The following is a 57,671-nucleotide window of genomic DNA, read 5'->3' as shown; positions in this document are numbered from 1 at the left end:
AGCGCGAGCGCCGTAGAAGCTATTTTCTCAAACAAAGGAAGAGCCAAAAGCACTATGGAAAGCTTACCTGCCAGTTCCACCTTGGAGGCCAATGCGCTTTCTCCTGCATCCCGGCAGGAATCTGCCGCAAATTGAGCTAGAAAGCAAATACCAAGCGTTTTAAACAAGATAATTCCGTATTCCGAGGGTAATTGCGTAGCAGTGAGCAGGCTGTTGATTTGGCGTATCGCTGGAACAATGTTTGCTAATATTTGAACCAGAATAATAACGCCCGCCGTGATGCTGACAACCACCGCATATTCTTGATTATACCGGCGCAGCATCACAGCAATGACAGCAGAGACCAAAGCGAGGCCGGCAATCCCTATCACATTCATAACTGTTATAACCCAAAGATGGACTTGATGGTTTTAAATAGAATGTCGATCTGTTCGATCACCATCATCAAAACCACAATCAGCCCCGCCAAGGTAGTCATCATTGCCTGCTCTTCCCGCCCGGAACGAATTAAAAGCTGGTTCAGTACGGCCACAATAATCCCAATCGCCGCGATTTTGAAAATCAAATCCACATCCATTTTTTCATCCTCCGTTTTAACTTAGCAGGAGTGCCGCCGCGATACCGCCAAACAGCCCCAGCATAAAATACAGCTTCGCTTTCTTGTCTTTTTCTTCCCTTGCGTGGGTAAGTGCATTGCTGATAAAGCCAATATACATTTGGCAGTGTGCAAGCTGCCCCTCTGTGTCGCTTGCACCAAACCCGAAACCGAAATCTCGTATGTACTCTATGTCTTGTCGGTTCATTCCGGTGGTTAAAAGGCCATCATCCATGCCATGCTTCCATGCCTGGGGAAAGCTTTCTCCCTTATGGCAATACTCCGTGCATAGCGCAAGGAACTTTTGGCCTTTGCCGTGCTTCTCTATAATTCGTTCCACCGGCAGCCTGGAATACCGAATCTCTTCTCTGGTAAGGCAAAGAAAGGAGTAGAATGCCTCTAACTCCCTTACCCTTGCACCCAGTTTACGCGATTCCATATAGCCCGCTAGAATACAGGCCGCCATGACCGATAGGATCCCGATTAATTTGACCAAGAAGTTCACCCACCTTGTAAATTCCTTTGATTTTCCCGGGTCTAGCCGCACAATCGAGCAGAACTACGGTGCGAAATGCCCCGGTTTCCATCAATCGGCGAATCTGGCGGCGGCGCAGCAGCTCACCGGCTTCCGCCGCATGTACGCTTACAATTAATGAAACTCCTGCATTTACCACTTCTTCCACGGCGGCAGTTTCTTTCTCACTCCCCAGCTCATCGCAAAGAATCACTTCGGGGGAAAGTGCTCGAATTGCCTGAAGAATCCCTTGGCTTTTGGGGTAGCCATCCAAGATGTCGCAGCAGCAGCCAAGGTCGTTTTGTGCGTCTCCCCGGTATATACCTGCCAGTTCACCGCGTTCATCTACCACGGTAATTTTACGGGGCGGTAAAGCACCACCACCAGCCAATTGACGCGCTAAATCACGAAGTATAGTTGTTTTCCCCGTGGAGGGCGCCCCCGCCAGAAGAACGCCCTGCACGATCTCCTCCCCCAACAAAGCCAGAATCTCATCCGCCGCACCAGAGATTTGCCTGGCTATACGAATATTAAATGAAGAAATATCTCTAAGGCCGGTTACTTGCCCTTCCTCCAGAACAGCCGTACCACAAACTCCTACCCTATGCCCTCCCTTAATAGTGAGGAACCCGTTGCGAATTTCATTTTGGTGCGTATACACGGAATAGTTGCAAAGGCAACGAAATGTTTCTTCCATATCTTCCCGGAATACAGGAATCCCTTCTTCCGCCTTTCGGCTGATTCCACTCCCTGTAACAAAAAAACTTTGAACCCCGTTAAAAACAGACAGCGGTAAATTCACCCTCATGCGAATCTCTTGCACCGATTCTTGCAGATGAGCCGGCAAAGCGGCCAAAACTGGCCGAAGACGCTGGCAAACTGGCTGTATTGCAGTATCAAACGAATTGATATTTTTTAAATTCATGTTACTTGTCCTCCCTTTGTACCATAAATATGGACAAAGCGTTTCGATTAGAACCTAAAATCATTGCAATAATAGAATCGTTTCCTCTCTTTTTATAGAGGTGTTTCAGGCTTGTTCCAGAAATTATATTCAGATTAAAGTGTAAAAAGACGAAAGTGATGTTGTATATAAGCTTTTAATCATCTATAATATGTATTAAGAATTAAGCAGAGGAGAGTTACTATTTTGAAAAAAAGAATTGCGATAACTGCTTTAAGTACCTTGATTCTTTTTGTTTTTTGTGGTTGTTCTGTTATTACTGCATTTTCAACGGCTACTTCTAGTCATCAAGAATCTTCGAGCTATGAAGAATCGGCGAAACAGGAAGAGGATTCGTATAAGCTTGCCAAAGTGGAAGTTTACTCCGCAAAAGACGACCGATTAATCAAAACCATTGATGACAGCGAGTTACTCTCCAAACTTAGTGAAGAGAACGAAGAAGCGGAAGATGCAGATAAATTAATGCAATCCACAACGGAAAGCGGCGTTCCTTTATACAATTTTGTGGCGTATAAAGTTCCGGCTGCAAAAATTACGAATCAAAAAGCAGAGAAAATTTTTACGATTACTATTTTTGAAAACAGTAATTTAATTCGAACAGAGGTTGCCAGTGAAGCGATAAAAGCTTTTCCGATTCCCTCGGAATACCTAACTTTTTATGAGGAAGTATCCAAAGAAAAAATAGACTTTTTTCTCTCCTTGGCAAAAGAGTCATAATAGTAAAAAAACAGAGAAAGGCCTCCCTAAACTGCTTAGGGAGGCCTTTCTCTGTTCTATTTAAAGTTTTAGAAAACAATCATATATTCTCTTCGGATTCTTTTAGCATGTTTAAAAACTCTTCTTCACTCAGAATTGGTATATTTAGCTGCTGCGCTTTGGTAAGCTTGCTTCCCGCATCTTCACCTGCAATGAGAAAGCCTGTTTTTTTCGATACGGAGGATGACGTTTTACCACCATAACGCTCTACCAGCTCAGAAGCCTCTTGGCGAGAGAGTGTGGGAAGTGTACCAGTTAAAACAAATGTTTTACCAGCCAGACGTAGATCCTGCGCAATACTTTGCGCCGTCATATTCACTCCAGCTTCTTTCAAACGGGAAAGAAGATGTGCCGTACCCGATAACTCAAAATAAGCGCAAACGCTTTTTGCCATAATTGCACCAAAACCCTCAATTGCTGCCAGCTCTTCTTCTGTGGCTGCAATTAGTTTCTCCATGGTATGAAAGTGACCCGCTAGCTGTTTTGCCGCTTTTAAGCCAATATGGGGGATTCCCAAGGCATAAATCAAGCGATACAAGTCATTCTGCCGGGAACGCTCTACGGCTGCCGCAAGATTCTGTGCGGATTTTTCGCCCATTCTCTCCATTTCCTTTACCTGCTCCATTGGTAGAAAATAAAGGTCAGCGGGAGAGGAAATCAATTGCTTTGCAACAAGCTGCTCTAGCACAGCCGGGCCAAGACCATCCATATCCATTGCGTCGCGGCTTGTAAAGTGAATTAAATGCCTTAATAGCTGTGCAGGACACTCTGGATTGGTACAGCGTGTCGCTGCCTCATTATCATCTCGCACAGCAGGGCTGCCGCAGGCAGGGCACTCCTGCGGGATAAAGTAAGGCTCGCTATTTTCTTCATGAGAAACAACCGATACAACCTCAGGAATGATATCACCGGCCTTACGAAGAATGACCGTATCACCAATTCGAATATCCTTTTCGGCAATAAAATCTTGATTATGCAGGGTAGCACGGCTTACCGTAGTACCGGCCAAAGTAACCGGTTCAAACAAACCAGTAGGAGTTAGAACACCTGTTCTGCCAACGTTAATTTCGATATTAAGAAGCTTCGTCGGCTTTTCCTCCGGTGGGTATTTATACGCTTGTGCCCATTTCGGAAACTTTGACGTACTGCCAAGTCGTTGCCTCTGTGCAAAAGAATTTACCTTTACTACCGCGCCGTCAATGGAGTAATCGAGTTTACCACGCATTTCTCCAATTTCACGGATAGCCTTTAAAACTTCTTCCAAAGAACTACATTTGCGGTAAAAAGGTGTAGAGGGCAGGCCGAGTTTCTTCATATACTCTAAGGATTCATCGTGATAAGAAAGCGCTGTGCCTTGTACCTGCTGCACATTAAATAGAAAAATATCCAGCTTTCTTTTTGCAGCGATACGCGGGTCTTTCTGGCGGAGAGAGCCCGCCGCCGCGTTCCGGGGATTTTTAAACGGCTTTTCTTGATTAAGCTCCTGTTGGGCGCAAAGCTCTTCAAAAACACCGTGTGCCATATAAACCTCGCCGCGAACTTCCAAGAACTCGGGAGCGTTTTTCAAGCGCTTTGGCACACTACGAATGGTGCGAATATTTTCGGTTACATCTTCTCCCACCAAACCATCTCCACGGGTTGAGCCGCGCTCATAAATGCCATTACGGTATTCAATCGCAACGGAGAGACCGTCAAACTTTGGTTCCACAATGTAAACGGGGTCAGATACAACAGCACGCACGCGTCGGTCGAAATCCGCCATTTCTTCCTCTGAAAAGGCGTCCTGCAAGCTTTCCAGAGGAACAGTATGAACCACCGGTGCAAACAGATTCATTCCTTTGGCTCCCACCTTCTGGGTAGGAGAATCCGGCGTTATCAGCTCGGGGAACTCTGCCTCCAAATCCTCAAGCTGGCGGTATAAGCGGTCATATTCGTAGTCTTCTATTTCCGGAGCGTCCTGCTCATAATATCTTTGATTATGGTATTGAATTTCTTGCCGCAGTCTGGCGGCTTCTTCCTTCGCTTTTATTACATCCATTTTTTATCCTCCCAAATACAACTGCGGTACATCGCCAACAATAACCGTTTCTGCAACTAAAACGCTGGTGGTTACATCGGTTGCGGTATGAAGACCCGGAATAAAAGAATATATTTCGGTATGTAGTTCCAAATAAATTTGGTGGCGCGTCTGGTTAATTCCTGCAGATTCAAACTTCGTTTTAAAGTCGGACTCTACATTTCCCTTTAGGGTTACAACCAGAGGGATATCTGGGCCGCGCCCATGTAATAATCGGCTACCCAACAGGGTACCTAATGGAACAGAAGTATTGATTTTACCGGCATGCAGGTTCTGCTGCACCGTATTGGTAATCTTGGCTTTAATCTCATTCGTTTTCGCCATATTTGTTGTTATTGTTTGCACTTTGCCCTGAGAATCTCTCTGCAAAGAAATCAAATCATCATACGTTATATTATCCGCATTCAGTTCTTCCAATACGCTTTCATTCATTGCAGATACAGCGGTTTGCCGTGCGGAGTTTACCGTAAGGGACTCAACCGCAGGCACTAACTGAATATCCAAATAAATACCGGCAGCCAATACTCCAATTAAGAAGATTACTATTTTGCTGCCGGCAAAACCATTCCATTTTCGCTCGCCGCGGTAAGGCATATTTGCAGGGCGATACTTATGCCAGCGTTTCATTATGCTACCCCCTATCGTGCATTCGTTCTACGGTACTACGCTTTAAAAATAATCTTGTCTTTCATGCAAAGGCAGGAAGTACAAGCTTTTTACAAAAATTTATTTTATAAAGCAGTTGACTATATAATACACAGGGGATTTTCTATTGGTGAATTATTTCTGCAAAAAGGGCACAAAGAAAGCATAGCCTCTTTGTGCCCCAATTCATTCAATTAGATAAAAGGAACTTTTAATTATTCCTCGTTAGCAGAATTCTCTTCTGCCTCGGAAGATTGCTCCTCAAGGTAAGCACGAATCGACAGGCTTACACGATGCTTGTCAAAGTCAATGTCGGTAATCTTTGCATGTACCTTATCTCCGGTTTTAAGCGCATCCTGCGGCTTCTCGATTCTGTGGTCAGCAATCTGAGAAATGTGGATGAGACCATCAATGCCGGGAATGATTCTAGCAAAAGCACCGAATGTGGTCAGACCAACAACCTGTACCTCAACTGTGGTGCCTACGGGATATTCGTTTTTCAGAATCTCCCACGGATTGTCCTGTTCCTTCTTGTAGCCAAGAGAAATTTTACCCTTCTCTTTATCAAGACCCTTAATGTAAACGTTGATGGTATCGCCAACATTTACGACCTCAGAGGGGTGCTTAATGCGGTTCCATGAAAGCTCAGAAATATGAACCATTCCATCAATTCCGCCCAAGTCAACAAATGCACCGTAAGCGGTAAGAGATTTTACAACACCAGTAAACTCCTTGCCCTCTTCTGCAGTCTCCCAGAACTTGTCGGCAAGCTCTTTTCTCGCGTCCTTCAATACGGAACGAATGGAGCCAACTGCACGGCGGCGCTGACGGTTCACTTCGATAATGCGGAAATTAACTTCCTTCTTGAGCAATGCTTCTAACGGATCATTGCGGGAGGCAGTAGCCTGAGACGCAGGGATAAATACGCGCACGCCATTGGTTACAGCGATCACACCGCCCTTGATAACCTCAGTGACAACACCGGTAAGAACTGTTTCGTTTTCTTCCGCCTCGGAAATGGTCTCCCAGCCCTTAACAGCATCCAAGCGCTTTTTAGAGAGCATGATGGTGCCTTCCTGGTCGTTGGTACGCATGATAAGCAAATCAAGCTCATCACCCATCTTTACCAGATCCTCCGTTTTAGCGTTCGGATCTGCCGAAAGTTCAGACAACGGCACAAAGCCAGCCTGCTTGCGTCCAACATCTACATAGATCTCATTGGGAGCAATACCGACAACAACGCCACGTACCTTCTCATCTGTATTTAAACTTTTTAAAGACTCTTCGAGCATCTCCTCAAAGTTATATTCAGCAGACTCCTGCTCTGTGAGACCCGCGCCTTCAATAATTTCTGTCATGGTATCAAGTACCTCCTTTATTATGCTTGCGGGTGTAGAGGCACCCGCAGTAATACCGATAGAAAAGGCCTTTTTCACGGCCTGCGAAGGAATTTCCTCCGCTGTTTCAATCAAGTAAGTAGTGCAACTCTGCGCACAGACATCTCTAAGCTTGGCCGTATTAGAGCTGTGCCGCCCCCCGATAACCAGCATCAAATCCGATTTTTTAGCAAGATTTGACGCTTCGGACTGCCTTTGAACAGTTGCATTACATATTGTAGCAAAAACGTCTGCATTTGTACATACCTTTTTTAGGATTTGCAAACAATTTCCCCATTCCTCCAAGCTAAAAGTGGTTTGGGCAATCACACAAACATTCTGGTTGGAAAATTCAGGGTGCTTTTCCAGTAATTCTGTTAGCTCTGCTGCGTTACGGAACACATAAGGTGGTACGGTACAGTACCCAATTACACCCTCAATCTCAGGGTGGGAAGCATCACCTGCAATGAGTACGGTCTGCCCTGCCGCACTAGCACGAGAAACGATTTTGTGAATTTTCCGAACGAACGGACAAGTTGCATCGGCACAAGAAAGGTTCCGTTTTAAAATATCTTCCTGCACTGATTGAGCTACACCATGAGAACGAATTACAATTGTTCCTCCTGCAGGAACCTCATCCGGCGAGTTTACAATTCGCACTCCACGTGACTCCAGCTCATCCACGATTTGCGGATTGTGAATAATCGGGCCGAGCGTATAAACCTCTTTCCCCTCATCCAACAACGTAAAAACCATTTGCACGGCCCGGTTTACACCAAAACAAAAACCGGCCGATTCAGCAATACGGATTATCATTCCGAACTCCCCTCTTTCAGGGCCTTGGGAACAAGAGTAGGGTCTCTTAGCTCAATAATTTTATTCATCACCAAACGGCTTGCCTGGCGGTATTCTGTACCGGAGCCACGTTCTATTTGAAGCTGATCCGGTGTAATCAGCGGGCCACACACAACGTCTACACGGTGAAACAGGCGAGGGATAACACCCTTCCGCCCTGTAATACAAACCGGAAGAATTGGAGCTTTGTTTTGAAAAGCAAGCATAACAGCACCGGATTTAGGCTGTAAAAAGGACCCATCCTTGGAACGCTTTCCTTCCAGAAAAAGACCTAACACCTGCTCTTCCTGCAGCAGCTCCTGCGCACGGTTAATCGCAGCCGAATCCCCTTTTCCGCGATTAACCGAAAAAGCACCCACATTGCGAAAAATCTTGCCTAACAATGGGTTTTTAAACAGCTCCGCTTTTGCCATAAAATGAATCTGTCTTTTCCCAGAAACAGCAGTGAGCAGAATGGCGTCCTTGTTCGTAATGTGGTTGCAGCAAATAATAACCCTGCCTGTTTTCGGCATATTTTCTATGTTATAAATGCGAAATGGCATAAAAACGCGAAAAAACACTTGTGCCACTGATTTACAAAAAACATATAATGGAGATCGTTTCACGATACTACTTCCTTTCCTTACTATGCTGCCTTGCGCTAATGGGAGAGACGATCTTGAATAACAGCCAGCATACGGTTAATTGACTGCTCTAGTGTTATTCCGGTCGTATCCACCAGTATAGCATCGGGCGCTTGCACAAGCGGAGCAATAGAACGGGTGGTATCCTGTTCATCCCTCTGCTTTACATCTGCTAGCACTGTGTTAAAATCGGCATCGCCCTTTTCGAGCAACTCCTTCCAGCGCCGGCGGGCTCTTTCTTCCAATGATGCTGTAAGAAAAATCTTCACCTGTGCATTTGGCAGCACTACTGTGCCAATGTCTCGTCCATCCATAACCACATCATTCTGCTTTGCAAGGTTTCTTTGTAACGAGAGCAAAAACTCACGAACCTGTGGAATCGCCGAAACTTTAGAGGAAGCAGCCGCAACCTCTGGAGTACGAATGGAATCCGAAACATTTTCAGTGCCAAGCAGAACCTGCTGTTCGCCCTCCACATATTGCAGAGAAACCTGCACGGAATCAAGCTCCAAAATCACTTCTTTGGGAATAGCAGGGTTTTTCCCCTCCCGCAGCATATGAAGTGCTATGGCACGGTAAAGCGCGCCGGTATCTACATATAAATACCCCAGCCGTTGGGCAACACGGCGGGCAATTGTGCTTTTCCCCGCACCGGCCGGGCCATCAATGGCAATAGAAATCATTCAACTTCCTCCTTCACCGCCTGAGCCGCCAATCTTCCGGTAGCAAAGGCAATCTGCAAGTTAAACCCACCGGTATAGGCATCAACATCCAGCACTTCGCCAGCAAAATAAAGACCGGGGAGCAATTTGGATTCCATTGTTTTGGGGTTAATTTCTTTTACATTTACACCGCCAGACGTAATGATTGCTTCATCAATCGGCCGAAACCCTTTTATGTTTATTATAAAAGCCTTAAGCAAGGCGGCAAAAGAACGACGCTGCTCACGAGTAATGGCATTACACTTTGTCTCGGGAGAAATTCCGGAATGCTCCACCAAAACAGGTATCATTTTACGCGGTAGTAATGCCCCTAAAGAATTAATAAAATCTTTATTGCTGTTCTCTTCTAAATCGCGCTGCAATCTGGCATCCAGCTTTTCAAGTGAAAGAGCCGGCTTTAAATCGATTTCGATACGGTATACACCCGTTGCCATTTTGCGCATGTGACTACTGGCACTTAGCACTACGGGGCCGGAAAGGCCAAAGTGTGTAAATAACAGCTCACCGAAATCTTCATAAATGAGTTTATTTTTTTCATAAACCCGAACAGCGGCATTTTTTAGGGCAAGCCCCTGCATTTGCACGCAGTCTCCCCCTTGCTCCACCAAAGGAACCAACGAAGGGCGCAAAGGCACAATGCTATGCCCCGCCTGACGCGCCAAGTGGTAGCCGTCTCCCGTAGAGCCGGTACCGGGGTAAGAAGCCCCACCGCAGGCAACAATCACCTTTTTAGCTGAAATTACCGTTGCATCCCTTAGCTGCACACCGTAAACTCCATCCTCTTCTATGAGCAGCTTTCGCGCCTCGCCATGAATAATTTTGACATGGTTTTGTTGTAAATAGTGCGTGAATGCCTCAATTACATCAGCCGCACGGTCTGATTGCGGGAACACCCGCTGACCACGCTCCATTTTTAAGGGGACGCCAAGTTTTTCAAAGAATTCCATCGTATCCTGCGACGTAAAGCGGGAAACCGCACCATATAAAAAACGAGGATTCGTTGGTACAGCAGCAATCACATCCTGCACGGAGCAATTATTGGTCAGATTACACCTGCCCTTGCCTGTAATTCCCAGCTTTCTGCCAAGGCGGGTATTTTTTTCTATTAATATTACATTCAGACCCAGCTCTGCGGCGGTACCTGCAGCCATTAAACCGGCCGCGCCCCCGCCAATAACAACAAGGTCTGCCTTATTTGTTTGCGTCAACGTTTTTTTCATCCACCTTTTCGTAAACACCGTATTCATCCCAGATATTTTCTAGGCTATGCAGAATCTCGGTGACTTCTTCTTTTTTCTTCATTGTGACCATTACAATCAGCGCATTAATCAGACTCAGCGGTGCCGCAATTGCATCCACAAAAGATGCCATGTTACTGCGGGCAAGCAAAAGATAATCTGCTGGCTCTGCAAGTGGTGACAGCGGACTATCGGTAATCGCAATGACCTTTGCGCCACGATTTGATGCAAAGTGCATTGCCTTTACAGCTCGTTTTGAGTATCTAGGGAAACTAATACCAATTACCGCATCGGTTTCATTTACGTGAATCATTCGCTCGAATATTTCAGCTTCACTATTAATATCTACCAATTGAACATTTTCAAAAATAAGACCAAAGTAATAGGACAAAAATGTAGCAAGGGCCAGTGAGCTTCTTGCACCTAAAATATAGATTTTGCGGGAATTCGCAATCGCATCTACCGCAGCATAAAAATCCTCACGAGAGGTTTCTTCCAATGTACGGCGAATCATGTCGATGTCCTGATTCATGACGGACGAAAGTACGTCTGAATTCCCCATATTGTTTACTGTAACCTCAATACGCTGAACAGAGGTTAGTCTGCTGCGAATCATTTCCTGCATCGCCTGTTGCAGCTCCGGGTAGCCACTGTAACCAATCTCTGTTGCAAAACGCACAACAGTCGATTCGCTCACGCCAACCGTAGCGCCCAAACGTGATGCCGTCATATAGGCTACCTTATCATAATGTTCTAAAATATATTTCGCGATCAACTTTTGCCCTTTTGAAAATTCCGGCATATTGTTGAGAATCCTGGCCGTAAGTTGACTATTCATAACCGTTGTTCTCCTCCACTCTTCGCCTCTGCAAAATCCGTTTTCCTGCTGCAGAATGGCGCAACTCTTTTATTCATATTAAGGCCTCAACCTGCAAAAATCAAGAGAAAACTTGCAAATTCAATTGAAAAAACCGTTTGTTTTTGCAAGAAAAGTAAATTCAGCATGCAAAGCTTCTGTTATTATTTTATTAGGCTAATTACGTTAACCTGTTATTCGGTGTCCTTTATCAATTGAATGTAATCCAAAACTTTATAATTTAGCCTTTGGTACAAACGAATTGCATCCTCATTTTCTTTGGTTGCCTCTAAGCGGAACCGCTTGGCCGACGGGTATTCCTGTTCTAAATATTGAAAAAACTGGCGCCCTATCCCTTTGCCTCTGCAAAATTTATTGAGATAAAGCTCTTCAATTAACACGACTAAGCCCCCAGCCTCGTTGGAATATGTAAATGATAAAAGCGCATATCCAACGGGTTTCTCTTCATCTTCTATGATAAGAGCTCGCAAAAATGGTGATTTTTCAATTGCGGCATAAAAGGTGATTTCAAAGTTTTTGGGATCTACGCTATGTACTACTGCATTCGATGAATAAAACTCATTTACCATCGATAAAAAAATATTCTTATCGTTACTTTGTAAGTCACGTATCATTTCCATTCTCCCCCTACGCATTCGCTATTTTACTAACGATTGATTGATAGATAATAAAATTATTTCGAAAATAGAAAAGGCAAACAGCATAACCGTTCGCCCCAACTTTTATCTCATTTTTTGGTTTAGCCATTGCTGTGCAAGACGATGAAAGCGTTTATAATATTCCATCACCATACCGGACAAGGCTGTATCATACACAACAAACACGGCATTGCCAGCCGCCAAAAGTAAGAACGGTGTTGAGCTTCCAAATGCGAAAAAACTCTCTCTGGGTATTCCCAAAAAGATAATCGCTATATAATAACCTACTACAACAGCGAGGTTAAATACAAATAATTTTAAAACCCAAGACACGATTTTTGAAAGCCGTTCAAGGTGTGCTTTTAAAATGGGATAGTACCCTAAAAACAAAATATACAGTATAACGGCTTCCTTATCTGCTGCAAATAGCATAGAAAGCACACTAACAACAACATAAACCGGCCAAGCCCATTTTGTACCCAACTCAATTACAATTACCATGCAGGGCAAACTTGCCATTGCCGTTAGCGCATAAGTTGAAATGGGGATCAACCCGGTAAGAAACATACATACAACAGATAATGCAGCAGCAACACCGCAAAACGCCACAGGGGCACTTCTGTTTAACAGCATGGGATTAAATCGCCGCCCATACATTCGCAGCATGTATCTGCACAAAGCAAACCCATGCAGGTATCGCATGAACTGCACCCTCCGGCGCCATACGTTGTATTATAGCCGCCGTACATTCCTCCGCGCTGATTCATTGATTGGTTGAGTGCCGCACGGTATTCCAAATTATTGGGGTCAAGCTGGCAGGCACGTGTAAAGTGGTTATGCGCTTCTTCCAGCCAACCGCGCTGGTATAATATAGAGCCCTTTAAAAAATACCATTCTGCATTTCTGCTGCCAAGCGGAACGCCATTTAATATCTGCTCTGCATCCGCAATGCGCCCTGCCATAATCAAATTGCGAACATCACTGTAGCTCGAATTTTGCGGCGCACCATAGCTTTGGTAATTGCTGGAGCCCGCCGCACCGGTAGAACCATAACCGCCGGAATATTGCGCACCATTGTTTTTATTACGGCGCTGGCTCATAACGGCATCATACGCTTCATTGATTTCTTTCATTTTTTCGCCCGCTAAATCTGCTATTGGGCTGCCGGCGTAATTATCCGGGTGGTATTTTTTTGCCAGCTCACGGTAAGCGGCCTTAATTTGCTCGTCAGTCGCCGCAGGAGAAACTCCTAGTATTTTATAAGGATCTGACATTGCTTTTCCCCTTTTCCATTTTCAGCATAAATTCTTTTTGCATTTGCGGCAGTCCAAGACAAACGATATTGTTTAGAATGGGTGCAAACTGCTCACCCAACTCCAAAAGATGAAATGCGGCAATCGCCTGAGAAACAGTCATGTTAAGTGTTTGATTGCAGCGTTCCGCCGCTTCCACTAATTTTTCTTGTGTACTGTTAACCGTAAGACCATAGTCTCGAATAAACGGATTAAACGCACCCTGCTTTAAATCGCTTGTAATATCGTCAGCGGCATCCATTAAATAGACCCATCTGCCTAAATAATAACCAAACTGTTCTAGAATACGGTATTCAGTTGTCTCTGGTTCTGCCAATTGAGAAAATACACCAGAGAGCATTTTAGCGGTTGGCTCTGCACATGCGTCCAAAGGAGGAACTTCCTGCTTTTCTATGTCATCCTGGAGCTGCATGGCATCGGCAACTACCTTTTCTAAATTGGGGTAATCTTTTGCTGCTCTTCTATGTGCCCGAATGGATAGCGGGTAAAGAAAAAACGCTTTGAAGCGTGACTGTATCCCTGGGTCATGCAGGTCGTCACGCAGCTTATAGTAGGTCATGATTACCGTTAATGCAGACGCGAATTTCAGTTCTGGGTACTCACCCTCGCAAAAGGGACACTTTTTCGTGGGATTAAACGAGCACCTTCCCTGTTTCATTTTGCATTGCTGCTCAGAACGCGCCATCATTAGCATTGCCAAAAACGTACCATCATAGCTTAGCGTAAATTTAGAGAAAAATCCATAGCTTTTCCCCAACTCTTTACACATCGAACAATAAATTCCTTTATATTGTTCAAATTCCCGGACAAGCAGTTCGGATTTTTGAGGCTTAATATAACCGAACACAATATTCTCCTAACATTCAGCTTGTACGTTTTATTCTACTATATTTTAAGCGTATCGTTAATTAATAATCTGTAAATTTTTTCACTTCTGTCGAAAAGAGTCGATTTTTTTCTTGCTATACTTGATATTCTAGAAATTTTTTACAAAAACAATCCGGGAATTTGGCGTAAACTGATTGACAAACTCTGCCTATTCTCATATAATGAATACAATGCCCGCCAATAACGAGGGTATAATTAAACAAAACGAGGTATCTTATGTACGAAGACAAAATTTTGATTTGCAAAGACTGCGGCGCAGAATTCGAATTCACCGCCGGCGAGCAGGAGTTTTACGCGGAAAAAGGATTCACCAATGAGCCCCAGCGCTGCAAAGCTTGCCGCTCTAACCGCAAAAATTCCAGAGGGGAATCTTCTGAGAGAGCCCCCAGAGAGATGTTTACAGCTGTATGCGCATCTTGCGGTACAACCTGCAAGGTTCCGTTCCAGCCCCGCGACGAGCGTCCTGTTTACTGCAGCGACTGCTTTGCAAACAGAAGATAACAAAAGGTTTTCGGCTTAACCTATTCGGTTGCCGGTTCCATATCGTTACTTTTCAATCTCTAGCAATAATGCGCCAAGCACGGTTTTCCGTCGCTTTGGCGCATTTCTGCGTTTATAATACCATTCGCAAAATTCACTTCATTATCAAACATTCTTATCACCGATTATTTTTCTTCTGGGAATAGGGTAAATGAGAATATGAATTAAAGTGTATAAAATATAAGTTCATTCCGTTAAGACTTAAACCTTTTTTAAAAGAACAGCCGATATAGAACTTGAAATTGCTGCCCGCTTCGCTGGCGGTTTTTTATTACCCCTAAAAGGCGCGAATATTATAAAGGGCATTGAGTACCAACCAATTCTGCGGGAACGGCCTCATTAAATTCCAATACCCAATTCCCAGAAAACCATATTCCCTTACCAAAGCCAGCTTGGCCTGAATGCTCCTGGCATCCTCAAACCATACCTCATGCACCTCGCCGCTTGTATTGGTATATTGGAAGTGCGGTGTTTGCGCCGTTTCATCGTATAATATTTCCGCGTTAAATTCTCTCGCTAAACGCACGGCTTCCACATTAGAGATTGACTGTGCCCTCGTTGTACCACGCACATATGGCAAAGGCCAGTCATAACCATAATTCGGCATTCCCATATAAATTTTATTGCGTGCGATTTGCGTTACCGCGTAATCGAGCACTGCACGAATACTTGGAATCGGAGCAACAGCCATTGGCGGGCCATAGGTATAGCCCCACTCATAGGTCATCAGCAATACGCCGTTTGCCGCTGCACCCAACCCTCCGTAGTCGTGGCCTTGGTACAAAAGCCCGGGCTGATCACTGGAGGTTTTCGGAGCCAAGGCAACTATTACCTCGTACCCCTCCGGGTTCAGCTTTTGAGTTGCATTTCGAATAAACGCCGTATATTTATCTCGATCCTCTACATAGATAAATTCAAAATCAACATCCAATCCCTTATAATTCTTTTGCCTAAGATTGATTAAAATATTATCTAACAGACGATTTTGCACCTCTATATCATTCAGTGCACGGTGTGCAAGCTCATTACTAAAGCCGCCATCCTCCGTTAGCGTTGAGAGATGCATCAGTGGTGCAACGCCGTATTGCAAGGCGATGTCAATTAAATCCTCATCCTCAAGCGGAACCAAATCACCGTTAAAGGTGAACCCATATGTGAACGGGGTCATATACGTCATAAATGGCATCGTCTGACGGAACAATGTGCGGTCAACAAACGGATACGCATACCCGTTTACCGACATTGCCCCCAAACGCTGCTGCTCGTAAGAAATCACAAGCCTTTCCCCGGGTTGTATTACAGGAAGTGCCCCCAGCTTCGTGTTATTGCGATAGAGTTCATTGATGGTAATACCGTATTGACGGGTAATGGAATATACCGTTTCCCCTGCTTCTACCACATGCACGCGGCGCGGAAACAAAATGACAATTGTTTGGCCGGGTACCAAACGATTTGGTTCGTCCAATTCATTATACTGAATAACATCGCGCGCGGAAACACCATACATAGCTGCGATGGAATATACCGTTTCCCCCGACTTTACTACATGAATTGTCATTGTCAACGCTCCTCTTTCTCCGCACAATATTTGCACTATATTTAGCAATTGATAAAGGCACCCTGCAAATAACAGGATGCCTTAAAATATATGCTGTGAAAAGAGAAGAGTATTCGTAATATGAGGACAAAGACTATTTTTGCCTTGCCTTATCGCGCTCCAGCGCGATTTTCAAATACTGACCAGTATACGACTTTTTAGATTTCGCTACTTGCTCTGGTGTGCCCTCTGCTACTAACGTGCCGCCGCGGTCACCACCCTCCGGCCCTAAATCAATAATATGGTCTGCCGTTTTAATTAAGTCGAGATTATGCTCAATTACTAAAACGGTATTCCCGGTATCCACTAGCTTTTGCAGCACATCAATCAATCGGTGAACGTCTGCAATGTGCAGGCCTGTTGTTGGTTCATCTAAAATATAGATGGTACGCCCAGTCGGCCGTTTTGAAAGCTCCGTAGCAAGCTTTACTCTCTGCGCTTCACCACCAGATAGTGTGGTGGCAGGCTGTCCTATTTTAATATAGCCAAGCCCAACATCATAAAGAGTTTGCAGCTTTCTCTGAATTTTTGGGATACTAGAGAAGAACTCGAGCCCTTCCTCTACCGTCATTTCCAGTACATCATAAATATTTTTGCCTTTGTAGCGAATCTCAAGTGTTTCACGGTTGTAGCGCCTGCCCTTGCAAATATCGCAAGGAACATACACATCTGGCAGGAAGTGCATTTCTATTTTTAGAATACCGTCTCCCTGGCAGGCTTCGCAGCGGCCACCCTTTACGTTAAAGGAGAATCGACCAGAGTTAAAGCCTCTCAGCTTTGCGTCTTGTGTAGAGGCAAACAGTTCTCGAATATCTGTAAAAACACCGGTATACGTGGCGGGGTTTGAACGTGGAGTGCGGCCGATGGGCGCCTGATTAATTTCAATCACCTTATCCAGCTCTTCTACACCTTTTATTTCTTTGTGAGCGCCGGGTCTTGTTTTCGCTCCATTGAGCTGTGCCGCCAATGATTTATACAAAATCTCATTAATAAGAGATGATTTACCGGAACCTGAAACACCAGTAACACACACAAACTCAGCCAAAGGGATTTTCACTGTAAGGTTTTTAAGATTGTTTTGTGTTGCTCCAACAATCTTAAGCTGCTTTCCGTTCCCTTTACGGCGGCTCTCCGGCAGCGCTATGCGCTTTGCACCACTCAGGTACTGCCCGGTAATCGATTTTTCGCAATGTACAATCTCTTTTGCAGGGCCATTATAAATTACATAACCGCCATGCACACCTGCACCGGGGCCAATGTCTACAATATGGTCTGCTGCGAGCATCGTCTCTTCATCGTGCTCTACTACCAGAACGGTATTACCAATGTCGCGAAGATGTTTTAATGTACCCAGCAGTTTGTCGTTATCTCGCTGGTGCAATCCAATACTCGGTTCATCCAAAATATAAAGAACACCCATCAGGGACGACCCAATTTGCGTTGCCAAACGAATGCGCTGGCTTTCTCCACCGGAAAGCGTACCCGCCGAACGAGCAAGGGTTAAATACTCCAAGCCAACACTCTGCAAAAATCCCAAACGACTCTTTATTTCTTTCAAAATCGCCTTGGCAATCATGCTTTCACGGGGAGTCAGTTCAAGCTGCTCTATAAATGCAAGTGCATCTGAAACTGATTTTTCACAGAAATCACTAATATTCACGCCACCAACCGTTACCGCCAAGCTCATAGCAGACAGTCGCTTTCCATTGCATTCGTCGCAAAGAATGGCGCTCATATACGATTCAATTTCTTCTTTAATCCAGCTACTTTGCGTATCGCGAAAACGGCGCTCTAGATTATTGATTACACCTTCGAATTCCGTCTTATATTTGCCATGGCCGTACTCGCTCGTACGTTCCAGCTCAATTTTCTCTCCCTTTGTACCATACAGGAGAATATCGATTATTTCTGGAGATAGTTCTCCTAAGGGTGTGTCGAGTGAAAAATGATAATGCTTCGCGAGGCCAGTCATGTACATAGCTGCAATACTACTGCCTTCCATCGCCCAACCGCTGCCTTTTAGGCCACCTTTGCTAATGGAAAGGCGCTTATCCGGTATAATCAAATCCGGATCTATTTTCATGAAAACGCCGAGACCCGTGCATTTGGGGCACGCACCCGCTGGGTTGTTAAAGGAAAACATACGAGGAGTGAGTTCCTCAATGCTTGCACCGTGTTCCGGGCATGCATAATTTTGAGAAAAAAGCAGGTCTTCCCCATCTACCACGCTTACAATCATCAAGCCGTCAGCCAAGGTAGAAGCCGTTTCTGCCGAATCTGCCAAACGAGAGCGAATGTCCGGCCGAATCACGAGTCGGTCGACCACAATATCAATGGAGTGTTTTTTATTCTTTTCAAGCTTAATTGTTTCGGACAGATCATACAAAATTCCATCTACCCGAACACGAACAAAGCCGCCACGGCGAGCCGCCTCCAGCTCCTTAACATGCTCGCCCTTGCGGGCACGGATAACCGGTGCCATCACTTGAATTTTGGTGCCTTCTGGTAAAGAAAGCACCTTATCGACAATTTGGTCGATCGTTTGCTGTTTGATCTCTCGCCCGCAAACCGGACAGTGTGGAATTCCGATACGCGCATACAGCAAGCGAAGGTAATCATAAATTTCGGTTACCGTACCAACCGTAGAGCGTGGGTTCTTCGATGTTGTTTTTTGATCAATAGAAATTGCCGGTGACAAGCCCTCAATATAATCCACATCTGGTTTATCTAACTGCCCCAAAAACTGACGGGCATAAGAAGAGAGCGATTCCACATAGCGACGCTGCCCCTCTGCATAGATTGTGTCAAATGCGAGGGATGATTTACCGGAACCGGAAAGACCCGTAAGCACGACAAGTTCATCGCGCGGAATCTCTATGTCTATATTTTTTAAGTTATGTTCTCTTGCGCCTTTAACAAGAATGTTTTTTGCCGTCATACGAATTTAACCTCCGTAGCCTGATGAAATCTATGATTTCTGGGCTGCGCTGCTATTTTATTATACCCTGCTTCTCAAAGCAAGCAAAATGCAGTGCATCATTTTATTAAATAGACCGTTCTCATTTTCCGCTGCTAAGTTGTTTGATCTTGTCACGCAAATAAGCTGCATGTTCAAATTCCAAAAGCTTAGCGGCAGCTTTCATTTCACGCGTGAGCTTTTCAATGGTTTGCTTGCGCTCCGCTGCACTCATGCGCTTGCCTTTTTTCTCTTTGCCATCTTCTTTGTGAGAAGAAATTTCCAATATATCCGAAACACTTTTAATAATCGTTTTAGGTGTAATATTATGCTCTTCATTATAATTCTGTTGCAACTCACGTCGGCGTTGGGTCTCACGTAGTGCACTTTCCATAGCAGGGGTTACGGAATCGGCATACATGATAACCTGCCCCTCTGCATTACGAGCCGCACGGCCAATAATCTGAATCAGCGAGCGCTCAGAACGCAAAAAGCCTTGTTTGTCCGCATCCAGAATAGCTACAAGTGAAACCTCCGGCAAATCGATTCCCTCTCGCAAAAGGTTAATGCCTACCAGAACATCAAATTCGCCTAGGCGCAGGTCACGAATAATTTCCATGCGCTCAACGGTGTCTATGTCGTGGTGCATATAACGCACTCGAATACCCATGTTTTCAAAGTATGCGGTCAAATCCTCTGCCATTTTCTTTGTTAGGGTTGTGACCAGTACACGCTGGTTTTTAGCGGTACGCAGGTTAATTTCAGAGATTAGGTCATCAATCTGCCCTTCCACCGGCTTTACAATTACCTCGGGGTCCACTAGGCCAGTAGGGCGAATCACCTGCTCAACGATTTGTGCCGATTTTTGCAGCTCCAAATCGCCCGGCGTGGCACTCACGAAAACCGCTTGGTTCACACGCTCATAGAATTCATCAAAATTAAGCGGGCGGTTGTCGTATGAAGACGGCAGCCGGAAACCAAAATTAATTAGCGTCTCTTTTCTGGCTCGGTCACCTGCATACATTGAGCGAACCTGCGGCAAAGAAACGTGAGACTCGTCAACAAACAGGAGGAAATCCTCCGGAAAATAATCAAACAGTGTAAATGGTGCACTGCCTGGTTCCCGACCGGATAGAACACGTGAATAGTTCTCAATGCCTTTGCAGAAACCAATTTCCTGCAGCATTTCAACATCGTACATTGTTCGTTCCCGAATTCGCTGTGCCTCAATCAACTTGCCCTCCGATTCAAAGAGCTTTACCCTCTCCTGCATCTCTTCCTCAAGCTGCTGCACAGCAACCATCATTTTCTCACGGGGAACAATATAGTGCGAAGCGGGATAAATCGCAACGTGCTTTAAGAAGGCTTTTAATTCTCCGGTAAGTGCATTTATTTCGGTAATGCGCTCAATCTCATCCCCAAAGAACTCCACACGAATCGCGTTTTCATTGGACTGAACCGGAAAAATCTCGACGACATCGCCATGTACGCGAAACTTATTACGAACAAAATTTACGTCGTTTCGTTCGTATTGCAGCTCCACCAGCTTCTTTAGAAGCTCATCCCGATTTTTCTGCATTCCGGGGCGCAGTGAAATAACCATCGTGTGGTAATCGATGGGGTTACCCAAGCTATATATGCAAGAAACGCTCGCCACAATAATTACATCACGTCGTTCAGACAAAGCGGAGGTTGCAGAGTGGCGAAGCTTGTCGATTTCATCGTTAATTGCAGAATCCTTTTCAATGTACGTATCTGTGGTGGGAATATAGGCTTCCGGCTGATAATAGTCGTAATAGCTAACAAAATACTCTACCGAGTTTTCCGGAAAAAACTCGCGAAACTCCGAGCAGAGCTGAGCTGCCAACGTTTTATTGTGTGCTAAAACGAGCGTAGGCCGATTCACCTGCGCAATTACATTTGCCATAGTAAATGTTTTACCCGAACCCGTAACACCAAGAAGTGTTTGCTCCTTGTCCCCTTTATTAAGCCCCTCCACCAATTGCTCAATCGCACGCGGCTGATCGCCAGTGGGCTGATATTTTGAAACCAGCTTAAAATCCATGCTTCCCCTCCCCATCACAGCTTTTTCACTCTATTTTACCACATTAGAAGCCAATACCGTAACATTCACTTCTTTCCATATATGGAAAATCTATTTTTATCATAATAGTACATTTGTTCGTTTTTGTCAACAGCAGCTATTCCATCATAACTGCCATAACCACTTGCTTTTATAATTGATTAAATGGATGAACTATTCAGCCCACCCTCAAATACGAATTTGCCCTGTTCCGGGTCAAACATCACCCAAACCTCAAGCCCTAAATAGTCATCTATCGGCATTCTCGCAGAGCCAGGAGGGTTATACCCTAAAAAACGAGTCAGCACATAGCCGCGAATTTCATCATCTTCTTTAAACAGCTCCACTTCACCCACATACCATTCTCCCGTCATCTCGCACCCACGGGGGAACATATCTTCATCATCATTACAAACGCTTTCATCCGATAAGTATAGCGCAATTTCATGAGTTACAATCGTCATGATTTCTTTTTCATGCTCATAAAAGAGAGATTCTAATTCACGATTTGAAAAACTCCTTCGGGGTTGTAGTTTGTTTTCGTAATTGGGGTAGTCTCCTTTGTCATTCGGGTTTGGCATATTAATTTGTTTTAGCTCCCAGTTCATCTTATCCTCCAATACTTAAATTCGTTTTTTTCATATACAAAAAGGGCTATCGCAAAGGCGACAACCCTTTTAATTTGTTTCAGTAACACTTAGAAAGGCTCCATAATATCTTTTAGAATCCCCAAATGAGAGAGCGAAACGTAGTCTTGGTCTCCAAAAATAATATGGTCACGCAGTGGTACGTTCACTGCTTGAAGCGCGTGGAATACCGAGATAGTGGATTCAATGTCTCCCCGAGAGGGAACCGGATTCCCGCTGGGGTGATTGTGAGACATAATCGCGGCGCTGGCATTGTAACGCACCGCCAATTCAACCATACGCCGCACATAAACCGGCACCGTACTCACTGTGCCTTCGTTTACTACCTCACAAGAAAGCAGACGGCATTGGCTATCGAGCAAAAGCAGTACCACTACTTCATTTTGGCGGCCAATATACTTTCTTCGAAGAATATCCGCTGCCTGCTCCACCTCGAATACACGAACCTTTTCTTTGTGGCAGTCTTCATAGTATGCGCGGCATAACTCGGGAATCAGCTTAATTAGATGGGCAGATACCTTACCCACCCCCGCAACACGAAGCAACTCTTCGTAAGGCGCGTGAAACACACCGGATAAAGAGCCAAAACGGTCGATTAAGCGATGCGCCAGCTCATTGGTATCCCCTCTACGGAAGGCAAAAAAGAGGAGCATCTCTAAAATCTCGTGAGAGGCAAAGCCATCAATTCCATCTTTTAAGAACCGCTCCTGTACCCGTTTTCGGTGTCCCTCATGAATCGCCTCGGATTTTTCAGGAATGCGTTCCGTTTTCAATCGCACTCCGCCTTTCTAAAAGGAATGGGGGATTGTGCCTCTGCTTATACCTTACGGCTGCCGGGTTTTACCAGCTCCAGCTTACCCTCTTTGCAAAGCGGGCATTCTTCCGGCTCCCACGACTCAACCTCGAGAGAGATAACGGAGCGGAACGGTACACCAAAATCAATTTTACCGCCGGTTCTGTCTACAATAGAACCAACACCAACCAAATCGCCGCCCGCTGCGCAAACCAGCTCAATGACTTCACGCACGGAACCGCCTGTGGTAACTACATCCTCTACTATTAAAATCTTTTGCCCGGGGTTGATTGCAAAGCCACGGCGGAGTGTCATCGCTCCGTCTTCTCTTTCAGCAAAAAAGTTTTCACATTTCAGCGCACGGCTAACCTCGTAAGCCATTTGCACCGCACCCATTGCAGGGCCGATGACTACCTCAACACCATCATTCGCAAAATGCTCTGCCAACGCACCGCAAAGCTCCTCACTGTATTTGGTATTGCGAAACACCTTGGCGCATTGCAGGTAACGGTTACTGTGGCGGCCGGAGGTAAGGCGAAAATGCCCCTCCAAAAGAACGTTGGCTTCTTTTAAAACTTCGAGAACTCTTTCTTGTGTAATCATCGATTTGCTGTCCCCTTTTTTTCATATCCACTGCTCTGCGCCTATTCAAAACACCTTTATTTCTTAGTATAGAAATAAAGCGGCAATTTTATCTTTGGCACGGATTTTCGGCAGTATCTCTAAAAAAAGATTATACCATAGAATAGCAAAAAATCCTACCTATCAACTGGTTCAAATAAGGCAAAGGGCAGTTCTTAATTACTGTGCAAAACAATGCGAATTCTAATCCATGTTTCTCTTTTAATACAAACCGATTTTATGCTATACTAAAATGCAAATAAGTTTAAGGGGATACCATATGAAATCCGTTACCATTGGTGATAACGACGCTGGACAGCGTCTTGATAAATTCTTGACCAAAACCTACCGCAACCTGCCGCAGGCAATGCTTTACAAGAGCATTCGCAAGAAGGACATTAAGCTAAACGGGAAGCGGTGCGATATTTCATCGCGTTTAAATGCAGGCGATGTTTTGACCATGTATTTAAAGGATGAGTTCTTTCAGCAGGAGCCGGAGGATTATGATTTTTTAAAAGCGCCGCTGAAACTGAACATTCTATTTGAAGATGAGAACATTCTTATTTTAGATAAAAAGCCTGGACTCATTGTTCACCCGGATGAAAACTACCACTTTGATTCCTTAATCGCACGGGTGCAGCATTATTTATACGACAAAGGCGAGTACCGCCCACAAGAAGAAAACAGCTTTGCGCCGGCACTTGTTAACCGTATTGACCGCAATACCGGCGGCATCGTGATGGCGGCAAAAAACGCAGAGTCTCTGCGCATTTTAAATGAAAAGGTAAAGAACCGTGAGCTGAAAAAGCTGTACCTATGCATTGTGTGCGGGCGCATGAAAGAAAAATCAGCTACACTGGAAGGCTACCTTGAGAAGAATGAAAGCCAAAACCGAGTGTACATTTCCAATCATGGTACTCCGGGCGCTAAAAGCATTCGCACCCGCTACCGTGTACTGGAGGAGCGAGCCTCTTACAGCCTGCTGGAGATTGACCTGCTCACCGGGCGAACGCACCAAATCCGGGCGCACATGGCTTCCATTGGTCACCCGTTGGCGGGCGATGGAAAATACGGAACAAACCGGGAGAACAAGAAAACCGGATTCCCCTATCAGGCACTTTACTCCTACAAGCTGAAATTTGAATTTACTACCCCAGCAGGAATATTAGATTACCTGAACCAGCGTGAATTTGAAGCAAAGGAAATCTGGTTTTTAAAGGACTTCTATTCTTATTAATCGACTCATTGAATCCCATCGGAAAAACAACATTTGGAAAGAAGAGATACGAGATGGAGAGTACCATTCGCACTTGGAAGCTGAGCGACGCACCCGATTTGGCCACAGCTCTAAACAACCCGAATATACTAAAAAACCTGCGGGATGGTCTCCCCTACCCTTACACTATTTCAGATGCGGAAAGCTTCATTCATGCCATGCTTGGCGCAGAGCCGGGCAGCCAATACGCCTTTACCATTGATGTAAGCGGCAAGGCAGTTGGCAGCATTGCTGTGTTCCGGCAGGCAAACATTCATTTTCGTACCGCTGAGCTAGGGTATTACGTTGCAGAGCCTTACTGGGGGCAAGGCCTAGGTACCGATGCAGTGCGGCAAATCTGCAACTATGTATTTCAAAAGAGTGATATCCTCCGCATTTTTGCCGAACCGTTTGCCTATAATACCGCCTCATGCCGCATACTGGAAAAGGCCGGCTTTACCTCGGAGGGCATCCTTCGAAAGAACGCTGTTAAAAACGGAGAAGTTCTGGATATGAAGCTTTATTCTTTGGTAAAAGAATAAGATGAAATAGTATCACGGGTAGCCTGCTTTTTACTTATCACTCCTCTATACTGAATCTTGAACTTCATTTTCAGTACGGAGGTAGTAAAAAAGATGTTTATTCGCCAGCTACACCAAGACCAATACGACATTCTGCTGCGTTATTTACAACAGCGCGGGTACTCCAGCCCTTTGGATGCAAGCTACGAAGTAAGCTTTCAAGTAGACCATTGTGATTACCGGCTTCCTATACAGCCTAGCCACAAACGTAGAATTGCCGTTTTACAGGCGGTTCGAATACAATCCCAACAGGGGGAACCTCTCTTTCAGCTTATTACGGATAGTCTTCCTCTCTCGTGCCTGCTGGAGCTGCTTTTACTGGAACAGAAATTGAATAAGAACAGCAAGAAAACCTGTTATCAACCAAGTTGATAACAGGTTTTCGTTTTAGGCCATATGATGAGCAAAAATCACTGGCAGTTGCCAAACAATATGACGAAGTTTGAATTTTCACACGGGAAACACTGCAAGATTTGAAAGCCTTTGCTCCGCATATTTGAATATACAATTCAACGGATAATAAGGCGAAGCAGCATATTAAAGTAAACGAGATGTTGAACGAACGGGGCTTAGCCCTACGAAAAGCTTCAACTTAATACACAAAAAGTAAGCTTTCCGTATGACATATAAAGCAATTCTTCATTTACCCGCTTTCATAAAATAGGCATTTCATGTTATCTCTTTACCGGCGGGCAAATAAGCAACTGTGAACACCGGAACATATACTGAACCATGAAATTGAAATAAATAGTAAGGAGACTTGCGAAATGTCTTTCTATTCTGACAGCCTTGTGTATTGCTGCCACCCTTTGGTCTACATTTGCGACAGAAGTAACAAAAGAATCGCAGTAGTGGATATTGCTGACGAAAAACAGACCATGCAAATTTCTTGTGGCGAAGATTCAGATCCATATGGTATTGCCATCAGCCCGAACAGCAGTTGTGCTTATGTGGCTAACTACATTTCAAAAACCATTCAAAAGCTGGATTTAACCCATGAAAACAAGCTAGATACAAAAAAACTATCGAGTTCCCCAAAAGCACTGGCTGTCTCCCCATGCGGCGGTTTTCTTTATGTTGTGTTTGATACAAAACCGGTTTTATTGGTATTGGATGCTCATACCTTGGAGGAGGTTTCTTCCATATCTCTCCCTGCCCCCGCATCGAGTGTGACCGTTGTACCAAATGGCAGAACCGCTTATTTAACCTTACCCTCACTTGACCAAACCGCAGCAGTCGATTTACAGTCTCATGTAGTTATTCATCTGCTAAAATCAGGAAGCTCGCCCAACCATATCGTCTCGGCTAGTACGGTACCAACTGTGCTTGGAGCCGGTCAAGAAAGTGATAGCTTAATATTAATTGATACATTTAACAACGTAGCCAAAGAAGAGGTTCGCTTAGATTCCGCCCCAAGTGGAATCGCCTTTATTAATGGGGAGCAACATTGCTTAATTTCTCTAAAAAATGAAAACAAGGCAGCCGTAGTTGATTTATACAGCAAAAAAGTCACCAATCGCATTCCAGTAGGGTCTCATCCCGGTTCAGTAGCGGCAAGTAAGGCATACCCTCTTGCTGTAGTATGCAATGAAGGGGATTCTACTCTGTCTATCATTAACACGAATACGGCGGCAGTTACCGCTACGGTAACCCTTGGCGGCACCTCAGCGGGAGCGGTTATGGTTGGCTAATTTATGCCGCTTTCAAGCTTACCCTCTAAAAATAGATACTAAATTAAAAAAGCTCTCGGTATAAATAGATACCGTGAGCTTTTTTTCTTAAGTGTTTTTATCTACCGAATGGAACTGTTTTAGATTTCCTGTTTTCTGTTCACGTCTACTTAATTCGTCCTCAATGTCTTTCCATGATATTTCTTCGTTTACCATCAGAACCGTAAGGTGATACAGCAGGTCTGAAAGCTCTAGTACGGTTTCTTTTTTATCCCCATTTTTAGCGGCGATAATAACCTCACTGCATTCTTCACCGCATTTTTTTAGAATTTTATCGAGCCCTTTTTCAAATAGATAACAAGTATACGACCCTTCCGCATACTCAGTTTTCCGATTTTCTACTGTTTGGTACAGCTCCTCTAACACGTTCATTGCATCTCCTTCTCAATGGTTCGGTAAAAACAGCTATGATTGCCCGTATGGCATGCAGCACCGGTTTGCTCTACAATTGCAAGCAGGGTATCATCGTCACAGTCGGTATAGAGTTCTACCACTTTTTGTACATGCCCGGAGGTAGCCCCTTTGTTCCAAAGCTCTTGCCTAGAGCGGCTATAAAACCAAGTGTACCCTGTTTCAAAAGTTTTTCTCAAAGATTCCTGATTCATATAGGCAAGCATTAGCACTTTCTTCGTCGCATTCTCCTGCACAATCACAGGAATCAATTCTCCCTTTTGAAAAAAGCGATTGAATCGCTCATCTGTAAAGGTATTAAGCTTTTCACTCATCTGTTTTTTCTCCTTGTGCTACGCGAATTGCTTCCTCTAAATGCAAAGTGCCGCTGTAAAGTGATTTTCCGCAAATGGCACCATACAACTTTAACCCGCATAAATCCTGAACATTTTGCAAATTTGCAACCCCACCACTTGCTATAATATGACACGATACCGCTTGATTCAATTGATGGAGCTGTTCGAGGTTAGGGCCGGTTAGCATTCCATCTTTCGCTATATCTGTAAAGATTATATACTTTACACCACTCTCTTCCATCTGTTTTGAAAGCTCAATATAATCTACTTCAGAGGTTTTTGTCCACCCCTCGGCGGCAACCTTTCCCTCTCTGGCATCAATCCCAACTGCTATTTGTTCCCCCCAGCGCTTCACACACTCCCGAACAAGCAGTGGGTCATACAAAGCAACGGAACCAAGGATTACCCGGGAAATTCCACGCGACAGATAATACTCTACGTCTGCAAGCGTGCGAATTCCCCCTCCAACTTCGACTCGGAGTCCAGACTCCAGCGCTTTGAAAAACACCTCACTATTGATGGGGCGTTTTGCTTTTGCACCATCTAAATCAACCATATGAATCCACTTTGCACCAGATTTTGCAAAAGACTGTGCGGTTTGCAGTGGGTCCTGCGCTACCTTGTGCGCCGTATCATAATCGCCCTGCCGTAAACGGACACATTCACCGTCTTTTATATCAATTGCAGGAAGAATAATCATGCTATCCCCTCTTTCTTACAGGCTGCCTTTCGTTGAAAGCACCTGCCCTGGTGTTGTTTGTGCTACGGCGAGGCGCAATGCGTGTGCCACAGCCTTGAACATGGCCTCTACCATATGGTGCGAGTTATTCCCGTACTCCACCCTTGTGTGCAAGGTAAGCTCTGCATTCATAGCAAAAGCACGGAAAAACTCTTCCGTAAGACAGGCATCGTATGCACCTATTGTCTGCTGCGGGAACTCCGCCTGAAAGACCAGAAACGGCCTGCCGCTAACATCTATTGCCGCAAATGCCAGCGATTCATCCATGGGCACATAAAAGCTGCCAAACCTTGCTATGCCAGAGCGATTCCCCAAAGCCTCGCGAAATGCCCGTCCAAGTACAATTCCGGTATCCTCTACCGTGTGGTGGCCATCCACATATAAATCGCCTTTGACCTGAATCTGCAAACCAAATCCACCGTGAGTGGCAAAGGCTTGCAGCATATGGTCAAAAAAACCGATTTCGGTTTCTATGTTTGTTTCTCCGCCGTCCAGTGCCAACCGAACGCAGATTTGTGTTTCTTTTGTGTTACGAAGCTGCTCTGCTGTTCTCATAGCATGCTCCCCTCTCTTTCCATGTGAACTGCCCTCGATTCAATACATGTTACAAAAGGCACTAGCTTATTATAAAATCTGCTCCAGTGCAGTGATCAGCTCTGTATTTTCTTGCGGTGCTCCAGCAGTAATGCGAAGGCAATCTCCCATTAAACGGACTGCAATTCCTTTAAAAAGAAGCTGTTCGTATATACTTTTTGCATCACTCAAACGTAAGAATACAAAATTCGTACAGCTGGGAAATAAGTCAAAACGATTTGGCTTTCTTTTTAATAAATTCTCTAGTTGCTGCGATAGCAAAATACGAGAACAAACAATTTGATTACTCGCTTCTTTGAGTATATCTGAATTAGATAATATAACCGAAGCCGCACTCTGCGTGAGAGTGTTTACATTATAGGGCGATTTCACCGCACGAATCGCTGATGTAATTGTTGGATTTGCCACGGCAAACCCAATTCGCAGCGCTGCAAGGCCAAACGCCTTGGAGCACGTACGCAATATGACCAAATTATCGTATTGCTCCACTTCTTCGAGAAGAGATTGATCCCAGAAATCCATATAGGCTTCATCCAGTACGACCAAAGCGTTCACAGAATTGATAATTTTGCGCACCTCTTCCCGAGTAAGCCCTAACGAGGTCGGGTTGCAAGGGTTCGAAAACAAAATCATCTTTGCTCCGGTTTGAATTACAACAGTGATTAGTTCATTCACATCAATCGTTAAATCGCTATTTTTCACGACCTCCACGCACTGAACCTCTACAAGCGAGGAATAAAAGCGATACATTGTAAAATCGGGTGAGAGCGTCACGACCGTGTCACCCTTCATGAGGAATGTGCTTATTAAAACAGAAATTAACTCATCGGAGCCATTGCCCGCCGTTACTAATTCCGGATCAATTCCGTAATACTCTGAAAATGCACGGCTGGGATTTACTGCAAGAGGATCTGGGTAACGATTAAAGTCTGTTTGAACCAGAGTCTCCAGCATCTTGGTCATAACATTTGTTGGGAGAGGAAGAAACGATTCATTGGCATCCAGTCGAATCCGGAAATCGCCCTTCAACGGTTCGTAGGGTTTTAAATCTTTGATTTTGCTGTTCAGTTGATACAAAATCCTCACATCCTAACTTGAATGGAATTTGCGTGCGCGGTTAGCCCCTCTGCATTGGCAAGTGTAATTACATCTGTACCAGCGGCCGCCAACGCTTCTTTGGTATAGTAGATAAAGCTGGATTTTTTAAGGAAGCTATCAACCGAAAGCGGCGAGAAGAAGCGCGCTGTGCCCCCTGTGGGAAGAACATGGTTTGCTCCTGCGTAATAATCTCCCAAAGGTTCGGGAGAATAATTCCCCAAAAAGACAGAACCTGCGTTATCCAGCTTGCCAAGGTATTCCATCGGATTTTCACAGCAAACCTCTAAGTGCTCCGGTGCAAGGCTGTTGGCAAAAGAAACAGCCTCCTGCATAGTATCGCAAACAAGCAGTGCCCCATAATTTTGAAGAGACTGTTCAATAATCTCTTTGCGTTCTAGGCGTGCGGTCTGTTCCTCCAGCTCGTTTGCAATTTTTTGTGCGAGCTCTAAGCTCGTGGTAAGAAGAATGGCTGAGGCAAGCACATCGTGCTCTGCCTGTGAAAGCAAGTCGGCGGCAAGGTATTTGGGGTTCGCCGTTTCGTCTGCCAAAACAAGTATCTCACTCGGCCCAGCAATCATATCGATATCAACTAGGCCATAAAGTTGTTTTTTTGCCGTAGCCACATAAATATTGCCCGGGCCTACAATCTTGTCTACCCGCGGAATAGTTTGCGTTCCATAGGCGAGTGCCGCTGCGGCCTGTGCTCCACCCATTAAAAAGATGCGATCTACCCCTGCGATGAGCGCTGCCGCCATAATATTCGGGTTTGGTTTTCCATCCTTTTGAGGAGGGGTTGCCATTATAATTTCACCCACCTGCGCGATCTTGGCCGGGATGGCATTCATCAGCACCGAGGAGGGGTATGCCGCTGTTCCGCCAGGAACGTAGATACCAACCCGCTGTAAACCACGAACACGCTGACCCATTAAAACACCATCTGCACGGGTGGTCAGCCAGCTTTGCTGTGCCTGCCGCTGGTGAAAATCGCGGATGTTACTTGCGGCTCGTTCCAATGCAGAGATAAATTCGGGGTCACAGCTTTTTGCAAGCTCCTGCATATCATCCCGGTTTAATTCCCGCTTTTCGGGAAGAACACCGTCAAACTGCAGCGTAAATTCGTCTATGGCAGAATCACCACGGGTTTTGACCTGTTCCAATATTTTAGCAACGCGCGCATCCACGAGTTGATCTTTTTCTTCGCCGCGCAGACGAATTTGCTCTAAGAGGCGCCGCCCTTCTTCCCCGCTTAATTGTATTGGCTTAAGCATAAACGTTCCTCCTTTTTTCGGCTTGCCTGACCTATACGGCTGACGAGGGATTCAATTTCCTCTTTTCTCAGCTTCATTACCGCCGAATTTACAATTAAGCGGGCAGAAATGGGGCAAATGGTTTCTAAGATTTCAAGCCCATTCTCTTTGAGCGTAGAACCGGTTTCTACCAAATCCACAATCGCTTCCGCAAGGCCAAGTAGTGGGGCTAGCTCCACGGAGCCTTCAATTTTAATGATTCGAACATCCATATCTCGATTTTCAAAAAATGCACGGGCTACTTTCGGGTATTTCGTTGCAACGGTTTTTGCCGAATAGCCCTCAAAAATACCGGAATCTTTGGGGCCGGCCACCGCAAATCGGCACTTGCCAAAGCCAAGGTCAAGAACCTCAAAAAAGCCGCCGGTGCTTTCCATAATAGTATCTTTGCCTACAACGCCTAAGTCGCAAACACCGTGCTGTACATAGGTGATTACATCGGCAGCCTTGGCAAGCACCACCTCAATTTCTCCATCGCCAACCGGTAATATCAAACGCCTGCCCTTGTTGTATATTTGGGAGCAGTCGTATCCCATCTTTTCAAAAAGAGCCACTGTTTTTTCTTCTAAGCGACCCTTTGTTAACGCTATTTTTAGTGGAGTCATCCATTTTCCTCCTTCGCGAGCATAATAGAAACCGTGGTATCAGAAACAAAATCAACTTGTGGAATACCGGTTGCAACTGCGTAATGAATCGCCTGTTCCCGTTCTTCAAAGACGGAAAACTCACAAGAGATTCCACGCTCTTTTAAGCGCGCCGCGTATTCAAGAGCTTTTATTTCAAACCCCTCTTCTCCATGCACTAAAACCTGTTGTGAAAGAACCGTGTTTTGTTCCCCCTGCGCGGCGACTACATCGGCTAAAATATCTACGTTTGCGGCAAACCCGATTGCCGGCATAGGTGCACCATAAAGCTCAAGCAAACGGTCGTATCTACCGCCAACCAATACAGCTTCGCCTGCCTCAGGTACATAAGCACTAAAAACAATACCAGTGTAATAATCGTTACGCTGTACCAGCCCTAAATCAACCATGATACGGTTTGAAAGCTGAAGTTCCGAAAGCATTGCGTATAGCTTCTTTAAATAACGAATTGGCTCTTTTGCACACTCTGGAAGAACGAGGCTCTCTGCCTGCTCAAAAATTTCTTCTCTACCGAACATACGGGGGAGCTGCCGTAATGCTAAAACTTCATTGCTTTGGGGAAGCGTATCTAATATTTCATCGAGTGCAGGGTAATTTTTCGTTTCAATAAAGCCACGAATATCTTCCAAAAATTCTTCCGAAAGCCCCATGGAAGCCACAATAGCACGAAAAAAGCCGGCGTGCCCAAGCTCGATTCGGAAATCCGGCACACAAGCGCTTAGCGCTTCAATTGCCGTTACAAGGATTTCCAAATCGGCCCGGTGCCCACCGGCTCCCAACAATTCCACTCCGGACTGCATGATCTCATCCGCGTGTCCGCTTAATCCCGGATGATTTCGATATACTTGTTGGGTATAAAATAATCGCAGGGGCTTTTCTTGCCCCTGCAACCGGGTAGCCGTAAGCCGCGCTATCGGCAAAGTGGAGTCTGGCCTTAATACCAGTAGCCTCCCTTTGCGGTCAGTCAGCTTATACATGGTTTCCGACGGTATACCGGAGCGTTCCGGGTCAAATACATCGTAAAACTCCAAGCCAGGCGTAACAACCTGACGGAATCCTCTGTTATGGTACACCTCTCCCAGACGGTGCTCTACGTGATGATGGACCAGACATTCTTCAAATAGATAATCGCGAATGCCTTCCGGAGTAATTTTATGGTATTTTTTCATTTTCTGCACCGCCTTTGCTTTAACTTGCTACTATGATAGCACAACAAACTATCGCTAGCAAGGCTAATTTTGAATTATTATGCTTTCAAAATGCTGAAATTACCCTTATTTCTCATAATAAGTATAGGAAAAACGGAGAATTTAGCTCATTTTAAATACAAACTACAGAATTTTTAAGTAATACATATTCACTATTCGAAATAAGAAAGGCTCTTCGTTTCTCCATTTTCACTTTGCAATTCTTGTAATGAGGCAGCTATTTTCTTCCGGTAATAGAGATAATACACACAAGACGAAATACAAGCCACAATATGGCTGACCAAAACGGCATACCAAACTCCGTTTAATGCAAACGAAGTATGAGTTGACCAAAACCAAGCGAGGGGCATACGAACCATCAGGTAATAGAACACCATAATAAGCATTCCTGCAGTTGGGTTCCCCAAACCGTTTATGGCACCTAAAACGCAATTGGTGATGGTATTACATAGGTAGCCAAACCCAACAATTAAGAAGTAGTTCGATACCAACTCTGCGACACCATTGCTATTTACAAATAAACGAGATAGTGGATTTGCAAAAAGAACTACGAATACAGATAAAACCGATACAATGCCTACTCCGCTACGAATCGCACACTTAACGTACTCGTCTGCCTTATCCAAGCGCTTAGCACCCACACATTGGCCAACAATAGTGGTCATTACCATATTGATTGCCATAGCCGGGTAAAATGGAATTGTCTCTAGCTTTCCGGTAATCCCATAGCCCGCAATAGCAGTTACGGAAAAACCACTCACAATTGCCGTTAAAAAGCTGGTGCTAATTGCAGGGATGCTTTGCTGGAATATAGATGGCAACGCATTTTTTGCCATGGGAATTACCAGCCCCCACTCCACCGCAGAAAATGAAAGAGTAAACAACTTTTTGCGATGCAAATAAACCACTAAGATAAGAACAGAAATACCTTCAGATAATATGGTTGTTATCGCCGCACCGTCAAAACCAATCCATAAAATAAAAATCGGGTCTAAAATACAATCTAATACCGTGCACAAGAGAATTGAAATTGCTTGTAAAGAGGTGTTGCCATAGCTGCGCAATAAAGCTGCAAAATATAAGTACAAAAAAGTAAAAACATAGCCAAGTAAATAAATTTTTAAGTAATCGTAAGCCATACTAAATATTTCAGCAGGTGTATTTAGCCAATGCAGTAGAGTTGTTAAATTCCACTCAAGCACCACTGTCATTGCAACCGAAAAAATGATCGCCGCAAGAAATGAGGTTGTGATTAGACTCTCGGCTTGTTTTTGGTCGCCAGAACCTATTTTTTGAGAGAGTATGATGGAAAGGCCATTTGTAGCCCCCATACTAATTGCCGTTAATAATAGGATGATGGGTGTGGAAGAAGTCAGTGCGGCCATCGCACTTTCCCCCAATAAGTTACCGACCCAAATGCTATCCATCATATTGTAGGCAAGGTTTAAGAACATAGCGGCTACCATTGGAATAGCCATTTTTAGAAACGTTTTATTTGTGTTTTCAGTGTAAATAAAGTCTATTTCTGTCTTCATTGTAATACTCCTTCTTAACATTTTAATAAATGAATGAAAATCATTCATTTATATTGGGTTTAAAAGCCCTGCTTTTGCAGGGCTCAGACTACACTTTCAATAAATACTTTAAAAACTGTTTGATTCGTTTTATTTTATCTTCCCCTTTTATGGTATCATCCAGTAAAATCCCTAGCTGACCGTAAACCGCAAAGGAAGCAGCCGTCCCGGGATCTTCTAACTGTGTCTCCCCCATCTGGTTCGATTTTTCAATGACTTTTACGATAACCGGCACCATAATCTCACAAACCGCAATCGAAAGCTGTGAGTGTAGTTTTTTGCTGTTCTCGTTATGAAAGAATTTATATGTTACCGTATTATCTTCTTCAAAATCAAGATAGGATGGAGCAATATCGAGTTTTTGAGCAAGTGTATAGCGCTCATCCTGAAGAACGGGAATCATTTTATCTGCAAGCTTTTGGGCATATTCTCTCAAAGAGCAGTCGAATAGAATTTCTTTCGAAGGGAAATAACGATAGCATAACCCTTGGGCTATGCCAAGCTTGTTTGCAATATCTGTCATTGAAGTTTTTTCGTATCCCTTTTCGTAAAAGAGCGCGATTGCCGCGTCTAAAATCTCTTGTTTTCGAACTTCCGGGTCTTTTGTAATTCGCGCCAATACTCCACCTCCCAATAAATACATTTCTTATAAAGCTGATTATAGCACTAGAATAACGTAAAGTCAATGAGTGAATTTCATTCATTTATAAATTATTATCTCAACCCCAATTAATAAAAAAACTCTCTAGGCGAAACGAAAAGATTTGATGTACTTAAGAGCATTCATAAGGCTCTCTTTTGAAGATAAAAGAAAGGCCTAAGCCACTGATGCGCTCAGTGCTTAAGCCTTTCACTTTCTCTTTATAACGCCGTGTTAATGTATTCCCAATCGTAGAATTAAAACAAGCTCATCTGGCTGCTCTCCGGCAAACCTTTTAAAGCACCGGCAACTTGAAGCGCCTCAATTACCGATTTGGATACCTTTGCACGGGTTTGTAAATCATCAATCGAAATATATGGCCCTCCGTTTTCTCGGGCTGCCGCTAAGCTGTTTGCGGCAGACTCACCTACACCCGAAAGCGAAGCAAATGGCAGGCGAATTTTTCCATCCTCTACCATATACTTTCTCGCATCGGACTGATAAAGGTCAATTGGCAAAACCTCTATTCCCCTGGCTAACATTTCATTTACAATTTGGAAGGTTGCAAACGCATCTTCTTCTTTTTTGCTTGCCTCTTTGCCCTTCATGGTAATTTCATTCATTTTGCGTCGCACGGCCTCGCGCCCCTGCAATACAACAGCTCCGTCGAAGTCTTCCCCACGTACGGTAAAATAAGCGGCGTAATACTCAACGGGGCGATGCACCTTATACCAACCCAAGCGCAGGGTTGAAATCATATAGGCAGCCGCATGGGCTTTCGGGAACATGTACTTAATTTTCATACAGGAGTCAATATACCACTGCGGTACATTGTGGTCTTTCATTGCCTGAATATGCTCCTGCGTTAAAAGCTGCGGCGCTTTACCCTTACGGGTAATCTCCATAATTTTAAACGCCATTTTTGGCTCAAGCCCCTTGAGCAGCAAATAGGTCATGATGCTGTCTCGTGTACCGATAACCTCTGAAATAGTGCAGGTTTTGTTCTTGATTAAATCCTGCGCATTGCCAAGCCAAACATCGGTACCATGGGATAGACCGGAGACCTGAAGTAAATCCGAGAAGGTTTTGGGCTGTGCATCCATGAGCATCTGCCGAACAAAGCTTGTGCCTACCTCCGGCAAAGAAAAGGTACCGGTAGGGGAATCAATGTCATCCGGAGTAACGCCAAGTGCCTCTGTAGAATAAAACAGAGACATAACCTTGGGATCACTCATGGAAACCTTCATAACGGGAATACCCGTGTAGTCTTCCAAATAGCGATAAATAGTAGGAACATCATGCCCAAGCTCGTCAAGCTTACAGATGGTATCGTGAATTGCATGGAAGTCGAAGTGCGTTGTAATATTGTCCGATTTTTGGTCATTCGCCGGGTGCTGTACCGGACAGAAATCGTAAATCTCCATACCACGCGGCACAACCACCATACCGCCCGGGTGCTGGCCAGTCGTGCGCTTTACACCGGTACAACCGGTAGCAAGGCGTAACTCTTCAGCACGGTGCAGTACCGTTCCCTGCTCCTCGGCGTACTTGCGAACAAAGCCAATCGCCGTTTTATCTGCGACAGTTGCGATGGTACCTGCTTTAAAAACGTTGTCTTTTCCAAACAGCGTTTCTGTATAGCGGTGCGCATCACTTTGGTATTCGCCGGAGAAGTTGAGGTCAATATCCGGTGTTTTATCTCCATCAAAGCCCAAAAAGGTTTCAAAAGGAATCGTATGACCATCACGCTCATACTGTGTGCCGCAAACCGGGCATTCCCTTGGCGGCAGGTCAAAGCCTGACCCATAAGAGCCATCTGTAATAAACTCACTATTTTTACAATGAGGGCAAATATAGTGAGGCTCCAGTGGATTTACCTCTGATATACCCGAAATATTCGCAACAAACGAAGAACCAACCGAACCACGGGAACCGACCAGATAACCGTGTGCTTCTGAATCAGCAACCAGCTTCTGCGCTGTCATATACAATACCGAGAAGCCGTGCTTATTAATCGAATCGAGCTCACGCTTGAGACGGTCATGAACAATCTGCGGTAAGGGGTCGCCGTAGATTTCTTTTGCACGTTCCCATGAGATGGTGTTCAGCTGCTCCTCTGCTCCGTCGATAAATGGAGGAAATACTCCAGGCGGGATCGGGGTAAGCTCATCCACCATGTCCGCTATTTTATTCGTATTGGTTACGACTACCTCATACGCTTTCTCTTTGCCAAGGTATGCGAACTCTTCCAGCATTTCCGGGGTGGTTCTCAAATACAGAGGTGCCTGAGCATCTGCATCTGCAAAACCCTGCCCTGCCATTAATATTTTGCGGTAATCGCCGTCCTTGGGATCTAAAAAGTGAACATCACAGGTTGCAACTACGGGTTTATTTAGCTCCTCGCCCAACCGAATTATTGTACGATTATATTCCCGCAGCGTTTCTTCATTGGGAACCTGACCGTTTCTTACCATAAACAGATTATTATCAATTGGCTGAATCTCTAAATAATCATAGAAGCTAGCGATTTCTTTCAGGGTAGACCAAGGCTGGCCACCCGATACCGCTCTGTAAAGCTCACCTGCTTCACAGGCGCTGCCCAAAATAAGACCCTCGCGGTATTTAACGAGAACGCTTTTGGGGATACGTGGCTTTTGGTAAAAATAATCGAGGTGCGAGTACGATATCAGCTTGTATAAATTCTTAAGGCCTGTTTGATTCTTCACCAGAATAATCTGATGCACCGGGCGAATTTTTTTCGGGTTGCCACCTGCTAAGCAGGTATTTATGTCCTTTACGCGTGTTGCGCCAGTATCTTCTTTCAGGCGCTGTAACAGATTTTGAAATATCTTAGCCAAAACAGTCGCATCATCACAGGCACGGTGGTGGTTGAATGGGTCAAGCTTTAAGTACTTTGCCACCGTATCTAGCTTATAGTTCTTTATGTCTTTGAGCATGGAGCGACACATGGGAAGTGTATCAATATAAGGATACGGGAAATCCATCCCATGGCGTGCTGCGGCGGCGTGCATAAAGGAGGTATCAAACGCCGCGTTATGAGCCAGCAAAACCGGGCTTTCTCCGCAAAAATCGTAGAATTGCTGCAACGCAACCTCTTCCGACACAGCATCCTTTACCATTTCATCCGTAATTCCGGTAAGCTCCGTAATTTTAGCGGGGATGTGCATGCCAGGATTTACAAAAATGTTAAAGCTATCCTTTATCTCACCGTTTATAATGCGTACTGCGCCAATTTCGGTCATGCGGTCATTTTCTGCACTCAGGCCTGTAGTTTCAATATCGAACGAGATAAAGTCATCTTCAAGGGTGTTCTCTGTTTCCCCCATCAGAGCCGGAACCATGTCGTTTACAAAATAGGATTCGATTCCATAAATAACTTTAAACTCGCTACCCTTTTTACGCACTGCAGCGGCGGCGTTCATTGCATCCGGGTAAGCTTGTGCCACACCGTGGTCAGTTATTGCAATGGCCTTATGCCCCCACTCGGCGGCACGCTGAATAAGATCGCCAACCGGCGTAATGCCGTCCATACTAGACATGGAGGTATGTAAATGCAGCTCCACTCGTTTTTCCGGGGCATCATCAATCACCTTTAGCTTTTCCACTGTGCTGATGCCTCGTGGGCGAAGAACGATTTCGTGGTCGTATTTATCGTAGCTGATTTCACCGCTGACTAAAATAGCACTCCCTTTTTTTAGGGTGTCTATTGCACGGCACTGGCTGTTTTCTTCAATGAGCTTTAGTGTCATAGAGCCGGTATAATCCGTAATATTGATGCTAAATATTTTTTTCGATTTATCACGGGTTTGGCGCTCATCCATACTAAAGATTTCGCCCCAAATCAATACTGTACCGGAATCTGGCCCTACTCGGCCAATGGGAACCGGTTTTGTACTGCGCCCCATGCGGCCATATAGCAGCTTTGCTGTTTCTGGCAGAATGGTTGGGTACAAAGAATCTCCTCCCCGCACGTTAATGGTATGGGGATTCTTTTTGGGCTTTGCACCAGTTTCATTCATCATCGACTCATAGTGTGCGGCATCCTCTTCGAGTGCCTGCCTGCGCTGCGTCTCTTTCTCTTGCTTAACCTGCTCAAAGAAGAGGGTATCGTTTCTCTCAGCAGAAACCGTACCATCAAAAGACACCTGAAACATTAGCCCAAATTCTTCATGTATCAAATGGGAAAGCGCTTTATCAAACCTACGGGAGAGCAGCATATCACGCCCACCATGCGCCAGTGTAATGACAAGTGCATCTTGCTCCAAGCGTGCAGAGGCTCCATTTAAGCTGCCATTGAGACTTGCATCCCTACGCTTTAGCTCCTTCACAAGCTCCGCAAAATACTCGGTTTGGAATAAATTCCCTTCAAAGCGGGGCAGAACTGCCGCTCTGCGAACATTTAGCGCTCCTTTTAGCTGTTCTTCCAACGCAAAAAGAACCTCACGCTCCACCAAAACCGGGAAAGCTGTTTCAATCAACAGTTCCCGGTTCTGTTCGTCAATTCGCAAGGAGCGCACGGTTCCATCCGGCAGTTCAGTGCCGGGAGTATTCAGGTATGTACCAAATAGTTCTGCAAAGGTTTTCATTCCAACATCCTTTTCCTTTATTCCTAGCATTCGTTTCCCCAGTGTTGGGGTCTATCCTCTTCTTCACCTAGTAAAATACGATTCAACCATTACAAACAAACTTCAACTAAGCACCCCTATTAGAGCGACTCAATTTCCTCCATGAGACTGTCTACCAATTCGTTTTCGGGAACTCGGCGGATAATCTCACCCTTTTTAAAGATGAGCCCCACTCCGTTTCCTCCTGCAATCCCAATATCTGCTTCCCTTGCTTCACCGGGTCCGTTTACCGCACAGCCCATTACCGCCACGGTAATCGGCTTTTTACAAGAAGCTAGGCGCTGCTCTACCTCGCCTGCAATCGTAATTAAATCGATATTGGTTCTTCCACAGGTGGGGCACGAAACCATTTGCACTCCACTGCGCAAGTTTAGCGCCCGGAATATATCCATTGCCGCTGCAATTTCTCTTATGGGGTCTGCTGTGAGAGACACACGAATGGTGTCTCCAATTCCTCGTTGCAATAAGGAACCAATACCAATTGCCGATTTTATCAGACCCATGCGTTCCGTGCCAGCCTCGGTTACACCAAGGTGCAACGGGTAGTTACATGCCTGTGAGGCAAGCTCATACGCTTGAATCATGGTGTCTACCCGAGAAGATTTCATAGATAGCATAATCTCTTCAAAATCATACTTTTCAAGCAAAGAGGCGTGGTATAGCGCACTTTCACAGAGCGCCTGCGCGGTGGGACCGCCGTGCTTTGCCAATATTTCTTTTTCGAGCGAACCGGAATTCACCCCTATTCGAATCGGAACTCCGTGTAAACGGCAGGTATCCGCCACCGCTTTGACTCGGTCGTCAGAACCGATATTGCCGGGGTTGATACGAATTTTATCAATGCCAGCCTCAACGGATTCAAGGGCCAGCTTATAATCAAAATGAATATCTGCCACCAGCGGAATCGTAGTTGCTTTTTTAATGGCAGGTATGAGTTGTACCGCCTCAGCATTTGGAATGGCAACCCGCAGAATTTCGCAGCCACTTGCTTCCAACTCGCGCGCTTGCTGCACATTCCCCTCAACATTTGCTGCTGGTACGTTTAGCATCGATTGAATGGAAATGGGCGAACCGCCGCCTACTGCGACGCCGCCCACATTCAGTTTTTTTGTTATTTTACGGTTCATGCTCCCAGTCCCTTTCCGGTAAAGAGCCTTAAAATATCACTGTAAGTGATAATCAGCATAAAGGTCATCAACAGTGCAAAGCCTGCCGCGTGAACCCATCCCTCATATTTGGGGTTTACCGGGCGACGGCGAACTAGCTCAATCAATAAGAAAATCAGGCGACCTCCATCCAGTGCCGGTAACGGCAAGAGGTTTACCACGCCAAGGTTTACGGTTATCATCATCATCATCATGACAATGTTATTCACGGCAGGCAAAATACCATCCTTTAAGCCCATAGAAGCCGCTTGAGAAATGGCGTCTGCTGCGCCAATGGGGCCTGCCATATCATTCAATCCAAACCTTCCGGATACTAAGCCCACTAGGCTATACCAAACCATGCGAACAACCGAAACCGTATCCTCCGCAGATTTTTGGATTAAGGTTACCGGGTTTCTTTCAATGCCAGACACATAGAAATCTAGCACCATTACCTGCTTACCATTGTATTGGCGGGTGTTCATCTTTATATTGTGGAAGGAAAGATTCTCACCATTCCGCACTACAGTTACATTCATCGACTGCGGGTTCGCTGTTGCCAGCGAAAAGCTCAAATCGCGGTCTGTACGAACACGGTAACCATCAATGGAATGAAACTGGTCTCCAGCCTGAATACCTGCTTTTTGAATTGCAGAGCCTTCCGCAAACTGAGAAATGGTAGTGGATGTAAACATTGGCTGCTGTGCCAACAACACCATCATCAGTAAAATACCGAACAAAATGTTCATTATTGCACCGGCGCAAACAACGATGATTCTCTTCCAAACCGGCTTATTACCAAAAGCCCCTTCATCGTCACTGCTTTCGTCTTCCCCCTCCATGGCGCAGTAACCACCAATGGGTAATAGACGCAGTGAATATTGGGTTTCCCCTTTTTGAAAATGAAACAAAGTTGGGCCCATGCCAATAGCGAACTCATTAACACGGATTCCGGAAAGCTTTGCGGTAAAAAAGTGGCCAAATTCATGAATGAAAATGATTAGGCCAAATAACAGCACCGCGAACAGAATAAGCAGGATATTGATAACCATATTCACCTCATCAGTCTAGTAATTACATAATTACAATCAAGATTTGCATGTAAAATATTTGAGTTATGATTTTGTTTTATCTAATACAAAATTACGTGCATTTTGGTCTGCCGCCAACACTTGCTGCGGCGTAGTAGGTAATTCAGGAGCTTGCCTTTTCATTGCAGCTTCAACCAGCTCCGGAATCTGCAAGAAAGAAATTTTTTTCGATAGAAAGAGCTTTACTGCCTCTTCGTTTGCCCCATTCATTGCAGCCGGCACCAAGCCGCCTTGCTGTATAGCTTGCTTAGCAAGCCCTAAGCAAGGGAATGCGTGTTCATCCGGCGGGTAAAACGACAACGTACCCATCTCGGTAAGGCTTAGCCTTTTTACTGGTGACGGCAAGCGTTCCGGCCATGTAATGGCATATTGTATGGCAATACGCATATCTGGTACGCCTAGCTGTGCTAGAACGGAATAATCTTGGTATTCAATCAGTGAGTGAACGATACTCTCACGGTGTACCACCACTTCAATTTGAGAAACCGGCATTGAAAACAACCATGAGGCCTCAATAATCTCAAGCCCCTTGTTCATCATAGTGGCGGAATCAATTGTTACCTTAGCGCCCATGCTCCAATTGGGATGGCGCAGTGCTTGCTCTGGGGTAACGAGTTCTAATTCTTCCCGCGATTTACCGAAAAAAGGTCCGCCAGAAGCGGTTAGGATTAATTTAGCTACTGCAGAAGGGTGCGGGCAACCCTGCAAGCACTGAAAAATTGCGGAATGTTCGCTGTCTACCGGAAGAATACGCACACCATTTTCCTGCGCGGCTTTCATAACAAGCGCACCGCCGGCAACTAACGTTTCTTTATTGGCAAGCGCAACATCCTTTTTGGCAGAAACGGCGGCCATGGTAGGAAGAAGCCCTACCATGCCCACCACCGCATTACAAATAATATCTGCTTCCTTTATGGAAGCCGCTTCACAAAGCCCATCCATCCCAGAGACAACGCGCACTGGTAAATCACGGACGCGATCTTTTAGATCCTGTGCGGCGTGTTCATCAAAAACAGCCGCCAAGGCAGGCCGAAATTCTCGAATCTGCTCCTCCAGCAATTTAACATTGCTGTGAGCTGCAAGCGCACAAATTGAAAAGCCGTGCATGCGAGCTACTTCGAGTGTTTGTGTTCCAATGGAACCGGTTGAACCAAGCAAAGAAATGTTCTTTATCATTCGTATTCACCATTCTGTTTGTTTATCGCACGGAGTTCTACATTTTAATGCAAAACGACTGGAAATACCTGTACAAGCAGGTACACAAAAGGCGAGACAAAAATTACACTGTCGAAGCGATCCAGTATTCCACCGTGCCCGGGAATCAGTTCCCCAAAATCTTTAATGTGGCAGCTTCGCTTAATGAGCGAAAAGCTTAAATCGCCTAACACAGACATTACGGAACCACCAACACCGATCAGCAGCAATGAAAGATAAGATACATTTACCTGATACCCATAGAAGAACACCTGAAAAATGTAACCAAAGACCAACATTGCCATTACATTTAAAATTAGACCGCCAATAACGCCCTCTACGGTTTTCTTCGGGCTAATTTTCGGACACAGCTTATGCTGTCCCCATAGGCTGCCTGCCGCAAACGCTCCAGTATCTGAAATCCACGCCGAGAAAATTGTTATGATAACATAAAACATGCCATGTCTATCATCAAATTCCCGCAAGCTAAGTATGGTAGAGAGCATCGTGGGGATCATGAGAGTCATGCTGTACAATACAATCAAATGATGAAAAGAGATTGTGTCATTATATCGGATAAGCATGATAAACATGACTACTGTATACACGTAATAAAGCGTCTCAGTACCTAGCCCTACCGGAGCAACAAATACCCCCATCGCAAAAAGAACACTAGGAAGAACCAAAGCATACTGTTTTGCAATTCCGAGCGCCTGAACCAGCTCATAAACGGCTAAGACAGAAATTAACGCAATTGCTAAATTTAATGCAGGTGGAAAGCGAACATTAAATACAACAATTGCTGCCAGAAAAAGAATTAAAACGACTCCAGACATCACTCGGTTCTTCAAATCATATCCCCCCAAAGCGCCTGTTCCGATTCGAAAACTCCAGCAAAGCGCTGTCAAGGTCTCGGGTCGTAAAATCCGGCCAGAGTTTATCCATAATAATATACTCCGTATAGGCCGACTGCCATAACAAAAAATTAGATATACGGTATTCTCCGCTGGGGCGCAGTACCAAATCCGGGTCTGGTTGGCCTGCCGTATAAAGATTTTGTGAAATGAGTTCCTCCGTAATTTGTTCGGGAAGTAGTGTTCCCGCGCGAACCTGTTCTGCCAAAAAGCGAACCGCGTGGGTTAACTCCGCACGTCCGCCGTAATTCATAGCAATATTTAGGACCATACCAGTTTTATTTGCAGACACCGCTTCCGTTCGGGCAAATAAATCTTGTAACGTTTGAGGGAAAACAGAAACATCGCCAATAAAATTCACGCGAATATTTTCACCTAGAAAATCCCGCAGGGCTTCTTCCAAATACTGTTGAAAAATCTTCATCAGCGCTTCAATTTCATCGGAGGGACGCTTCCAGTTCTCTGTTGAAAAAGCATATACTGTTAGATACTCAATTCCAATGGAAGCACAGTAACGTGTTATCTTTTTGAAATTTGCCGCACCGGCGGTATGGCCGGCCGAACGCGGAAGTGCCCGCTTTTTCGCCCAGCGGCCGTTACCATCCATAATTATGCCCAAATGCCGCGGCAATATAGGCTTCGCCTGGTCTGAAAGATGATTCATAAGCCGATTTTTATAACTCCATGATTTCTTTCTGTTTCTTATCGAACAAGCCGTCAATCTCTTTGCAGTACTTATCGGTTAAATCCTGTGTTTTTTTCTCACCCAATTTAAGGTCGTCTTCTGAAATTTCGGAATTCTTTTTCATTGTCTTGAGTTTTTCAATCGCATCGCGGCGAATGGAGCGAACTGCAACCTTTGCCTCTTCCGACATTTTTGCAATGTCCTTTGTGAGATCACGGCGGCGTTCTTCTGTAAGCTGTGGGAACATAAGGCGAATGACTTTGCCATCACTTTGAGGGTTAATCCCCAGCTCAGAGCTTAGAATCGCCTTTTCAATTGCTTTAACTGAAGTTGCGTCCCAAGGTTGAATCGTTAAAAGACGTGCCTCCGATACAGAAATTGCCGCCAACTGGTTAACCGCCGTAGGTGTACCATAATAGTCCACCATTATTTTATCCAAAACTGCGGGGTTGGCCCTGCCTGCCCGAATTGTGGTATACTCATTGGTCAGTACGGAAAGAGTTTTTTTCATTTTAGATTCCGCTTGGGTCAGTACCTCTTGCATTACAATCTTCCTTTCTTACTTAGCATTTGTAAAATCGATTATTTTACCAGCGTTCCGATTGGCTCACCGCATACAGCGCGCACAATATTGTTGGGTTCCGCAATGCTGAACACTAGAATCGGGATACCGTTGTCTTTGCACAAAGTTGCCGCTGTACTATCCATTACATGTAAGTCCTTATTTAGAACATCCATAAACGAAAGGGAGTCGAACTTTACTGCTGCATCGTTGAGTTTGGGGTCGCTGTCGTAAACACCATCTACCAAAGTTGCTTTCATAATAATGTCGGCATCAATTTCAGCAGCACGCAAAGACGCTGCTGTGTCGGTAGAGAAAAACGGGTTTCCCGTTCCGCAGCCAAATACTACAACACGCCCTTTTTCTAAATGACGCACAGCACGGTTACGAATATATGGCTCTGCTACCTGCTGCATAGTAATTGCGGTTTGCACTCTTACCGGTACTCCCAGCTGTTCAAGCGCATCTGCAACACCAAGTGCATTAATAACCGTTGCAAGCATTCCCATATGGTCGGCTCTGGTTCGGTCCATCTTGCCACTGCTGCGGCCACGCCAGAAGTTGCCTCCGCCTACAACAATGCCCACCTGAATGCCCATGTCTGCACACTCTTTAATCGGCGCACAAATTTTTAGCACAGTATCAAAATCAATACCATGCTCATTTCCCCCAGCCAATGATTCACCGCTGAGTTTTAAAAGAATTCTTTTATATTTAGGTTGCAATTCATAACACCCCATTATGATTTTAACTATATTTTACAATAGGAGAAAAAGAAAGTAAAGTCTTTCACTCCTGTTTTCACTTCAGGATTTCCAATATTCTTCCTTACGATACAGTTCGTTCATAATTATTTATTATTTCAGTGTTAGATGCCCTTTTTTAACTGTTTTTGTATAGAAAGTATTTTGGTATTGCTCAAAAGAGATTTTATCTAAAGCAAGTAAAACGGTTCTTCCACCGAATGATTCATTTATAATATATCACTATATTATAATGCAGTCCTGCTATATAGACATAAAGATAGAGAAGGGCTGAGGCTCGTATCCTCTGCCCTTCTCTTGTAAAAATTATGAATCAGATTATTTCACCATGCTGGCGACTTCATCTGCAAAGTTATCCTCTTTCTTCTCGAGGCCCTCACCTTTTTCAAAGCGAGCAAACGCTTCAATTGAGATTTCGCCACCAAGCTCTTTGCCAACAGACTCTGTGTACTGCTGAACAGTCTTGTCACTGTCCTTAACAAAAATCTGGTCAACGAGGCAAATATCCTTAAAGAACTTAGACAAACGGCCAACAACAATTTTCTCTGCAATCGCAGCGGGTTTGCCATCGTTGATAACCTGCTCGGTAAGAATCTTCTTCTCATGCTCAACAACATCAACCGGAACAGCCTGCTCGTTGAGGTATGCGGGGTTAACTGCAGCAATCTGCATTGCAATATTCTTTGCATACTCCTGGAACTCAGGCTTAGCAGCGATTTCAGCAGAGGTGTTGAACTTTACGATAACACCAATTCTGCCGTTTGCATGTACATAGCTAACAACAGGACCTTCAAAACGGGCAAAACGGCGCACTTTAATGTTCTCACCGATTGTCTGAATCTTCTCTTTGAGAAGATCATCAATCTTCTTATCAAAACCGGCAGCAGTAAGGTTGAGCAGAGCATCTACATCAGCAGGGTTCTGCTCTTCCACTGTGTCGGCTACTGTTTTAACAAATGCCTGGAACTCAGCGTTCTTGGCAACGAAGTCGGTTTCTGCATTGATTTCTACTACAACAGCAACATTACCAATTGCATTCACCTGTGCATAAGCAACGCCTTCTGCTGCAATACGACCCGATTTTTTGGTAGCGGCAGCAAGGCCTTTTTCTCTTAAAATATCAACAGCGGCATCCATGTCGCCGTTCGATTCTGTCAAAGCTTTTTTACAATCCATCATTCCGCAGCCGGTTTTCTCACGAAGCGTTGCCACATCTTTTGCTGTAAAAGCCATTTTTTATTCCTCCGATTCTATTGTTGTAATATAACCGCCTAAAAAGAGGCGTTATATTAAAATCTATAATACCACAAATCACGCATCGCGCATTGCGGTATAACATTCTCAAAAAATACCCGTCTGAAATCAGGCGGGTATCTTTCTCTCTACATTAGAGTTGCTGAAAAGCGGCTTATTCAGCCTGCGCCTCTTCTTTTTCTTGAGCAGCAGCAGCGCCCATACGGCCCTCTCTGCCTTCTGCAATCGCATTTGCCATAGTTGCAGAAATCAGTTTAACTGCACGAATTGCGTCGTCGTTTCCAGGAATAACATAATCGATTTCATCGGGATCGCAGTTGGTATCAACAATCGCAACAATCGGGATACCTAGCTTCTTAGCCTCTGCAACAGCAATGCGCTCCTTGCGGGGGTCAACGATGAACAGTGCGCCGGGAATCTGACGCATATCTTTAATTCCGCCGAGGAATTTCTCGAGCTTTTCAATTTCCAAACGGAGCTTTACGACTTCTTTCTTAGGAAGCAGTTCAAAAGTGCCGTCTTCTTCCATAGTCTTGAGCTGGTTCAGGCGGTCAATTCTGCGGCGAATGGTGCGGAAGTTTGTGAGCATGCCGCCCAACCAGCGGGCATTCACATAGTAAGCACCAGCGCGCTCTGCTTCTTCACGAACAGAATCCTGAGCCTGCTTCTTTGTGCCAACAAACAGCACGGGCTTGCCTTCTTCAGAAAGCTGACGAACAAAGCTGTAAGCTTCTTCGAGCTTCTTAACGGTCTTCTGCAGGTCAATGATGTAGATGCCGTTACGCTCGGTGAAGATGTACTCTGCCATCTTGGGGTTCCATCTTCTTGTCTGGTGACCGAAGTGTACACCGGCCTCCAAAAGTTGTTTCATAGATACGACTGCCATAATTAAAATCCTCCTTGGTTATTCCGCCGCCGCACCTTTATTTTGACGTGAACCCCGGTAAAAGGGCACCATTGCGTCATAGTGTGGCGTGTGATTTACTGGAGTATTATAGCACGGCAAAGAGGATTTGGCAAGTTTTTTCCTGCTTTTTCGCGAATTTTATTACGTGTGGAACCAACCACTGCCAAACCGCTTTTTAGGTCGGAACGGCATTGCAAAATCCACTAAAATCGTTTCTTCCCCTATGATTTGAATATCCTCCCAGCGAATGACAATGTCATCCTCCCTGCCCAGAAGACCCAACCATTTTAGCCGGCCATAAATAATGATTGCGCTAATTCTTGCTGTTTTCAGCTCAATCTCAACATCGCTCACGGCGCCCAGCCTGGTGCCGTCTTTCACACTGATTACCTCTTTGTTTCTCATATCGGCCATTCTGCAATTTGTCATCAGGCACACCTCCCGCCTGATGCTATCTATATTCATACAATAGTAGCATTTAAAACCCCGGGACAAACAAAGACGCTACAAATCCAGTAATTTTTCAATTATTTCAATTATAATGAAAAAGAAACGCTAATACGGCCTTATTATCATAATTAAAACAACATAGAATCATCTTTATTGTAAAAGATATTTAAATGTCTTTTTTAATCTTGTCTAGCGCTCCTTTTTCTAAACGGGAAACCTGCGCTTGGCTGATTCCGATTTCCCCTGCGACTTCCATTTGGGTTTTCCCCTGGAAGAAACGCATGGAAAGAATTCGCTTTTCACGGTCGCTTAAATCGCTAATGGCTTCCTTGAGAGCAATCTCATCGAGCCAGTTCCGGTCGTCGTTTTTATCCCCTACCTGATCCATCACATAAATTGTGTCGTTCCCATCCGAAAAAACAGGTTCGTATAGTGAGACCGGTTCCACAATCGCTTCAAGAGCCAATACAACCTCTTCACGCTGTATGTCAAGCGCTTTCGCAATCTCGTTGACGGATGGTTCCTTGCCGTTCTCCGCTGTCATTTTTTCTTTCATCTGCATTGCTTTGTAAGCCGTATCTCTCATAGAACGGCTGACACGCACGCTATTATTGTCTCTTAAATAGCGCCGAATTTCTCCAATAATCATGGGAACGCCATACGTTGAGAAACGAACATCCAGATCTGGGTTAAAATTGTCGATGGCTTTCATTAAGCCAATGCAGCCCACCTGAAATAAGTCATCCAGATTTTCACCACGATTGGTAAAACGCTGAATCACACTTAGAACCAGCTTTAAATTGCCGCCGATCATTTCTTCCCGGGCTTTTTGCCTCTCACTTGGCGTTCCGTGCTTAATTATCTGCAAAAGAGCTTGTTTTTCTGCCTCGGTAAGCACTTTAAGCTTCGCTGTATTTACTCCGCAGATTTCAACCTTGTTATACTGCATAACTCCCCGCCCTCCACTCTCATACTGTCTGGCTCTTACACGTTCATTATTGCCAGATTCTGATAGCTTCATTCGTAAAGATTCCCATATTTAAAAAATGAATTTCTTTCGGAACGGGGACATGCTTGTATAAAATGAAAAAGATGCGCTATGATATTTTCGAGAAAAAAACTGTTAGGAATGGCTACCAGCTTATAAAAACCGCAATTTATCAAGTAAATTAGGAGAAAAGCAGTTTAAGGTAAAAAAAACTTATGCAAACATGTAATTTATTTTGTTTTTTCTCTTGCATCCTGTAAAAAAAGGGGTATAATGAAATATGCGAATTTAGTATACAAATTTAGTATACATTAATCTTAATTCTGTTTTATTCTATATATAATAATGAGGTGAACATTCATGTCCCATGAACTACTGAAAATTGAGAACCTGCAAGTGGGTGTTGAAGATAAGGTGATACTGGACGAGCTGAATCTTACCATTCGCAGCGGTGAAACGCATGTGCTGATGGGCCCGAACGGCGCGGGTAAATCTACTCTGGGTAATGCCATTATGGGCCATCCGTTATATAACATTTGTAAGGGCAGCATTGTATTCGACGGTGACGACATTACTAACGAAACGACGGATGTACGTGCTAAAAAAGGTATTTTCCTTTCTTTCCAGAACCCAGAAGAAGTTCCCGGAATTGCACTCGGCAATTTTCTTCGCGTCTCTCGCGAAGCGGTAACCGGTGAAGCTCCCCGTATTTTAAAGTTCCAGAAAGAAATGAAAAGCTTGATGGATTCTTTGGAAATTAATCAGGATTACGCCGCACGCTACCTGAACGTTGGTTTTTCTGGCGGTGAAAAAAAGAAAGCGGAAATATTGCAGATGTTGATGCTCAACCCCAAGTTTGCCATATTGGATGAAACAGACTCTGGCTTGGATGTTGACGCAGTAAAGATTGTATCAAAAGGCATCCACCAATTCCGCAACGATAAAAATTCGTTGCTGATTATTACACATAATGCAAAAATTCTGGAAGGTCTGAAGGTAGACTACGTTCACATTTTGGTGAACGGCACGATTGTTCATACCGGTGACAGCAGCCTAATTCAAGAAATTAATGAGAGGGGCTTCCAGTTCTTTGAAGCGGGAGGTGTCCGCAATTGAGAGCCTTTGAAGAAGAAAAAACAAGGGTAGACGACATAGACCGAACCATCTATGACGTAAAGGACAAGGTTGACGCTGCCTTTACCGTAGATTCCGGTTTGACTCCAGAAATCGTGAACCAAATTTCTGTTGAGAAAAAAGACCCGGAGTGGATGCGCTTGTTCCGCCAAAAATCACTCCGCACTTATAATGATATGCCTTTGCCGAGCTGGGGTCCTTCCCTCGAAGGGTTGGACATGGACCATATTGTAACTTATGTTCGCCCCAAAACGGGTATGAGCAGCAAGTGGGAACAAGTTCCTGAGGACATTAAAAATACCTTTGAGCGCCTTGGTATTCCCCAAGCGGAGCGTCTTTCGCTCGCAGGCGTTGGCGCCCAGTACGACTCTGAGGTTGTGTACCATAATGTGCGTGCCGAAGTAGAGGCACAGGGTGTTGTTTATACCGATTTGGAAAGCGCACTGCACGGCCCGTACTCCGAAATGATTCGCAAGCACTTTATGAAGCTGGTTCCCCCCAGCGACCATAAATTTGCCGCATTGCATGGCGCAGTGTGGTCGGGCGGCTCGTTCGTTTACGTTCCCGAGGGTGTACAGCTAACCATTCCCCTCCAGTCCTACTTCCGCTTAAATGCGCCGGGCGCCGGTCAGTTTGAGCACACTCTAATCATAGTAGAAAAGAATGCGTACCTGCATTTTATTGAGGGCTGTTCCGCCCCCAAATATAACGTAGCCAACCTGCACGCCGGCTGCGTAGAGTTGTTTATTGGTGAGAATGCTCGTTTGCGTTACTCAACCATTGAAAACTGGTCAAAGAATATGTATAACCTGAACACCAAGCGCGCCTTGGTAGAAAAGGGCGGCGCAATCGAGTGGGTTTCGGGCTCCTTTGGCTCGAATACCTCTTGCCTGTACCCCATGAGCGTGCTTAAGGGTGAGGGTGCTCGTACTGAATTTACCGGCATCACCTTTGCCGGTAAAGGCCAAACCCTTGACAATGGCTCCAAGGTCATTCACGCTGCTCCAAACACCAGCTCTCGCATCAGCACCAAGTCCATTTCAAAAGATGGTGGTGCCTGCATTTACCGCAGCAGTGTTGTGATTACTCCGGAAGCGGCACACAGCAAATCCTCCGTATCATGCGAATCTTTAATGCTTGATAGCGAGTCCCGTTCCGATACAGTTCCGGTAATGGATATTCAAAATGATGAGTCTGACGTTGGGCACGAGGCAAAAATTGGACGTATCAGCGATACTGCAATTTTCTACTTGATGAGCCGCGGTCTTACGGAAGATGACGCGCGCTCCATTATTGTTAGCGGCTTTGCAGAACCTATCGCTAAAGAGCTGCCAATGGAATACGCGGTCGAAATGAATAACCTGATTAAGCTCGAAATGAGCGGCAGTATTGGATGAGGAAAGGAGCTTTGCAATGAACATGACCTTAAATCAAGTAAACCTGCTGCCAGTCAGAACATGGAAGTGGCTTGGAGTAAACGGCATTGCGGTAGAAGAAGAGATTCCCGGTGAGTTTGCCGCTTGGGAAAAACAATCTCTTAACCTGCCACAAGGAGTAACCGAGCAAGCCAACGCTTTTAACGGCGCAGACACAATAGAAACCGGAATGGGCAAGGATGCAGCACAGTTTGTTCTGCAAAATAGAAATACAGAAATTCACCTGGTTGCAGAAGGCAAAACCGAAGAACCGATTACAATGGAATATGTTCTCGGCGCCTCCTCCCCTGTTCTTGCCGATTACAATACCATTTATGCCAAAGAAAATAGCAGCGTCACCTTGGTGCTAAGCTACCGCTCAGAGGGCAGTGAAAATGTATTCCACACCAGCCTTACTAAAATTTATGCGGAAAAAGGAGCACATGTACGCCTTGTGCAGGTTCAGCTTCTGGGAGATAACGCATTCCATTTTGATGATGTTGGCGTAATTGAAAAAGAAGGTGCCTTAGTAGAGGTAATCCACATTGAGCTGGGGGCACAAAAGCTTCTTTCGGGCTGTAAGGCTCGGCTGGAGGAACGCCACAGCCGTTTTGAAAACGAAACCATTTATCTGGGTGATAAATCCAGAATCATAGATATGAACTATTTGGCTCAGCATATCGGCAAAGAAACCGAGAGCGAAATTCACGCGAACGGTGCTTTGCTGGATGAATGCCAGAAGATTTACCGTGGAACCATCGATTTTCTGCGCGGTGCTTCCTATTCCGTTGGGCATGAAAGCGAGTATACTCTGCTATTCAGCCCCAAGGTACGCAACCGCACCGCACCTTTGATTTTGTGCGGGGAAGAAAACGTAGAGGGTCAGCATGCTGCAAGCATTGGAAAAATCGATGCAAGCAAGCTGTTCTATTTAATGTCTCGTGGCATTTCGGAACAACAGGCCAAGCAAATCGTAATTGAAGCACAATTCACTCCGGCACTGGAGAAGATTCCGGTAGAAGATCTGCGGGAATCTGTGCGTGAGTGGCTCAAAGAAAGGATGAAAAACGCATGAACCGGATACAAGAGCAATTTCCCTTATTGCAGCAAAAAGTAAACGGAAAGCCAATCGTATATTTAGATAACGCTGCCACAGCACAGCGTCCGGTAAGCGTTTTAAAGGCGGTGGATGATTTCTATCGCAATGATAACGCCAATCCGCACCGTGGTGTATATGAGCTTGCAGTTCGCGCAACGAATGCATTTGAAGATGCCCGCAAGGTTGTAGCCGAATTTATTGGTGCAAAAGATGCAGCTGAACTAATTTTCACCCGCAATGCAACAGAAGCACTTAACCTGATTGCATACAGCTATGGTATGAATTTTCTCTCCGAAGGCGATGGCATTACTATTTCCATTGCCGAGCACCACAGTAATTTAGTGCCGTGGCAACATGTAGCCGGAATTGTTGGTGCCTCCCTTGACTACCTGTACCTAACAGATGGAGCAAGGATTACCGATGAAGAGATTGCCGCTAAAATCACAGAGAAAACCAAACTCGTTTCGGTTGTTCATATTTCAAATGTGCTTGGCGTTCAGCTTCCCATTGAAAAGATTGTAAAGCGCGCGCATGAGGTTGGCGCTGTTGTGGTGCTTGATTGCGCCCAGAGCGTTCCCCATATGCCGGTAAATGTAGAGCAACTTGGTGTGGATTTTGCCGTGTTCTCCGGCCACAAAATGTACGCACCGCTGGGTATTGGTGCTCTTTGGGGTAAAAGAAGCCTGCTCGAGAAAATGCCCCCCTTCCTTTCCGGCGGCGACATGATTGACTCTGTTGAAGAACAGGTTACCACCTATGCCCCCATTCCCCAAAAATTTGAAGCCGGAACACAAGACGCCGGCGGTGCTGTTGGCCTTGCCGCAGCCGTGAAATTCATGCAGGGAATTGGCTGGGAAGAAATCACCCGCATTGAGCATGAGCTCATGGCTTATGCCATTGAGGGGATGAAGAAAATCCCCCATGTAACTGTTTTAGGCGGCGATATTCCTGCGAATGAACGCTTCGGCGCTATTTCCTTTTTGGTTGAGGATGTTCACCCGCATGACATTGCCAGCATATTGGATGCAGACGGTGTTTGTGTTCGTGCTGGGCACCATTGCGCACAGCCTCTGCTTCACCATTTAGAGCTGTATGCAGCCAGCCGTCTTAGCTTTGCAGTGTACAACACCAAAGAAGACATTGATGCGTTTCTGGAAAGCCTGAAAAAAGTCAGAGGAGTAATGGGTTATGGAGCTTGACCAGATTTATTCGGAAATTATAACGGAAAATAGCCGTTCCAAGCGCAATAAGCGCGAACTGGAAAACCCTACTGCTGTTATTAAAGGGGTAAACCCCAGCTGTGGAGATGAAATTTCTCTGCAGGTTCGTGAAAAAGACGGAATCATTGAAGACGCTTCTTTTACCGGTATGGGCTGTGCAATTTCACAGGCCTCCGCTTCCATTATGATTGACCTGATTAAAGGGAAAACAAAGGAAGATGCGATGCACCTTGCCAACACCTTTCTTTCGATGATTAAGGAAGGCAAGCTGGATGATGAAGCACTCGACGAGCTGGAGGATGCAGCTGCATTCCAAAATATTTCAAAGATGCCCGCACGTGTAAAATGTGCGGTTTTGGCTTGGCACACACTAGAAGAAGCCATTCAGTCAGAAGTTAAGTGTCCTGAATAACATCTTTTTTAAATCTAGAATAAAGGAAAGGCACGTCTGAATTTCAGACGTGCCTTTCCTTTATTTTCAGCTATTGTCTTCTTCCTCACGAAGCAGATATTGTACCATTTTTTCGGGGTGGTTTAAAAACTCTCGAGTGACAATATAGTGCTCGGTTTGCTCATAAGGAGTACGGCATATCCCCTCATCCTTAGAGAGCACGTAAATGCACGCTCCGGGGTATGCCATCAAAATAGGAGAATGAGTGGCAATCACAAGCTGAGAATTTTGCTCTACCAATTGGTGAAGATGTGCTAACATCGACATTTGACGGGACGGCGACAGCGCCGCCTCCGGTTCATCCAAAAGATAAAGCCCCTCTCCCCCAAAGCGGTTTAGAACCAAAGACAAAAAGCTTTCTCCATGCGATTGCTCATGCAGTGATTTTCCCCCATAGCTGTTAATAAGAGGAGGCCGACTCGTTCGAATTGCATTGAGGTCATCAATATTACTCGCAACATTATAGAAGCTTTCTGCACGCAGGAAAAAGCCGTCTCTCGGGCGCCGAACCCCTTTCACAAGATGAAGATACTCACACAGCTGGGAGTGCGTTTCTCTGGAAGAGAAGGTGAAATTTCGTGTGCCACCCTCTGCGTTAAACCCGGCGGCAACCGCAATGGCCTCAAGTAAAGTAGATTTACCAGTTCCGTTCTCCCCCACCAAAAACGTGACCGGCTGCTCCAGTACCAGTGGTTTTTTTCGCAGACTTTGTACCGCAGGGAGCGTCTCCCAGTAATTCTTTTGTTGTGGCAGTTTATTGAGTTCTACACGCCGCAGGTACAGCGACTCTAAAAATTCTGCACCCATTTATTATTCAACAATATTCCCTGAAACGGGCGCGAGAAGAACCTTACCGGTACCGCGGTATACATTTACCAATCCTTCGCCGGAAACCGCAGAGCCCATCAGCGATTTACCCGAGCGCTCCACCGTAAAGATCAGGCTGCCACTCCACGCAATTGCCATATTTCCGTCCACTTTTAAGACATCATCTTGCAGAGTAATCTCAACCAGTTCTTCCCGTGGGCAATACGATTCCAAACAAAGAACACCATTGCCGCTAACACCGAGGTTAAAAAGACCCTCGTTACCCGCTACTGCGGAAGAAAAATTCGAGCGCATCACCGCTTTGTGCTTCAGCGTGGATTCACAGGCAAGGAACAAACCGTCATCCAGAACAATTGAACCGTTCCAATCTTGAAGATTCACCAAGATAATATGGCGGTAGGTTGGTTCCAATACCAAAAGGCCGTTGCCGGTATATTCGGGCTTAATGGCAGACTCACCGGTTACCGAGCCACGCATGGCTTTGCTTAAAAAATCGCCAACACCTTTAATCCCAGTTGTAGCGTTCACATTGCCAACCGTCCACTGCATTGCTCCGGCCTGCAAGGTAATACCGCCATTTGCTTTGCTCATATCGCAAACAACCTGTCTTTTACGAACATTCATTTTGCTTGCAAAATAGGCTGTTTGAGCATCATGGGGCATCACACTGAGGTCACGCTGATACTCCAGAACCGTGAACGCCCCCATGGATGCCAGTGTGGTTATGTCGTCGTTATCACTAAAATTCGAAATAGAATACAAAATGCAACTCCTCCTTAAACTCTGTTTATTACTAGTTAAACCATATCTAATGATTTCATCTTACAGAAACAGTACTATAAAGTCAATCTACTCAACCCATTATTGTTCTTCTTTGCAGAAAAACCGAACCGTAGATTCCAGCAAATATTCTATGCTCAAATACTTAACTACATAATGCTCTGATTTATTAATTGCCGCATAAAAAGCACAGTACAGTAAACAACTCTGCACTGTGCTTTTTCTATCATTCATCAGCGATTCATTTCACTTTGTTCGCCGGTGTTTTGATGTTCTTTGATCAGCCGCTCAACATCACGAAAATCCGAAGCCGGCATATCGCCCGGTATGGTATTTTTCACGGCACTGCTCGCATTACCAAACTCAAGCGCCTTTTGGTGATCGCCGTATTTGAGCAACCCAAACAATACACCCGCCACATATGCGTCGCCACTGCCAATGCGGTCTACCACTTCGATATTAGAATACGGCTCTTCCTCAAAGAAACGGTCTTCCTTGGCACTGTACAAAATAGAGCCAAAAGTGTGCTGCTTGGGGCTAATAATCTGCCGGTTTGTTGTTGCAACAACTTCCACTCCGTAATCCTTACAGTAGCTCTTCATAATATCATGTAGCTCGCCTGTTTTTTGGAACATTCTGCGAGAAGTTTCCGCAGATACAAAGAGGATGTCGATATACGGCAAAATACTCTCAATCGTACTACGTGCCTC

The 57,671-nt window shown here is 45.0% G+C and carries 57 protein-coding genes (2 of these 57 running past the window's edge); 11 read left to right on the top strand and 46 right to left on the bottom strand.

The window, feature by feature from the left end:
- The 4 genes in view from E7L17_RS05055 to E7L17_RS05040 are tightly spaced (at most 16 nt apart) and all read right to left on the bottom strand, a layout consistent with a single transcriptional unit that may run on beyond the window.
- On the bottom strand, positions 1-377 hold the 5' portion of the coding sequence (locus tag E7L17_RS05055) for a SpoIIIAC/SpoIIIAD family protein (RefSeq protein WP_316322165.1). The gene continues 13 nt to the left of window position 1, outside the view; the window shows 377 of its 390 coding nt (coding positions 1-377); the start codon lies at positions 375-377; the stop codon falls past the left edge of the window.
- 5 nt (positions 378-382) lie between these two features.
- Positions 383-577: a stage III sporulation protein AC gene (gene spoIIIAC / locus E7L17_RS05050; protein ID WP_009064075.1), complete on the bottom strand. Its 195-nt coding sequence runs from the start codon at positions 575-577 to the stop codon at positions 383-385.
- Positions 578-593: 16 nt separating this feature from the next.
- On the bottom strand, positions 594-1,034 hold the full coding sequence (locus E7L17_RS05045; protein WP_316322164.1) for a stage III sporulation protein AB: 441 nt from the start codon (positions 1,032-1,034) through the stop codon (positions 594-596).
- Complete coding sequence (locus E7L17_RS05040) at positions 1,021-2,034, bottom strand: stage III sporulation protein AA (protein ID WP_316322163.1); 1,014 nt, start codon at positions 2,032-2,034, stop codon at positions 1,021-1,023. The genes E7L17_RS05045 and E7L17_RS05040 overlap by 14 nt, the downstream gene beginning before the upstream one ends.
- Before the next feature lie 225 nt (positions 2,035-2,259).
- Between E7L17_RS05040 and E7L17_RS05035 the strand changes: the two genes are divergently transcribed.
- Positions 2,260-2,790: a hypothetical protein gene (locus tag E7L17_RS05035; protein WP_316322162.1), complete on the top strand. Its 531-nt coding sequence runs from the start codon at positions 2,260-2,262 to the stop codon at positions 2,788-2,790.
- Positions 2,791-2,869: 79 nt separating this feature from the next.
- Here E7L17_RS05035 and ligA read toward each other — a convergent pair whose 3' ends face one another.
- The 11 genes from ligA to E7L17_RS04980 all read right to left on the bottom strand — a co-directional run bounded on the left by ligA (position 2,870) and on the right by E7L17_RS04980 (position 14,040).
- Positions 2,870-4,867: an NAD-dependent DNA ligase LigA gene (gene ligA, locus E7L17_RS05030; protein WP_316322161.1), complete on the bottom strand. Its 1,998-nt coding sequence runs from the start codon at positions 4,865-4,867 to the stop codon at positions 2,870-2,872.
- Between the two features lie 3 nt (positions 4,868-4,870).
- Positions 4,871-5,533, bottom strand: a complete 663-nt coding sequence (yunB, locus tag E7L17_RS05025) for a sporulation protein YunB (protein WP_316322160.1) — start codon at positions 5,531-5,533, stop codon at positions 4,871-4,873.
- Positions 5,534-5,766: 233 nt separating this feature from the next.
- Positions 5,767-7,743, bottom strand: a complete 1,977-nt coding sequence (locus tag E7L17_RS05020; RefSeq protein ID WP_316322159.1) for a bifunctional 4-hydroxy-3-methylbut-2-enyl diphosphate reductase/30S ribosomal protein S1 — start codon at positions 7,741-7,743, stop codon at positions 5,767-5,769.
- Entirely contained in the window at positions 7,740-8,387 is a 648-nt protein-coding gene (locus tag E7L17_RS05015) for a lysophospholipid acyltransferase family protein (protein WP_316322158.1), read from the bottom strand. Before E7L17_RS05015 ends, E7L17_RS05020 begins: the two co-directional genes overlap by 4 nt.
- Positions 8,388-8,422: 35 nt before the next feature.
- The gene (gene cmk / locus E7L17_RS05010; protein ID WP_316322157.1) at positions 8,423-9,088 is read right to left on the bottom strand and encodes a (d)CMP kinase; all 666 of its coding nucleotides are present in this window, start codon (positions 9,086-9,088) and stop codon (positions 8,423-8,425) included.
- On the bottom strand, positions 9,085-10,347 hold the full coding sequence (locus E7L17_RS05005; protein ID WP_316322156.1) for an NAD(P)/FAD-dependent oxidoreductase: 1,263 nt from the start codon (positions 10,345-10,347) through the stop codon (positions 9,085-9,087). Before E7L17_RS05005 ends, cmk begins: the two co-directional genes overlap by 4 nt.
- Positions 10,319-11,203 (bottom strand): MurR/RpiR family transcriptional regulator, encoded by an 885-nt coding sequence (locus E7L17_RS05000; RefSeq protein WP_316322155.1) that lies wholly within the window; start codon positions 11,201-11,203, stop codon positions 10,319-10,321. The genes E7L17_RS05005 and E7L17_RS05000 overlap by 29 nt, the downstream gene beginning before the upstream one ends.
- A 212-nt stretch (positions 11,204-11,415) precedes the next feature.
- Positions 11,416-11,856, bottom strand: a complete 441-nt coding sequence (locus tag E7L17_RS04995; protein WP_316322154.1) for a GNAT family N-acetyltransferase — start codon at positions 11,854-11,856, stop codon at positions 11,416-11,418.
- Positions 11,857-11,964: 108 nt separating this feature from the next.
- Positions 11,965-12,513: a hypothetical protein gene (locus E7L17_RS04990; protein ID WP_316322153.1), complete on the bottom strand. Its 549-nt coding sequence runs from the start codon at positions 12,511-12,513 to the stop codon at positions 11,965-11,967.
- Positions 12,504-13,154, bottom strand: coding sequence for a DnaJ domain-containing protein (locus E7L17_RS04985; RefSeq protein ID WP_316322152.1), 651 nt, complete (start codon positions 13,152-13,154; stop codon positions 12,504-12,506). Before E7L17_RS04985 ends, E7L17_RS04990 begins: the two co-directional genes overlap by 10 nt.
- Complete coding sequence (locus E7L17_RS04980; protein WP_316322151.1) at positions 13,138-14,040, bottom strand: DUF5685 family protein; 903 nt, start codon at positions 14,038-14,040, stop codon at positions 13,138-13,140. Before E7L17_RS04980 ends, E7L17_RS04985 begins: the two co-directional genes overlap by 17 nt.
- A gap of 257 nt (positions 14,041-14,297) precedes the next feature.
- Between E7L17_RS04980 and E7L17_RS04975 the strand changes: the two genes are divergently transcribed.
- Entirely contained in the window at positions 14,298-14,582 is a 285-nt protein-coding gene (locus E7L17_RS04975; RefSeq protein WP_316322150.1) for a zinc-ribbon domain containing protein, read from the top strand.
- 316 nt (positions 14,583-14,898) lie between these two features.
- Here the strand turns inward: E7L17_RS04975 and E7L17_RS04970 are convergent, their stop codons facing one another.
- The 6 genes from E7L17_RS04970 to pyrE all read right to left on the bottom strand — a co-directional run bounded on the left by E7L17_RS04970 (position 14,899) and on the right by pyrE (position 23,300).
- Positions 14,899-16,179, bottom strand: a complete 1,281-nt coding sequence (locus tag E7L17_RS04970) for a LysM peptidoglycan-binding domain-containing protein (RefSeq protein ID WP_316322149.1) — start codon at positions 16,177-16,179, stop codon at positions 14,899-14,901.
- 133 nt (positions 16,180-16,312) lie between these two features.
- Positions 16,313-19,156, bottom strand: a complete 2,844-nt coding sequence (gene uvrA, locus E7L17_RS04965) for an excinuclease ABC subunit UvrA (RefSeq protein WP_316322148.1) — start codon at positions 19,154-19,156, stop codon at positions 16,313-16,315.
- A gap of 121 nt (positions 19,157-19,277) precedes the next feature.
- Entirely contained in the window at positions 19,278-21,239 is a 1,962-nt protein-coding gene (gene uvrB, locus E7L17_RS04960) for an excinuclease ABC subunit UvrB (RefSeq protein ID WP_316322147.1), read from the bottom strand.
- Positions 21,240-21,418: 179 nt separating this feature from the next.
- Complete coding sequence (locus E7L17_RS04955) at positions 21,419-21,865, bottom strand: hypothetical protein (RefSeq protein WP_316322146.1); 447 nt, start codon at positions 21,863-21,865, stop codon at positions 21,419-21,421.
- Between the two features lie 89 nt (positions 21,866-21,954).
- Positions 21,955-22,683 (bottom strand): RadC family protein, encoded by a 729-nt coding sequence (locus tag E7L17_RS04950; protein ID WP_316322145.1) that lies wholly within the window; start codon positions 22,681-22,683, stop codon positions 21,955-21,957.
- Between the two features lie 38 nt (positions 22,684-22,721).
- Entirely contained in the window at positions 22,722-23,300 is a 579-nt protein-coding gene (gene pyrE / locus E7L17_RS04945; RefSeq protein ID WP_316322144.1) for an orotate phosphoribosyltransferase, read from the bottom strand.
- Between the two features lie 298 nt (positions 23,301-23,598).
- Here pyrE and E7L17_RS04940 point away from each other — a divergent pair, with 298 nt between their 5' ends.
- From E7L17_RS04940 to E7L17_RS04925, 4 genes are all read left to right on the top strand, one after another.
- Entirely contained in the window at positions 23,599-24,555 is a 957-nt protein-coding gene (locus E7L17_RS04940; RefSeq protein WP_316322143.1) for an RluA family pseudouridine synthase, read from the top strand.
- Between the two features lie 53 nt (positions 24,556-24,608).
- Positions 24,609-25,115 (top strand): GNAT family protein, encoded by a 507-nt coding sequence (locus tag E7L17_RS04935; RefSeq protein WP_316322142.1) that lies wholly within the window; start codon positions 24,609-24,611, stop codon positions 25,113-25,115.
- A gap of 93 nt (positions 25,116-25,208) precedes the next feature.
- A complete protein-coding gene (locus tag E7L17_RS04930) occupies positions 25,209-25,526 on the top strand; it encodes a hypothetical protein (protein ID WP_316322141.1) in 318 nt (105 codons plus the stop codon).
- A gap of 395 nt (positions 25,527-25,921) precedes the next feature.
- On the top strand, positions 25,922-26,845 hold the full coding sequence (locus E7L17_RS04925; RefSeq protein ID WP_316322140.1) for a YncE family protein: 924 nt from the start codon (positions 25,922-25,924) through the stop codon (positions 26,843-26,845).
- A gap of 87 nt (positions 26,846-26,932) precedes the next feature.
- Here the strand turns inward: E7L17_RS04925 and hisE are convergent, their stop codons facing one another.
- The 22 genes from hisE to sigG form a co-directional block, all read right to left on the bottom strand.
- On the bottom strand, positions 26,933-27,256 hold the full coding sequence (hisE, locus tag E7L17_RS04920) for a phosphoribosyl-ATP diphosphatase (protein ID WP_316322139.1): 324 nt from the start codon (positions 27,254-27,256) through the stop codon (positions 26,933-26,935).
- Complete coding sequence (gene hisI, locus E7L17_RS04915) at positions 27,253-27,609, bottom strand: phosphoribosyl-AMP cyclohydrolase (protein ID WP_316322138.1); 357 nt, start codon at positions 27,607-27,609, stop codon at positions 27,253-27,255. Before hisI ends, hisE begins: the two co-directional genes overlap by 4 nt.
- Positions 27,602-28,330, bottom strand: a complete 729-nt coding sequence (hisA, locus tag E7L17_RS04910) for a 1-(5-phosphoribosyl)-5-[(5-phosphoribosylamino)methylideneamino]imidazole-4-carboxamide isomerase (RefSeq protein WP_316322137.1) — start codon at positions 28,328-28,330, stop codon at positions 27,602-27,604. Before hisA ends, hisI begins: the two co-directional genes overlap by 8 nt.
- Positions 28,331-28,345: 15 nt before the next feature.
- Positions 28,346-28,924 carry an imidazoleglycerol-phosphate dehydratase HisB gene (gene hisB, locus E7L17_RS04905; protein ID WP_316322136.1) on the bottom strand — a complete coding sequence of 193 codons (579 nt, stop codon included), beginning with the start codon at positions 28,922-28,924 and terminating at the stop codon, positions 28,346-28,348.
- 69 nt (positions 28,925-28,993) lie between these two features.
- Positions 28,994-30,049, bottom strand: coding sequence for a histidinol-phosphate transaminase (gene hisC, locus E7L17_RS04900; protein WP_316322135.1), 1,056 nt, complete (start codon positions 30,047-30,049; stop codon positions 28,994-28,996).
- Positions 30,046-31,329, bottom strand: coding sequence for a histidinol dehydrogenase (gene hisD / locus E7L17_RS04895; protein ID WP_316322134.1), 1,284 nt, complete (start codon positions 31,327-31,329; stop codon positions 30,046-30,048). Before hisD ends, hisC begins: the two co-directional genes overlap by 4 nt.
- A complete protein-coding gene (hisG, locus tag E7L17_RS04890) occupies positions 31,308-31,973 on the bottom strand; it encodes an ATP phosphoribosyltransferase (protein WP_316322133.1) in 666 nt (221 codons plus the stop codon). The genes hisD and hisG overlap by 22 nt, the downstream gene beginning before the upstream one ends.
- Positions 31,970-33,181, bottom strand: coding sequence for an ATP phosphoribosyltransferase regulatory subunit (gene hisZ / locus E7L17_RS04885; RefSeq protein WP_316322132.1), 1,212 nt, complete (start codon positions 33,179-33,181; stop codon positions 31,970-31,972). The genes hisG and hisZ overlap by 4 nt, the downstream gene beginning before the upstream one ends.
- A gap of 191 nt (positions 33,182-33,372) precedes the next feature.
- Positions 33,373-34,755 (bottom strand): MATE family efflux transporter, encoded by a 1,383-nt coding sequence (locus E7L17_RS04880; RefSeq protein WP_316322131.1) that lies wholly within the window; start codon positions 34,753-34,755, stop codon positions 33,373-33,375.
- An 88-nt stretch (positions 34,756-34,843) separates the two neighbouring features.
- Positions 34,844-35,413: a TetR/AcrR family transcriptional regulator gene (locus E7L17_RS04875; RefSeq protein WP_316322130.1), complete on the bottom strand. Its 570-nt coding sequence runs from the start codon at positions 35,411-35,413 to the stop codon at positions 34,844-34,846.
- A gap of 278 nt (positions 35,414-35,691) precedes the next feature.
- Entirely contained in the window at positions 35,692-40,041 is a 4,350-nt protein-coding gene (locus E7L17_RS04870) for a PolC-type DNA polymerase III (protein ID WP_316322190.1), read from the bottom strand.
- 119 nt (positions 40,042-40,160) lie between these two features.
- Positions 40,161-41,207 (bottom strand): flavodoxin-dependent (E)-4-hydroxy-3-methylbut-2-enyl-diphosphate synthase, encoded by a 1,047-nt coding sequence (ispG, locus tag E7L17_RS04865; protein ID WP_316322129.1) that lies wholly within the window; start codon positions 41,205-41,207, stop codon positions 40,161-40,163.
- Positions 41,204-42,277, bottom strand: coding sequence for a M50 family metallopeptidase (locus E7L17_RS04860; protein ID WP_316322128.1), 1,074 nt, complete (start codon positions 42,275-42,277; stop codon positions 41,204-41,206). The genes ispG and E7L17_RS04860 overlap by 4 nt, the downstream gene beginning before the upstream one ends.
- A gap of 63 nt (positions 42,278-42,340) precedes the next feature.
- Positions 42,341-43,492, bottom strand: a complete 1,152-nt coding sequence (locus tag E7L17_RS04855) for a 1-deoxy-D-xylulose-5-phosphate reductoisomerase (RefSeq protein WP_316322127.1) — start codon at positions 43,490-43,492, stop codon at positions 42,341-42,343.
- A 44-nt stretch (positions 43,493-43,536) separates the two neighbouring features.
- On the bottom strand, positions 43,537-44,361 hold the full coding sequence (locus E7L17_RS04850; RefSeq protein ID WP_316322126.1) for a phosphatidate cytidylyltransferase: 825 nt from the start codon (positions 44,359-44,361) through the stop codon (positions 43,537-43,539).
- 1 nt (position 44,362) lies between these two features.
- Positions 44,363-45,088, bottom strand: coding sequence for an isoprenyl transferase (locus tag E7L17_RS04845; protein WP_316322125.1), 726 nt, complete (start codon positions 45,086-45,088; stop codon positions 44,363-44,365).
- Positions 45,089-45,098: 10 nt separating this feature from the next.
- Positions 45,099-45,653 (bottom strand): ribosome recycling factor, encoded by a 555-nt coding sequence (gene frr / locus E7L17_RS04840; RefSeq protein ID WP_316322124.1) that lies wholly within the window; start codon positions 45,651-45,653, stop codon positions 45,099-45,101.
- A 38-nt stretch (positions 45,654-45,691) separates the two neighbouring features.
- A complete protein-coding gene (gene pyrH, locus E7L17_RS04835) occupies positions 45,692-46,411 on the bottom strand; it encodes a UMP kinase (RefSeq protein WP_316322123.1) in 720 nt (239 codons plus the stop codon).
- A 342-nt stretch (positions 46,412-46,753) separates the two neighbouring features.
- Entirely contained in the window at positions 46,754-47,668 is a 915-nt protein-coding gene (gene tsf / locus E7L17_RS04830; protein ID WP_316322122.1) for a translation elongation factor Ts, read from the bottom strand.
- A 175-nt stretch (positions 47,669-47,843) separates the two neighbouring features.
- The gene (gene rpsB / locus E7L17_RS04825) at positions 47,844-48,575 is read right to left on the bottom strand and encodes a 30S ribosomal protein S2 (RefSeq protein ID WP_316322121.1); all 732 of its coding nucleotides are present in this window, start codon (positions 48,573-48,575) and stop codon (positions 47,844-47,846) included.
- Positions 48,576-48,737: 162 nt separating this feature from the next.
- On the bottom strand, positions 48,738-49,025 hold the full coding sequence (locus E7L17_RS04820) for a YlmC/YmxH family sporulation protein (RefSeq protein WP_085833270.1): 288 nt from the start codon (positions 49,023-49,025) through the stop codon (positions 48,738-48,740).
- 187 nt (positions 49,026-49,212) lie between these two features.
- Positions 49,213-49,995: an RNA polymerase sporulation sigma factor SigG gene (sigG, locus tag E7L17_RS04815; RefSeq protein WP_316322189.1), complete on the bottom strand. Its 783-nt coding sequence runs from the start codon at positions 49,993-49,995 to the stop codon at positions 49,213-49,215.
- 399 nt (positions 49,996-50,394) lie between these two features.
- Between sigG and sufC the strand changes: the two genes are divergently transcribed.
- Genes sufC through sufU form a run of 5 tightly spaced genes read left to right on the top strand, consistent with a single transcriptional unit; the run spans position 50,395 to position 55,314 of the window.
- Positions 50,395-51,150, top strand: coding sequence for a Fe-S cluster assembly ATPase SufC (gene sufC / locus E7L17_RS04810; protein ID WP_316322120.1), 756 nt, complete (start codon positions 50,395-50,397; stop codon positions 51,148-51,150).
- A complete protein-coding gene (gene sufB, locus E7L17_RS04805; RefSeq protein WP_316322119.1) occupies positions 51,147-52,565 on the top strand; it encodes a Fe-S cluster assembly protein SufB in 1,419 nt (472 codons plus the stop codon). Before sufC ends, sufB begins: the two co-directional genes overlap by 4 nt.
- Positions 52,566-52,581: 16 nt before the next feature.
- Positions 52,582-53,658: a SufD family Fe-S cluster assembly protein gene (locus E7L17_RS04800; RefSeq protein ID WP_316322118.1), complete on the top strand. Its 1,077-nt coding sequence runs from the start codon at positions 52,582-52,584 to the stop codon at positions 53,656-53,658.
- Positions 53,655-54,881 (top strand): SufS family cysteine desulfurase, encoded by a 1,227-nt coding sequence (locus tag E7L17_RS04795; protein ID WP_316322117.1) that lies wholly within the window; start codon positions 53,655-53,657, stop codon positions 54,879-54,881. Before E7L17_RS04800 ends, E7L17_RS04795 begins: the two co-directional genes overlap by 4 nt.
- Positions 54,871-55,314, top strand: coding sequence for a Fe-S cluster assembly sulfur transfer protein SufU (gene sufU, locus E7L17_RS04790; RefSeq protein WP_316322116.1), 444 nt, complete (start codon positions 54,871-54,873; stop codon positions 55,312-55,314). The genes E7L17_RS04795 and sufU overlap by 11 nt, the downstream gene beginning before the upstream one ends.
- Positions 55,315-55,380: 66 nt before the next feature.
- Here the strand turns inward: sufU and E7L17_RS04785 are convergent, their stop codons facing one another.
- The 3 genes from E7L17_RS04785 to E7L17_RS04775 form a co-directional block, all read right to left on the bottom strand.
- On the bottom strand, positions 55,381-56,160 hold the full coding sequence (locus E7L17_RS04785; protein WP_316322115.1) for an AAA family ATPase: 780 nt from the start codon (positions 56,158-56,160) through the stop codon (positions 55,381-55,383).
- Positions 56,161-56,163: 3 nt separating this feature from the next.
- The gene (locus E7L17_RS04780; RefSeq protein ID WP_316322114.1) at positions 56,164-56,943 is read right to left on the bottom strand and encodes an AIM24 family protein; all 780 of its coding nucleotides are present in this window, start codon (positions 56,941-56,943) and stop codon (positions 56,164-56,166) included.
- A gap of 251 nt (positions 56,944-57,194) precedes the next feature.
- On the bottom strand, positions 57,195-57,671 hold the 3' portion of the coding sequence (locus tag E7L17_RS04775) for a sugar kinase (protein WP_316322113.1). 549 nt of this gene lie beyond the right edge of the window; the window shows 477 of its 1,026 coding nt (coding positions 550-1,026); the start codon falls outside the window, past its right edge; it ends in the stop codon at positions 57,195-57,197.

The organism is Clostridium sp., assembly GCF_032576335.1.
In the GTDB taxonomy this organism is placed as follows: domain Bacteria; phylum Bacillota; class Clostridia; order Oscillospirales; family Acutalibacteraceae; genus Faecalispora.
Note: the sequence above shows the minus strand (reverse complement) of the source record. Positions and strands in the feature narration are given on the sequence as shown.

Coding starts and splice junctions, on each gene's coding strand:
- spoIIIAC (WP_009064075.1), bottom strand. CDS start 577: ATGGATGTGGATTTGATTTTCAAAATCGCGGCGATTGGGATTATTGTG.
- E7L17_RS05045 (WP_316322164.1), bottom strand. CDS start 1,034: ATGGAATCGCGTAAACTGGGTGCAAGGGTAAGGGAGTTAGAGGCATTC.
- E7L17_RS05040 (WP_316322163.1), bottom strand. CDS start 2,034: ATGAATTTAAAAAATATCAATTCGTTTGATACTGCAATACAGCCAGTT.
- ligA (WP_316322161.1), bottom strand. CDS start 4,867: ATGGATGTAATAAAAGCGAAGGAAGAAGCCGCCAGACTGCGGCAAGAA.
- yunB (WP_316322160.1), bottom strand. CDS start 5,533: ATGAAACGCTGGCATAAGTATCGCCCTGCAAATATGCCTTACCGCGGC.
- E7L17_RS05020 (WP_316322159.1), bottom strand. CDS start 7,743: ATGATAATCCGTATTGCTGAATCGGCCGGTTTTTGTTTTGGTGTAAAC.
- cmk (WP_316322157.1), bottom strand. CDS start 9,088: ATGATTTCTATTGCCATTGATGGCCCGGCCGGTGCGGGGAAAAGCACA.
- E7L17_RS05005 (WP_316322156.1), bottom strand. CDS start 10,347: ATGAAAAAAACGTTGACGCAAACAAATAAGGCAGACCTTGTTGTTATT.
- E7L17_RS05000 (WP_316322155.1), bottom strand. CDS start 11,203: ATGAATAGTCAACTTACGGCCAGGATTCTCAACAATATGCCGGAATTT.
- E7L17_RS04995 (WP_316322154.1), bottom strand. CDS start 11,856: ATGATACGTGACTTACAAAGTAACGATAAGAATATTTTTTTATCGATG.
- E7L17_RS04990 (WP_316322153.1), bottom strand. CDS start 12,513: ATGCTGTTAAACAGAAGTGCCCCTGTGGCGTTTTGCGGTGTTGCTGCT.
- E7L17_RS04985 (WP_316322152.1), bottom strand. CDS start 13,154: ATGTCAGATCCTTATAAAATACTAGGAGTTTCTCCTGCGGCGACTGAC.
- E7L17_RS04975 (WP_316322150.1), top strand. CDS start 14,298: ATGTACGAAGACAAAATTTTGATTTGCAAAGACTGCGGCGCAGAATTC.
- E7L17_RS04970 (WP_316322149.1), bottom strand. CDS start 16,179: ATGACAATTCATGTAGTAAAGTCGGGGGAAACGGTATATTCCATCGCA.
- uvrA (WP_316322148.1), bottom strand. CDS start 19,156: ATGACGGCAAAAAACATTCTTGTTAAAGGCGCAAGAGAACATAACTTA.
- uvrB (WP_316322147.1), bottom strand. CDS start 21,239: ATGGATTTTAAGCTGGTTTCAAAATATCAGCCCACTGGCGATCAGCCG.
- E7L17_RS04955 (WP_316322146.1), bottom strand. CDS start 21,865: ATGAACTGGGAGCTAAAACAAATTAATATGCCAAACCCGAATGACAAA.
- pyrE (WP_316322144.1), bottom strand. CDS start 23,300: ATGATTACACAAGAAAGAGTTCTCGAAGTTTTAAAAGAAGCCAACGTT.
- E7L17_RS04940 (WP_316322143.1), top strand. CDS start 23,599: ATGAAATCCGTTACCATTGGTGATAACGACGCTGGACAGCGTCTTGAT.
- E7L17_RS04935 (WP_316322142.1), top strand. CDS start 24,609: ATGGAGAGTACCATTCGCACTTGGAAGCTGAGCGACGCACCCGATTTG.
- E7L17_RS04930 (WP_316322141.1), top strand. CDS start 25,209: ATGTTTATTCGCCAGCTACACCAAGACCAATACGACATTCTGCTGCGT.
- E7L17_RS04925 (WP_316322140.1), top strand. CDS start 25,922: ATGTCTTTCTATTCTGACAGCCTTGTGTATTGCTGCCACCCTTTGGTC.
- hisE (WP_316322139.1), bottom strand. CDS start 27,256: ATGAACGTGTTAGAGGAGCTGTACCAAACAGTAGAAAATCGGAAAACT.
- hisI (WP_316322138.1), bottom strand. CDS start 27,609: ATGAGTGAAAAGCTTAATACCTTTACAGATGAGCGATTCAATCGCTTT.
- hisA (WP_316322137.1), bottom strand. CDS start 28,330: ATGATTATTCTTCCTGCAATTGATATAAAAGACGGTGAATGTGTCCGT.
- hisB (WP_316322136.1), bottom strand. CDS start 28,924: ATGAGAACAGCAGAGCAGCTTCGTAACACAAAAGAAACACAAATCTGC.
- hisD (WP_316322134.1), bottom strand. CDS start 31,329: ATGCTTAAGCCAATACAATTAAGCGGGGAAGAAGGGCGGCGCCTCTTA.
- hisG (WP_316322133.1), bottom strand. CDS start 31,973: ATGACTCCACTAAAAATAGCGTTAACAAAGGGTCGCTTAGAAGAAAAA.
- hisZ (WP_316322132.1), bottom strand. CDS start 33,181: ATGAAAAAATACCATAAAATTACTCCGGAAGGCATTCGCGATTATCTA.
- E7L17_RS04880 (WP_316322131.1), bottom strand. CDS start 34,755: ATGAAGACAGAAATAGACTTTATTTACACTGAAAACACAAATAAAACG.
- E7L17_RS04870 (WP_316322190.1), bottom strand. CDS start 40,041: ATGAAAACCTTTGCAGAACTATTTGGTACATACCTGAATACTCCCGGC.
- ispG (WP_316322129.1), bottom strand. CDS start 41,207: ATGAACCGTAAAATAACAAAAAAACTGAATGTGGGCGGCGTCGCAGTA.
- E7L17_RS04860 (WP_316322128.1), bottom strand. CDS start 42,277: ATGGTTATCAATATCCTGCTTATTCTGTTCGCGGTGCTGTTATTTGGC.
- E7L17_RS04855 (WP_316322127.1), bottom strand. CDS start 43,492: ATGATAAAGAACATTTCTTTGCTTGGTTCAACCGGTTCCATTGGAACA.
- E7L17_RS04845 (WP_316322125.1), bottom strand. CDS start 45,088: ATGAATCATCTTTCAGACCAGGCGAAGCCTATATTGCCGCGGCATTTG.
- frr (WP_316322124.1), bottom strand. CDS start 45,653: ATGCAAGAGGTACTGACCCAAGCGGAATCTAAAATGAAAAAAACTCTT.
- pyrH (WP_316322123.1), bottom strand. CDS start 46,411: ATGGGGTGTTATGAATTGCAACCTAAATATAAAAGAATTCTTTTAAAA.
- tsf (WP_316322122.1), bottom strand. CDS start 47,668: ATGGCTTTTACAGCAAAAGATGTGGCAACGCTTCGTGAGAAAACCGGC.
- rpsB (WP_316322121.1), bottom strand. CDS start 48,575: ATGGCAGTCGTATCTATGAAACAACTTTTGGAGGCCGGTGTACACTTC.
- E7L17_RS04820 (WP_085833270.1), bottom strand. CDS start 49,025: ATGACAAATTGCAGAATGGCCGATATGAGAAACAAAGAGGTAATCAGT.
- sigG (WP_316322189.1), bottom strand. CDS start 49,995: ATGCAGTATAACAAGGTTGAAATCTGCGGAGTAAATACAGCGAAGCTT.
- sufC (WP_316322120.1), top strand. CDS start 50,395: ATGTCCCATGAACTACTGAAAATTGAGAACCTGCAAGTGGGTGTTGAA.
- E7L17_RS04800 (WP_316322118.1), top strand. CDS start 52,582: ATGAACATGACCTTAAATCAAGTAAACCTGCTGCCAGTCAGAACATGG.
- E7L17_RS04795 (WP_316322117.1), top strand. CDS start 53,655: ATGAACCGGATACAAGAGCAATTTCCCTTATTGCAGCAAAAAGTAAAC.
- sufU (WP_316322116.1), top strand. CDS start 54,871: ATGGAGCTTGACCAGATTTATTCGGAAATTATAACGGAAAATAGCCGT.
- E7L17_RS04785 (WP_316322115.1), bottom strand. CDS start 56,160: ATGGGTGCAGAATTTTTAGAGTCGCTGTACCTGCGGCGTGTAGAACTC.